The 55,097-nt window shown below is 73.6% G+C and carries 52 protein-coding genes (1 of these 52 running past the window's edge); 19 read left to right on the forward strand and 33 right to left on the reverse strand.

Features of this window, described 5'->3' with window-relative positions:
- Nucleotides 1-91: 91 nt before the first annotated feature.
- The 3 genes from BLR33_RS31210 to BLR33_RS31225 form a co-directional block, all read right to left on the reverse strand.
- Nucleotides 92-709 (reverse strand): DUF6461 domain-containing protein, encoded by a 618-nt coding sequence (locus BLR33_RS31210; RefSeq protein ID WP_245771787.1) that lies wholly within the window; start codon nucleotides 707-709, stop codon nucleotides 92-94.
- Nucleotides 710-1,206: 497 nt separating this feature from the next.
- On the reverse strand, nucleotides 1,207-2,175 hold the full coding sequence (locus tag BLR33_RS31220) for a pirin family protein (protein WP_093788029.1): 969 nt from the start codon (nucleotides 2,173-2,175) through the stop codon (nucleotides 1,207-1,209).
- 206 nt (nucleotides 2,176-2,381) lie between these two features.
- Entirely contained in the window at nucleotides 2,382-4,094 is a 1,713-nt protein-coding gene (locus tag BLR33_RS31225) for an acyclic terpene utilization AtuA family protein (protein WP_407639750.1), read from the reverse strand.
- A 294-nt stretch (nucleotides 4,095-4,388) separates the two neighbouring features.
- Between BLR33_RS31225 and BLR33_RS31230 the strand changes: the two genes are divergently transcribed.
- The 3 genes from BLR33_RS31230 to BLR33_RS31240 all read left to right on the forward strand — a co-directional run bounded on the left by BLR33_RS31230 (nucleotide 4,389) and on the right by BLR33_RS31240 (nucleotide 5,839).
- Nucleotides 4,389-4,982 (forward strand): NUDIX hydrolase, encoded by a 594-nt coding sequence (locus BLR33_RS31230; RefSeq protein ID WP_176930683.1) that lies wholly within the window; start codon nucleotides 4,389-4,391, stop codon nucleotides 4,980-4,982.
- A gap of 87 nt (nucleotides 4,983-5,069) precedes the next feature.
- On the forward strand, nucleotides 5,070-5,483 hold the full coding sequence (locus BLR33_RS31235; protein ID WP_245771788.1) for a YidH family protein: 414 nt from the start codon (nucleotides 5,070-5,072) through the stop codon (nucleotides 5,481-5,483).
- The gene (locus BLR33_RS31240) at nucleotides 5,480-5,839 is read left to right on the forward strand and encodes a DUF202 domain-containing protein (RefSeq protein ID WP_093788031.1); all 360 of its coding nucleotides are present in this window, start codon (nucleotides 5,480-5,482) and stop codon (nucleotides 5,837-5,839) included. The genes BLR33_RS31235 and BLR33_RS31240 overlap by 4 nt, the downstream gene beginning before the upstream one ends.
- Nucleotides 5,840-6,024: 185 nt before the next feature.
- Here the strand turns inward: BLR33_RS31240 and BLR33_RS31245 are convergent, their stop codons facing one another.
- Nucleotides 6,025-6,759 (reverse strand): FadR/GntR family transcriptional regulator, encoded by a 735-nt coding sequence (locus BLR33_RS31245; protein WP_093788032.1) that lies wholly within the window; start codon nucleotides 6,757-6,759, stop codon nucleotides 6,025-6,027.
- Between the two features lie 187 nt (nucleotides 6,760-6,946).
- Here BLR33_RS31245 and BLR33_RS31250 point away from each other — a divergent pair, with 187 nt between their 5' ends.
- Together BLR33_RS31250 and BLR33_RS31255 are read left to right on the forward strand one after the other, a co-directional pair.
- Nucleotides 6,947-7,459, forward strand: a complete 513-nt coding sequence (locus BLR33_RS31250; RefSeq protein WP_093788033.1) for a gluconokinase — start codon at nucleotides 6,947-6,949, stop codon at nucleotides 7,457-7,459.
- A 217-nt stretch (nucleotides 7,460-7,676) separates the two neighbouring features.
- Nucleotides 7,677-9,074: a GntP family permease gene (locus BLR33_RS31255; RefSeq protein WP_093788034.1), complete on the forward strand. Its 1,398-nt coding sequence runs from the start codon at nucleotides 7,677-7,679 to the stop codon at nucleotides 9,072-9,074.
- A gap of 121 nt (nucleotides 9,075-9,195) precedes the next feature.
- Here the strand turns inward: BLR33_RS31255 and BLR33_RS31260 are convergent, their stop codons facing one another.
- On the reverse strand, nucleotides 9,196-10,530 hold the full coding sequence (locus BLR33_RS31260) for a glucarate dehydratase family protein (protein WP_093788035.1): 1,335 nt from the start codon (nucleotides 10,528-10,530) through the stop codon (nucleotides 9,196-9,198).
- A 259-nt stretch (nucleotides 10,531-10,789) separates the two neighbouring features.
- Between BLR33_RS31260 and BLR33_RS31265 the strand changes: the two genes are divergently transcribed.
- Together BLR33_RS31265 and BLR33_RS31270 are read left to right on the forward strand one after the other, a co-directional pair.
- Nucleotides 10,790-11,839: a phosphotransferase family protein gene (locus BLR33_RS31265; protein ID WP_093788036.1), complete on the forward strand. Its 1,050-nt coding sequence runs from the start codon at nucleotides 10,790-10,792 to the stop codon at nucleotides 11,837-11,839.
- Between the two features lie 6 nt (nucleotides 11,840-11,845).
- Nucleotides 11,846-13,060, forward strand: coding sequence for an acyl-CoA dehydrogenase family protein (locus BLR33_RS31270; protein WP_093788037.1), 1,215 nt, complete (start codon nucleotides 11,846-11,848; stop codon nucleotides 13,058-13,060).
- A 41-nt stretch (nucleotides 13,061-13,101) separates the two neighbouring features.
- On the opposite strand, the gene BLR33_RS31275 is transcribed toward BLR33_RS31270, so the two are convergent.
- The 5 genes from BLR33_RS31275 to BLR33_RS31295 all read right to left on the reverse strand — a co-directional run bounded on the left by BLR33_RS31275 (nucleotide 13,102) and on the right by BLR33_RS31295 (nucleotide 20,187).
- The gene (locus BLR33_RS31275) at nucleotides 13,102-14,085 is read right to left on the reverse strand and encodes an NADPH:quinone oxidoreductase family protein (RefSeq protein ID WP_093788038.1); all 984 of its coding nucleotides are present in this window, start codon (nucleotides 14,083-14,085) and stop codon (nucleotides 13,102-13,104) included.
- A 21-nt stretch (nucleotides 14,086-14,106) separates the two neighbouring features.
- Nucleotides 14,107-14,739, reverse strand: coding sequence for a TetR/AcrR family transcriptional regulator (locus tag BLR33_RS31280; RefSeq protein WP_093788039.1), 633 nt, complete (start codon nucleotides 14,737-14,739; stop codon nucleotides 14,107-14,109).
- 76 nt (nucleotides 14,740-14,815) lie between these two features.
- Nucleotides 14,816-16,486 carry an AMP-binding protein gene (locus tag BLR33_RS31285; protein ID WP_093788040.1) on the reverse strand — a complete coding sequence of 557 codons (1,671 nt, stop codon included), beginning with the start codon at nucleotides 16,484-16,486 and terminating at the stop codon, nucleotides 14,816-14,818.
- On the reverse strand, nucleotides 16,483-17,271 hold the full coding sequence (locus tag BLR33_RS31290; protein ID WP_245771789.1) for an SDR family oxidoreductase: 789 nt from the start codon (nucleotides 17,269-17,271) through the stop codon (nucleotides 16,483-16,485). The genes BLR33_RS31285 and BLR33_RS31290 overlap by 4 nt, the downstream gene beginning before the upstream one ends.
- A gap of 111 nt (nucleotides 17,272-17,382) precedes the next feature.
- Nucleotides 17,383-20,187: a penicillin acylase family protein gene (locus BLR33_RS31295; RefSeq protein WP_093788041.1), complete on the reverse strand. Its 2,805-nt coding sequence runs from the start codon at nucleotides 20,185-20,187 to the stop codon at nucleotides 17,383-17,385.
- Between the two features lie 417 nt (nucleotides 20,188-20,604).
- Between BLR33_RS31295 and BLR33_RS31300 the strand changes: the two genes are divergently transcribed.
- A complete protein-coding gene (locus BLR33_RS31300; RefSeq protein WP_093788042.1) occupies nucleotides 20,605-21,537 on the forward strand; it encodes a Ppx/GppA phosphatase family protein in 933 nt (310 codons plus the stop codon).
- Here the strand turns inward: BLR33_RS31300 and BLR33_RS31305 are convergent.
- The 11 genes from BLR33_RS31305 to BLR33_RS31355 all read right to left on the reverse strand — a co-directional run bounded on the left by BLR33_RS31305 (nucleotide 21,488) and on the right by BLR33_RS31355 (nucleotide 28,334).
- A complete protein-coding gene (locus BLR33_RS31305) occupies nucleotides 21,488-21,985 on the reverse strand; it encodes a gas vesicle protein K (RefSeq protein WP_245771790.1) in 498 nt (165 codons plus the stop codon). The genes BLR33_RS31300 and BLR33_RS31305 overlap by 50 nt on opposite strands.
- Nucleotides 21,986-22,139: 154 nt before the next feature.
- The gene (locus tag BLR33_RS31310; protein WP_093788043.1) at nucleotides 22,140-22,334 is read right to left on the reverse strand and encodes a gas vesicle protein; all 195 of its coding nucleotides are present in this window, start codon (nucleotides 22,332-22,334) and stop codon (nucleotides 22,140-22,142) included.
- Complete coding sequence (locus BLR33_RS31315; RefSeq protein WP_093788044.1) at nucleotides 22,324-23,136, reverse strand: GvpL/GvpF family gas vesicle protein; 813 nt, start codon at nucleotides 23,134-23,136, stop codon at nucleotides 22,324-22,326. The genes BLR33_RS31310 and BLR33_RS31315 overlap by 11 nt, the downstream gene beginning before the upstream one ends.
- Nucleotides 23,133-23,561, reverse strand: a complete 429-nt coding sequence (locus BLR33_RS31320; protein ID WP_093788045.1) for a gas vesicle protein — start codon at nucleotides 23,559-23,561, stop codon at nucleotides 23,133-23,135. The genes BLR33_RS31315 and BLR33_RS31320 overlap by 4 nt, the downstream gene beginning before the upstream one ends.
- Complete coding sequence (locus tag BLR33_RS31325; protein ID WP_093788046.1) at nucleotides 23,554-24,156, reverse strand: hypothetical protein; 603 nt, start codon at nucleotides 24,154-24,156, stop codon at nucleotides 23,554-23,556. Before BLR33_RS31325 ends, BLR33_RS31320 begins: the two co-directional genes overlap by 8 nt.
- Before the next feature lie 52 nt (nucleotides 24,157-24,208).
- Entirely contained in the window at nucleotides 24,209-24,457 is a 249-nt protein-coding gene (locus BLR33_RS31330; protein WP_093788047.1) for a gas vesicle protein GvpG, read from the reverse strand.
- A 3-nt stretch (nucleotides 24,458-24,460) separates the two neighbouring features.
- Nucleotides 24,461-25,174 (reverse strand): GvpL/GvpF family gas vesicle protein, encoded by a 714-nt coding sequence (locus BLR33_RS31335; RefSeq protein ID WP_093788048.1) that lies wholly within the window; start codon nucleotides 25,172-25,174, stop codon nucleotides 24,461-24,463.
- Nucleotides 25,175-25,176: 2 nt separating this feature from the next.
- Nucleotides 25,177-25,620: a gas vesicle structural protein GvpA gene (locus tag BLR33_RS31340; RefSeq protein ID WP_093788049.1), complete on the reverse strand. Its 444-nt coding sequence runs from the start codon at nucleotides 25,618-25,620 to the stop codon at nucleotides 25,177-25,179.
- 109 nt (nucleotides 25,621-25,729) lie between these two features.
- On the reverse strand, nucleotides 25,730-26,020 hold the full coding sequence (locus tag BLR33_RS31345; RefSeq protein ID WP_093788050.1) for a gas vesicle protein GvpO: 291 nt from the start codon (nucleotides 26,018-26,020) through the stop codon (nucleotides 25,730-25,732).
- Between the two features lie 146 nt (nucleotides 26,021-26,166).
- Complete coding sequence (locus BLR33_RS31350) at nucleotides 26,167-26,916, reverse strand: SAM-dependent methyltransferase (RefSeq protein WP_093788051.1); 750 nt, start codon at nucleotides 26,914-26,916, stop codon at nucleotides 26,167-26,169.
- 251 nt (nucleotides 26,917-27,167) lie between these two features.
- Nucleotides 27,168-28,334 carry an SDR family oxidoreductase gene (locus tag BLR33_RS31355; protein ID WP_093788052.1) on the reverse strand — a complete coding sequence of 389 codons (1,167 nt, stop codon included), beginning with the start codon at nucleotides 28,332-28,334 and terminating at the stop codon, nucleotides 27,168-27,170.
- Nucleotides 28,335-28,537: 203 nt separating this feature from the next.
- Between BLR33_RS31355 and BLR33_RS31360 the strand changes: the two genes are divergently transcribed.
- Both BLR33_RS31360 and BLR33_RS31365 read left to right on the forward strand, forming a co-directional pair.
- Entirely contained in the window at nucleotides 28,538-29,491 is a 954-nt protein-coding gene (locus tag BLR33_RS31360) for a helix-turn-helix domain-containing protein (RefSeq protein ID WP_093788053.1), read from the forward strand.
- 92 nt (nucleotides 29,492-29,583) lie between these two features.
- Nucleotides 29,584-30,045: a MaoC family dehydratase gene (locus BLR33_RS31365; protein ID WP_093788054.1), complete on the forward strand. Its 462-nt coding sequence runs from the start codon at nucleotides 29,584-29,586 to the stop codon at nucleotides 30,043-30,045.
- A 99-nt stretch (nucleotides 30,046-30,144) separates the two neighbouring features.
- On the opposite strand, the gene BLR33_RS31370 is transcribed toward BLR33_RS31365, so the two are convergent.
- Nucleotides 30,145-30,756: a TetR/AcrR family transcriptional regulator gene (locus tag BLR33_RS31370; RefSeq protein WP_093788055.1), complete on the reverse strand. Its 612-nt coding sequence runs from the start codon at nucleotides 30,754-30,756 to the stop codon at nucleotides 30,145-30,147.
- 323 nt (nucleotides 30,757-31,079) lie between these two features.
- Nucleotides 31,080-32,228, reverse strand: coding sequence for an acyl-CoA dehydrogenase family protein (locus tag BLR33_RS31375; protein ID WP_093788056.1), 1,149 nt, complete (start codon nucleotides 32,226-32,228; stop codon nucleotides 31,080-31,082).
- Between the two features lie 64 nt (nucleotides 32,229-32,292).
- Between BLR33_RS31375 and BLR33_RS31380 the strand changes: the two genes are divergently transcribed.
- Together BLR33_RS31380 and BLR33_RS31385 are read left to right on the forward strand one after the other, a co-directional pair.
- Nucleotides 32,293-32,919, forward strand: coding sequence for a TetR/AcrR family transcriptional regulator (locus BLR33_RS31380; protein WP_093788057.1), 627 nt, complete (start codon nucleotides 32,293-32,295; stop codon nucleotides 32,917-32,919).
- Nucleotides 32,920-33,084: 165 nt separating this feature from the next.
- Nucleotides 33,085-33,621: a DUF402 domain-containing protein gene (locus tag BLR33_RS31385; RefSeq protein ID WP_093788058.1), complete on the forward strand. Its 537-nt coding sequence runs from the start codon at nucleotides 33,085-33,087 to the stop codon at nucleotides 33,619-33,621.
- 83 nt (nucleotides 33,622-33,704) lie between these two features.
- On the opposite strand, the gene BLR33_RS31390 is transcribed toward BLR33_RS31385, so the two are convergent.
- The 3 genes from BLR33_RS31390 to BLR33_RS31400 all read right to left on the reverse strand — a co-directional run bounded on the left by BLR33_RS31390 (nucleotide 33,705) and on the right by BLR33_RS31400 (nucleotide 38,817).
- Nucleotides 33,705-34,787 (reverse strand): zinc-binding dehydrogenase, encoded by a 1,083-nt coding sequence (locus BLR33_RS31390; RefSeq protein WP_093788059.1) that lies wholly within the window; start codon nucleotides 34,785-34,787, stop codon nucleotides 33,705-33,707.
- 173 nt (nucleotides 34,788-34,960) lie between these two features.
- On the reverse strand, nucleotides 34,961-36,364 hold the full coding sequence (locus BLR33_RS31395) for an aldehyde dehydrogenase family protein (protein ID WP_093788110.1): 1,404 nt from the start codon (nucleotides 36,362-36,364) through the stop codon (nucleotides 34,961-34,963).
- A 215-nt stretch (nucleotides 36,365-36,579) separates the two neighbouring features.
- Nucleotides 36,580-38,817 (reverse strand): molybdopterin-dependent oxidoreductase, encoded by a 2,238-nt coding sequence (locus tag BLR33_RS31400; protein WP_093788060.1) that lies wholly within the window; start codon nucleotides 38,815-38,817, stop codon nucleotides 36,580-36,582.
- 362 nt (nucleotides 38,818-39,179) lie between these two features.
- Between BLR33_RS31400 and hmgA the strand changes: the two genes are divergently transcribed.
- The 3 genes from hmgA to BLR33_RS31415 are packed head-to-tail and all read left to right on the forward strand — an operon-like array spanning nucleotide 39,180 to nucleotide 42,519.
- Nucleotides 39,180-40,502, forward strand: a complete 1,323-nt coding sequence (gene hmgA, locus BLR33_RS31405; protein ID WP_093788061.1) for a homogentisate 1,2-dioxygenase — start codon at nucleotides 39,180-39,182, stop codon at nucleotides 40,500-40,502.
- Nucleotides 40,499-41,245 carry a GntR family transcriptional regulator gene (locus BLR33_RS31410; RefSeq protein WP_093788062.1) on the forward strand — a complete coding sequence of 249 codons (747 nt, stop codon included), beginning with the start codon at nucleotides 40,499-40,501 and terminating at the stop codon, nucleotides 41,243-41,245. Before hmgA ends, BLR33_RS31410 begins: the two co-directional genes overlap by 4 nt.
- Nucleotides 41,246-41,259: 14 nt before the next feature.
- Entirely contained in the window at nucleotides 41,260-42,519 is a 1,260-nt protein-coding gene (locus BLR33_RS31415) for a type ISP restriction/modification enzyme (protein ID WP_093788063.1), read from the forward strand.
- Between the two features lie 80 nt (nucleotides 42,520-42,599).
- On the opposite strand, the gene BLR33_RS31420 is transcribed toward BLR33_RS31415, so the two are convergent.
- The gene (locus BLR33_RS31420) at nucleotides 42,600-42,863 is read right to left on the reverse strand and encodes a hypothetical protein (RefSeq protein WP_093788064.1); all 264 of its coding nucleotides are present in this window, start codon (nucleotides 42,861-42,863) and stop codon (nucleotides 42,600-42,602) included.
- 167 nt (nucleotides 42,864-43,030) lie between these two features.
- Nucleotides 43,031-43,819, reverse strand: a complete 789-nt coding sequence (locus BLR33_RS31425) for an SGNH/GDSL hydrolase family protein (RefSeq protein WP_093788065.1) — start codon at nucleotides 43,817-43,819, stop codon at nucleotides 43,031-43,033.
- Between the two features lie 285 nt (nucleotides 43,820-44,104).
- On the opposite strand from BLR33_RS31425, the gene BLR33_RS31430 reads away from it, so the two are divergent.
- The gene (locus tag BLR33_RS31430; RefSeq protein ID WP_093788066.1) at nucleotides 44,105-45,193 is read left to right on the forward strand and encodes a DUF5925 domain-containing protein; all 1,089 of its coding nucleotides are present in this window, start codon (nucleotides 44,105-44,107) and stop codon (nucleotides 45,191-45,193) included.
- A 73-nt stretch (nucleotides 45,194-45,266) separates the two neighbouring features.
- Here BLR33_RS31430 and BLR33_RS31435 read toward each other — a convergent pair whose 3' ends face one another.
- The 3 genes from BLR33_RS31435 to BLR33_RS31445 form a co-directional block, all read right to left on the reverse strand.
- The gene (locus tag BLR33_RS31435) at nucleotides 45,267-45,647 is read right to left on the reverse strand and encodes a GntR family transcriptional regulator (protein ID WP_093788067.1); all 381 of its coding nucleotides are present in this window, start codon (nucleotides 45,645-45,647) and stop codon (nucleotides 45,267-45,269) included.
- Nucleotides 45,644-46,777, reverse strand: coding sequence for a methyltransferase domain-containing protein (locus tag BLR33_RS31440; protein ID WP_093788068.1), 1,134 nt, complete (start codon nucleotides 46,775-46,777; stop codon nucleotides 45,644-45,646). The genes BLR33_RS31435 and BLR33_RS31440 overlap by 4 nt, the downstream gene beginning before the upstream one ends.
- Before the next feature lie 117 nt (nucleotides 46,778-46,894).
- Nucleotides 46,895-47,761, reverse strand: a complete 867-nt coding sequence (locus BLR33_RS31445; protein WP_093788069.1) for an esterase/lipase family protein — start codon at nucleotides 47,759-47,761, stop codon at nucleotides 46,895-46,897.
- 389 nt (nucleotides 47,762-48,150) lie between these two features.
- Here BLR33_RS31445 and BLR33_RS31450 point away from each other — a divergent pair, with 389 nt between their 5' ends.
- The 3 genes from BLR33_RS31450 (at nucleotide 48,151) to BLR33_RS31460 (ending at nucleotide 53,340) form a co-directional block, all read left to right on the forward strand.
- Nucleotides 48,151-51,612, forward strand: a complete 3,462-nt coding sequence (locus tag BLR33_RS31450; protein WP_093788070.1) for a DNA polymerase III subunit alpha — start codon at nucleotides 48,151-48,153, stop codon at nucleotides 51,610-51,612.
- Nucleotides 51,609-52,640, forward strand: coding sequence for a DNA polymerase Y family protein (locus BLR33_RS31455; protein ID WP_093788071.1), 1,032 nt, complete (start codon nucleotides 51,609-51,611; stop codon nucleotides 52,638-52,640). The genes BLR33_RS31450 and BLR33_RS31455 overlap by 4 nt, the downstream gene beginning before the upstream one ends.
- A 235-nt stretch (nucleotides 52,641-52,875) precedes the next feature.
- Nucleotides 52,876-53,340 carry a PPOX class F420-dependent oxidoreductase gene (locus BLR33_RS31460; protein WP_093788072.1) on the forward strand — a complete coding sequence of 155 codons (465 nt, stop codon included), beginning with the start codon at nucleotides 52,876-52,878 and terminating at the stop codon, nucleotides 53,338-53,340.
- 173 nt (nucleotides 53,341-53,513) lie between these two features.
- On the opposite strand, the gene BLR33_RS31465 is transcribed toward BLR33_RS31460, so the two are convergent.
- Together BLR33_RS31465 and BLR33_RS31470 are read right to left on the reverse strand one after the other, a co-directional pair.
- Complete coding sequence (locus tag BLR33_RS31465) at nucleotides 53,514-54,536, reverse strand: S1 family peptidase (RefSeq protein ID WP_245771791.1); 1,023 nt, start codon at nucleotides 54,534-54,536, stop codon at nucleotides 53,514-53,516.
- A gap of 260 nt (nucleotides 54,537-54,796) precedes the next feature.
- On the reverse strand, nucleotides 54,797-55,097 hold the final stretch of the coding sequence (locus BLR33_RS31470; RefSeq protein ID WP_093788073.1) for a DUF1684 domain-containing protein. 452 nt of this gene lie beyond the right edge of the window; only the last 301 of its 753 coding nucleotides appear in the window; its start codon lies beyond the right edge, outside the window — the gene reads right to left on this strand; it ends in the stop codon at nucleotides 54,797-54,799.

Raw genomic sequence — 55,097 nt, forward strand, 5'->3', positions numbered from 1 at the left:
TCAGCTGACGGCAGACTGAGCGTCGGGGGCGGCTGCTGTCCAGCAGCCGCCCCCGACGCGCGCGTGGCTCCTCGACGCCCGCCGGAATCGCTCAGAGCCTGCCCAAGTCCGGGCGCCCGCTGACGGCGACCGTGGGCAACTCCGAGTCCTCCACCAGGTCACGGGGCAGGGACAGCCCGAAGTGCCGCTCGATCACACCCAGGGACATCGCCAACCTCTGGGCATAACGCCCCGCACCCACCTCCATCACGCTGCCGTCCGGCAACAGGACGCCCGCACCTCGTAGGTCCGGGTTCAGCAGATCGGGGGTACTGCCCCATCGGCGGCCCTCTTCGGCCAGGCCGAAGGAGCACGCCAGTTCTCCACCGACCGCATACGAGAACATCGGTGGCGGATGGCCGGCCTGCGGATCGAGGTTGACCGCCGCCGCTCCGGTACTCCGGGACAGTTCGGCGAGGAAGGCGCGCCGTGCGCCGCGGGCTTCGCCGTACTCCGCCGCGAACGCCCAGCCGCCGGCATCTCCCAGGCGGGCGACGCCGACCTCGGGATCACCGAGCAGAGCCTCGACGTCCCGCCCCCCGGCGAGCACCGGCCGCTCCGTCGGGTCCGCCGCCAACCGCGACGCCAACTCATGGACCCCGATGCCCTGTACGAAGGTCACACTGAAATACCAGGATGCGTGGGCGAGCCATCCCAGACCGCTCTCCACAGCCTCACCGATCCCGTTCGGAGCCCGACGGGTCCTGCCGCGCGGCCCGTTCCGGACCGCCGCCCGAGCCTTGCTCACGCACCGGCCACAGCGCGCCCGGAACTGCCTCCGCCACGGCCGCGGGCTCGGCCGGGCCGGGAAGCGCTACGTACGTCCGCGGCGTGTGCGTCCGCAACCACGCCTCGATCCGCTCCCACGCGGCCGACGACCGCTCGGCCCGCACCTGCTCCGCTTCCATGGAGAGATGCTATGTGAAGCTCGCTTGAGTGGGCGGGAAAGCCCGCACGTCGGCCGCGTATCCTCACCTGCCGAGCAGTCGCCGCCACCAAGTGGTGGGCGCGGAGAACGTCGGGGCCGGCAGTGGGACTTGCCTGCCGGCTATGACGCGGCGTCGACGCAGTCCTCGTCCTCCTCGTCGGCCGGTGCGGGCAACCCAGCGGCTGCGGGGCACAAGTGGAAGCGGGAATCCCACGAGCCATCTGAGACAGAAGCCGAGATCAGCGCTCACGTCCCCGTGGTTTCAAGGGAGTCGGCGGAAGCTCCGGGGCCAGGAGGCGGGCGCCGTCGTAGCCGTGGACCTCGCCGAAGCGGTCACCCTCGTTCCAGTCCTCCCGCGCTCGTGCGATGTCATCGGCTGATCTGCCAATGAAGTTCCACCACATGACGATCTTCTCCGCGAACGGCTCGCCGCCCAGCAGCATCAGCTCGCTCGCGGTGTCCGCGAGGAGGGGGAGGTCGCGGCGGCCCGCGCCCAGGTAGAGGAGCGAGCCCGGGGTGAGGGGGACGCCGTCGACCACCGCGCTGCCCGACATCGACAGGGCCGCGTACTCGAAGTCCGGCTGCAGCGGCAGCCGCGCCGCCGTGCCCTCCGCGAGCGACAGGTCCGCGCCGACCAGCGGCGAGTGGATCGTGCCCGGCGAGACCGCCGTGTCGAGCTCGCCCAGGATCACGGTCGCGCGCAGGCCGCCCGCCCCCGTCACCTCCGGCAGCTCGGCGTGGTGCTCGAAGGACGGCGCGATGTCCCGGCGGGAGTCCGGCAGCGCCACCCACAGCTGGGCCCCGTGCAGGTAGCGCGCGTGGTCGCGGGGCGACTCCTCGGAGTGCGCGATGGCCCGGCCCGAGGTCATCAGGCCCAGCTCGCGCGGCCGTACGGTCTGCTTGCTGCCGAGGCTGTCGCGGTGCAGCACCTCGCCTTCGTGCAGCCAGCTGACCGTCTGCAGGCCCATGTGCGGGTGGGGCGGCACCTGCATGCCGGGTTCGCGCGCGATGTCGTCGGGGCCGTAGTGGTCCACGAAGCACCACGCGCCGACCATCCGCCGGCCCAGGCTCGGCAGCAGGCGCCGCACCTGAGTGCTCTCGCCCAGCTGCACCGTACGGCCGGTGAGCAGTTCGCGGACCGGCGCGGCGGACACGTCCTCACGGCCGCCGCACTCGGTGGCGGCCGGCTTCAGATCGAGATTGCTCATGCCCCGATGATGCCCCGCGCCGGCGCCCCGCGGGCCCACCGCCCGCCCGGTGTTTCGGCCCCGGCGCCGGGACGGAGCCGACGCAACGCAGAACACGCCGGGGCCGGCGCCCGTCTCCGGCGAACACGCCCGGGCCCGCCCGCCGCCTGCGGCGCACTCGAACGCCCCCTGTCCCACACGCGCCTGCATCGCGCGGGGCGCCCCCCTCACCGCCCCTCCCGGTCCACCAGCCCCTCCGGGATGTCCGCCAGGCACCCCCGCAGCCTCTCCCCCAGCGCCTTCGCCTGCGGGTCCGCCCGTGTCGAGGAGGCCACCCCCTCCCCCAGCAGCCCGTGCAGCACGAAGTTGACGGCCCGCAGGTTCGGCAGCTCGTAACGGCTGACCGGCAGCCGCGCGGTCTCGGGCAGCATCGCCCGCAGCCGGGGCACGTCGAGGTAGGAGTGCAGCCAGGCGTAGGCCGCGTCGTCCCGCGCCCACAGCCCGACGTTCGCGTCGCCCCCCTTGTCCCCTGAGCGGGCGCCGACCAGCGTGCCCAGTGGTAGCCGTACCGTGCGGCCGGGCGGGACGGTACGGGCGCCGGGACGCTGCGGGGCGCGGGTCGGCAGGGCGTCCGGGAGTACGGCGTCGGCGCGGGGGCCGGGCAGCGGCGCGGCGGCGGTGGGCGGGCGCGGCACGGGGAGGCGGGTGCCGTCGGGCAGGACGGTGACGGCGTGGACCTCCTCGGCCGGCAGCAGCGCGGGCCAGTGGACGCCGTATCCCGTGGACGTGGGCGAGGCGTGCTCCACGTAGAGCCCGGGATAGCCGGCGAGGGCGAAGGAGGCGACGGCGGAGAAGAAGCCGCGGCCCGCGCGGGCCGGGTCGGGGTCCTTGACGGTGAGGGTCAACCGGTCGACCTCGCCGCCGTGTTCGCGCCGCAGGTCGTAGCCGGCGAAGGCGGCCGGGCCGCCGGTGGCGTCGCGCAGGGCGGCCTCGGCGAAGTCGGCCTTGGCGTCCAGGTCGAGGCCGGTGAGCACGAAGACCGCGGAATTGCGGTGCCCGCCGAGGCGGTTGACGCACACCTTGACGTCGGGCGGCGCGGGCTCGCCGACGACGGGGCCGACGGCGACGCGGTCCTCGCCCTGCTGGGTGAGCCGGATGGAGTCGAAGCGCGCGACGACGTCGGTGTTGGCGTAGGCGGGCCGGCCTGTCTCGTACAGGAGTTGGGCGGTGACGGTGCCGACGGTGACCGCGCCGCCGGTGCCCGGGTGCTTGGTGATGACGCTGGAGCCGTCCGGGTGGAGTTCGGCGATGGGGAAGCCGGGGTGCACCGGGTCGGGGATCTCGGTGAAGAAGGAGTAGTTGCCGCCGGTGGCCTGGGTGCCGCACTCGATGATGTGGCCGGCGGCCACCGCGCCGGCGAGCGCGTCCCAGTCGTCCCTCGCCCAGTCGAAGGCCCAGGCCGCGGGTCCCACGACGAGCGAGGCGTCGGTGACGCGCCCGCAGACCACCACGTCGGCGCCCGCGCGCAGCGCTTGGGTGATGCCCCAGCCGCCGAGGTAGGCGTTCGCGGTGACGGCGTCGCCGGCGCCGAGCGGGCTGCCGGTGTCGAGGTGGGCCAACTCGTGGCCGCGCGAGCGCAGTTCGGGCAGCCGGTCGAGCAGGTCGTCCCCCTCGATGTGGGCGACGCGGGGCCGCAGCCCGGCCTTGGCAGCGAGTTCGCGGACCTTGGCGGCAAGTCCCGCCGGGTTCAGGCCCCCCGCGTTGACCACGATCTTGATGCCGCGCTCCAGGCAGGTGGCGAGCACGTCGCGCAGTTGCAGGAGGAAGGAGGCCGCGTAGCCGCCGTCGGGGTCGCGCTGCCGGGCCTTCCACAGCAGCAGCATCGTCAGCTCGGCGAGGTAGTCGCCGGTGAGGACGTCGATGGGGCCGCCCTCGACCATCTCGCGGGCGGCGGAGAGCCGGTCGCCGTAGTAGCCCGAGCAGTTGGCGATCCGCAGGACGTCGCGGGCCCTGCCGCCGGAGGAGCCGTCCGCACCACCCGCAGGGGTCACCGTACTCTCCCGTCACTTCGCCTCAGGGTCACCGGCCCGCACGATCATCCTGGCGGCCGCGGGCGGCGCGCAAGACCGCGGCGCAAGACCGGGCGCCGGCACACGACGGGGGGGCGACCGCGTGCCGGAGGCGCAACGCCGCGGTGCGCGCGGGGCGTTGTGCGGCGGTGGTTGAATCGCGGGATGAGCCAGCCGCCGGAGCACCAGCCAGAAGCCGCCGCACCGCAGCCGTCGCCCGAAGCCGCCCGCGAGCAGGGGCTGTTGTCGGTCGACGAGGTCATCGACATCGTGGACGAGCACGACAACGTCGTCGGCACCTCGCCCCGCGGCGAGGCGTACGCGCGCGGCCTGCGCCACCGCTGCGCGTTCATCCTCGCCCGCGACGCCGAGGACCGGATCTTCGTCCACCGCCGCACCGCCCGCAAGCTCGTCTTCCCCTCGATGTACGACATGTTCGTCGGCGGCGTGGTCGGCGCCGGCGAGTCCTACGACGAGACGGCGCTGCGCGAGGCCGAGGAGGAGCTGGGCGTCAGCGGACTCCCCCAGCCCACCCGGCTGTTCACCTTCCTGTACGAGGACGCCACCGGGCGCGGCTCGTGGTGGTCGGCGGTCTACGAGGTGCGCTGCGAGCTGCCGGTGCGGCCGCAGGCGGAGGAGGTGGCCTGGCACGCCTTCCTCACCGAGGAGGAGCTCACGGCCCGGCTGGAGGAGTGGCCCTGGGTGCCGGACGGGCTGGCGGCGTACCGCAGGCTGCGGGAGCTGCGCGGGCCGCGCTGATGGGCCGGGGTGCCGGGGGCCTGCGGCCCGGCGTGGCGGGGCCGGGCTGCGCGGCCGCGGCCGGAAGGCGCTGGTTAGGGTGGCCCCGTGAGTGGTTTCGGGCGGCTGCGGGCGGCGCGGGAGTCGGTGGGGCTCTGGTTCGCGCCCGAACGGGTCCGCAGCGAGGGCACCACGCCCGATTACCGTTTCTCGCTCGCCAACGAGCGCACCTTCCTCGCCTGGATCCGCACCGCCCTCGCCCTGATCGGCGGCGGCTTCGCGGTGGACCAGTTCCTCACCGACCACCTCACCCAGTGGGTGCGGGCCGCCCTCGCGCTCGCCCTGCTGGCCGGCGGCGTCCTGTGCTGCCTGCGGGCGGTCAACCACTGGGTGCGCTCCGAGCGCGCCATACGGCTGGGCCGCAGCCTGCCCGCCTCCCGCTTCCCGGCGCTGCTCGCGGTGCTGGTGGCGGTGCTCGGCCTCGCGATGGTGGTCGTGGTCGTCTTCGGCTGGGCCGGATGAGCGGTACGGAGCCCGGCGGGCCCCGCCCGGCCGTCGAGACCGACCGCGACCCGGGGCTCCAGCCCGAGCGCACCCGCCTGGCCTGGCGCCGTACCACGCTGTCCTGGGCGGTGGCCGGGGTGCTCGCGGTGCGGCAGGCGCTGCGGGCCGACGACAGCGCGGTCGGCGGGATCGCGGTGGGGCTGGCCGCCTTCGGCTTCCTGGGCATCCTCGTCCTGGCCCACCGCCGCCTGACGGGCCTGGACCCCGCCCGCCCCGAAGCGCTGCCGAACCGCTGGGCCGTGGCGGCGGCGGCCTGCACGCTCCTGCTCGCGCTGTGCGGCGCCGCCCTGGTGTGGTGGGGCAGCACGGGCTGAGCACAAGGGTGAACGGGCTGAGCAGGGGCTGAGAGCACGGGCCGAGCACGGCCCGAGACCGCTCCCGCCGAGCCCCACCGAGGCCGGCCAAGGCCCGTCGAGGCCGGCCGAAGCCCGCCGAACCCGACAGGCCCACTCCCCCCGAGCCGAACCCAACCGAGCCCGGCTCCCACAGCCGCCCCCTCCTACGGCGCCAGGATGTCCAGTTCGCGCAGCGCCCCCACGCAGATCTCCCGCATCAGGTCCTCCGCCGCCCGGGCGTCGCGGGCGCGGACGGCCTCGGCGACGCGGACGTGGAGGGTGACGGCTTCCGGGTCGGGCGCGGTGAACATCACATGGTGCTCGGTGCGCCCGGTGAGCACTTCGGCGACCACGTCGCCGAGCCGGGCGAACATCTCGTTGCCGGAGGCGTCGAGGACGACCCGGTGGAAGGCGATGTCGTGCACGAGGTACGCGGCGAGGTCGGCGGCCCGGGCGGCGGCGGCCATCTCGGCGGCGAGCACGGTGAGTTCACGGCACTGCTCGGGGGTGGCCGCCTCGGCGGCGAGCCCAGCGGCCACCGGTTCGACGGCCGTGCGCAGGGTCGTCAGGGACCGCAGTTGCCGGGAGCGGTCGGCGCCGGCCAGCCGCCAGCGGATCACCGCGGGGTCGAAGACGTTCCACTCCTCGGTACGGCGGACGGTGACACCCACCCGCCGCCTGGACTCCACCAGGTGCATGGCCTCCAGGACCCGTACGGCCTCGCGCACGACCGTCCGGGAGACGCCGTAGCGGGCTTCGAGCTCGTCGATGCGCAGCACCGTGCCCGGCGGGTGCTCGCCCGAGGCGATGGCGGGGCCGAGTTCGGCCAGGACCTTCGAGTGCAGACCGCCGCCCGCCTCCGCGGCCCCCGCCCCACGCGGACTGTCGTGATCGGACATGGGCCAAGCCTAAGAGAACCGGAAAGCCGGACACGCCGGCTCACCTCACCACCACTTGTATGACTATTAGGTCACAACCTCTTGAATAAGTATTACCAATAGGTGTTCAGTGGTCGCCACGCCGCCGGTCCCGGCTCCCCCGTACGAGACCGGCGGCGCCCATCCGCAGCTGCAAGGAGGCAGGGCAATGACGGCCGCGTCGAAGACACCACCGGTGGTCGTGGTCATGGGAGTCTCCGGCTCCGGCAAGTCCACCGTGGGCGGCCTGCTCGCCGAGCGCCTGGGCGTCCCCTACGCCGAGGCCGACGACTTCCACCCGGCGGCCAACATCGCCAAGATGTCCGCCGGGCACCCGCTGGACGACGCGGACCGGGCGCCCTGGCTGGACGCCATCGCCGAGTGGATCGCGGCGCACGAGGGCCACGGCGGCGTCGTCAGCTGCTCGGCGCTGCGCCGCCGCTACCGGGACCGGCTGCGCGAGGCGGCGCCGGACCTGTTCTTCCTCCACCTGGACGGCCCGCAGGAGCTGATCGCCGCCCGACTGGCCGCCCGCATGCAGCACTTCATGCCCTCGGGGCTGCTCGGCTCCCAACTCGACGCGCTGGAACGGCTGGAGCCCGACGAGTCCGGCGCCGTGGTGTCCATCGAGGGCGGCCCCCAGCAGATCGCCGAGCGCGCCCTGGCCCTCCTGCCCGACTGACCCCGGCCGAACGGCCGAGCGGCCCCACCGCACGACCGAACGCACAGGACCGCACCCCACCCGCACGACCGAAGCGGCACCGGGCCGCAGCGCCCGCCCGTGCCACCCACCCGTGGCCCGACCGCCACGTCCCACCCGCCCGTCGACGGAACACCACCGCCCCGCGCCACCACCGCGAGGCGCACCCCACCCGTCCCGCACCCTCCTGGAGTCCTCCGTGTCCGCACTCAGCGTCGAGCTGCTGGCCGCCGCCCCGCCCCCGACGATCACCGACGCCGGCAACACCCGGCTCGCCCTGGCCGCGCTCGCCGGCATCGCCGTCATCGTGCTGCTGATCTCCCGCTTCAAGCTGCACGCCTTCCTCGCCCTGACGATCGGCTCGGGCGTGCTCGGCTCGGTCGCCGGCGCCCCGCTCGCCAAGACGATCACCAGCTACAGCAACGGGCTGGGCTCCACCGTGGCGAGCGTGGGCACCCTGATCGCACTCGGCTCCATCCTCGGCAAGCTACTCGCGGACTCCGGCGGCGCCGACCAGATCGTGGACACCATCCTGGCCAGGACCAGCAACAAGCGGCTGCCCTGGGCGATGGCCCTGATCGCGGGCCTGGTGGGGCTGCCGCTGTTCTTCGAGATCGGCATCGTGATGCTGATCCCCGTGGTGCTGCTCGTGGCCCGGCGCAGCGGCGAGTCGCTGATACGGATCGGCATACCCGCCCTCGCCGGCCTGTCGATCATGCACGGCCTGGTGCCGCCGCACCCGGGGCCGCTGGCCGCGATCGACGCCATCCACGCCGACATGGGCACCACCCTCGCCCTGGGCGTGCTGATCGCCCTGCCCACGCTCGCCATCGCCGGCCCGCTCTTCGGCCGGTTCGCCGCCGGCTGGGTGGACGTGGCGCCGCCGGAGCGGATGACCCCGGCCCGCCCCTCGGACGACCTGGAGCGGCGGCCGAGCTTCGCCGCCACCGCGTGCACCATGCTGCTGCCCGTCGTGCTGATGCTCGCCAAGGCGCTCGCCGATGTGATCATCGACGACCAGAGCAGCCTGGCGTACCGGATCTTCGACGTGATCGGCACGCCGCTGGTCGCGCTGCTGGCCGCGGTGATCGTGGCGATGTTCGCCCTCGGGCGGGCCGCGGGCTTCGACAAGCAGCGGCTGTCGGCCACCGTGGACGCCTCGCTCGCGCCGATCGCCGGCATCATGCTCATCGTCGCCGCCGGCGGCGGCTTCAAGCAGACGCTCATCGACTGCGGGGTCGGCCAGACCATCCTGGACTGGTCGAAGGACTGGAACATCTCCGCGTTGCTGCTGGGCTGGCTGATCGCGGTGCTGATCAGGGTGGCCACCGGCTCGGCGACCGTGGCGATCATCTCGGCCTCGGGCCTTGCGGCGCCGCTGACGGCAGGCATGTCGACCAGCCACACCTCGCTGATGGTGCTCGCGGTGGGCGCCGGCTCGCTCTTCTTCTCGCACGTCAACGACGCCGGGTTCTGGCTGGTCAAGGAGTACTTCGGGATGGACGTCCCGCAGACGCTGAAGACGTGGTCCGCGATGGAGACGGTGATCTCGGTGGTGGCGCTCGGCTTCGTGATGCTGCTGTCGGTGATCATCTAGGACGACAGGCAAGCGGCGAGCGGCCGCCGCGGGGGGCTTCCCGCGGCGGCCGCTCGCCGTTCGACGGGGGCTGCCGCTCGCCGTTCACCCGGGCTTCGCCGACCCCGCACCCGAGGGCGCATCACCAGCGCGGCACGCTCGGCGTCGTCCAGCCGGGTTCGGCCAGCCGCATCGCCGCCGCGTCGTCGCGGTCGCGCATCGAGCCGTCGTCGTCCAGCCAGCGCCGGTGCAGGGCGGCAAGGGCGTCCCGGTCGAGTTCGACGCCGAGGCCCGGCAGGTCGCTGACGGCCAGCCGGCCGCTGTCGAAGACGTGCCGGCGGGTGATGACGTCCTCGGTCTGCCACGGGTAGTGCGAGTCGCAGGCGTAGTCGAGGTTGGGCACCGTGGCGGCGACGTGGGTCATGGCGGCCAGGCTGATGCCGAGGTGGGTGTTGGAGTGCATCGACAGGCCCACGCCGAAGGTGCGGCAGATCGCGGCCAGGTGCTGGGTGTTGCGCAGCCCGCCCCAGTAGTGGTGGTCGGAGAGCACGACCTGGACCGCGCCGCGGGTGAAGGCGTCGCGGATCTCGGGGAAGGTGGTCACGCACATGTTGGTGGCCAGCGGTACGGCGGTGCCCGCGGCGACCTGCGCCATGCGGTCCGTGGTGCTCGCCGGGTCCTCCAGGTACTCCAGGACGTCGCCGAGTTCACCGGCCACCTTCAGCGAGGTCTCCACCGACCAGGCCCCGTTGGGGTCCAGGCGCAGCGGCTTGCCGGGGAACGCCTCGGCGAGCGCGCGGATCGCGGCGACCTCCTGCTCGGGCGGGAAGACGCCGCCCTTGAGCTTGAAGGAGCCGAAGCCGTAGGTGTCGGCGAAGCGGCGGGCCTGGGCGACGACGCCCTCGGGGTCCAGGGCCGCGCCCCAGTCGTCGCTCTCGCCGCGGCCCTGCGGGTGCTCGGCGAAGCGGTAGAAGAGGTAGGCGCTGTAGTCCACGGCGTCGCGCACCTTGCCGCCGAGCAGGGCGTGCACGGGCAGGCCGAGGCACTTGCCGAGGGCGTCCAGGCACGCCACCTCGAAGCCGGAGACGACCGACAGCCGCAGCTTGTCGGCGGTCTGGACACCGCGCAGGCCGCCGGTGTCCACCGAGTCGGAGACCTCCTCGGGCAGGGCGCACACCCGCGCGGCCAGGTCGGCGAGGCCGTTGAGGTCGGCGAGCCGGTGGCCGGGCAGCGCCTCGGCGAGGGGGGCGGCCAGGTCCAGGTAGCGGGTGTCGCCGTAGGTCTCGCCGACGCCGGTGGTGCCGTCCGCGGTGACCACCTCGACGATGAGCCGGGGGGTGTAGGGCTGGTGGACGCCTTGGGTGTTGAGCAGCGGCGGGTCGGCGATGAGGATGGGGGTCAGCCGCACCTCCGCGACGGTCAGCGCAAGGCCGCGCGGGGATCCGGCCGGCTCGGACACCGCGGCCGCCGTCTGCATATGTGAATTATGTTCACCCATAAGACCACAGGGTAGGTGGGGCGCCTCAGGGGCGTCAACGCGGCCCCCACCTGGCGTCCCTCGTGTGAGCCGAGCCCGCCGGGGAGCGCCACGGCCGCCGCCCCCTCACGTACCGCCCAGCCGTGCCCGCGCCCTCGCCGCAGCCACGCGGCCCCCGCACCCGCGGCCCGAGCGAACACCGGACGACAGCAGGCGGAACACTGGACGACATACCAACCGGTCGGTAATATGCTGGCCCATGAGCGCTCCCGACTCCCTCCCGGGCCTCGACCTCGACCGGCTCCGCGCCCACCTGGACCGCGAGCTGCCCGGGCTGCTCGACGGCGACCTGCGGGCCGAGCTGATCCAGGGCGGCCGGTCCAACCTCACCTACCGCGTCACCGACGGCACCGGCACCTGGGTGGTCCGCCGTCCCCCGCTCGGCCATGTGCTGGCCACCGCCCACGACATGGCCCGCGAGCACCGGGTGATCAGCGCCCTCGCCCCCACCTCCGTCCCCGTCCCGCGCACCCTGCTGCTCTGCGAGGACCCGGAGGTGATCGGCGCGCCCTTCTACGTCATGGAGCACGTCGCCGGCACCCCGTACCGCAGCGAGGAGCAGCTGCGCGCGCTCGGGCCCGAGCGCACCCGCGCGGCCGTGCACCACCTCGTGGACACCCTCGTGGACCTGCACGCGGTGGACCCCGCGGCGGTGGGGCTGGCCGGGTTCGGCCGGCCCGAGGGCTTCCTCGACCGGCAACTGCGGCGCTGGGGCAAGCAGCTGGACTCCTCCCGCAGCCGCGAACTGCCCGGCATGGACGAGTTGCACGCCGGCCTCGGCCGCACGCTGCCGCACTCCCCCGCCCCGGCGATCGTGCACGGCGACTACCGCCTGGACAACGTCCTGATGGACCCGGACGGGACACCGACCGCCGTGCTCGACTGGGAGATGTCCACCTTCGGCGACCCGCTCACCGACCTCGGCCTGCTGGTGATGTACAGCGAGCAGCGCGACGCCGACCTCCTGTCGGCCCCCACCACCGGCGGCGCCCCCGGCCACCCCTCGCCGCAGGAGATCGTCGGCCGCTACGCCGAGCGCTCGGGGCGCGACGTGGCCGCCGTCGACTGGTACACCGCCTTCGCCTACTTCAAGCTGGCGGTGATCGTGGAGGGCATCCACTACCGCTGGACCCTCGGCCGGACCGTCGGGCCGGGCTTCGACCGGATCGGCTCGGTCGTCCCGGTCTTCGTCGCACGCGGCCTGGAGCGGCTCGCGCGGCCCTCCGGCCACTCCCACAGCGAGGACTGAGCACCCATGGACTTCGGCTACGACAGCAGGACCCAGGAGCTGCGCGAGCGGCTGCAGACCTTCCTCGACGAGCACGTGTACCCCGCCGAGCCCGTCTTCGCCGAGCAGCGCGAGCAGGCCGAGGGCGAGGCGCGCTGGTCGGCGCCGCCGATCGTGGAGGAACTGAAGGCGAAGGCCCGGGCGCAGGGCCTGTGGAACCTCTTCCTGCCGGGCGCGTACGGCGCCGGGCTGACCAACCTGCAGTACGCGCCGCTCGCCGAACTCACCGGCCGCAGCCCCTACCTGGCGCCGCCCGCGCTCAACTGCGCGGCGCCCGACACCGGGAACATGGAGGTGCTCGCGGAGTTCGGCACGCCCGCCCAGCGCAAGGAGTGGCTGGAGCCGCTGCTCGCAGGCGAGATCCGCTCGGCGTTCGCCATGACCGAGCCGGCCGTCGCCTCCTCCGACGCCACCACCATCGAGACCCGCATCGAGCGCGACGGCGACCGTTACGTCATCAACGGCCGCAAGTGGTACATCTCCGGGGCCATGAACCCCAAGTGCGCGGTCTTCATCGTGATGGGCAAGACCGACCCGGCCGCCGAACGGCACCGGCAGCAGAGCCAGGTCCTCGTGCCGCGGGACACCCCGGGGCTCGAAGTGCGGCGCGGTATGCGGGTGTTCGGCTACGACGACGCCGATCACGGCGGGCACGCGGAGGTCGTCTTCCACGACGTGCGGGTGCCGGTGGAGAACCTGGTGGGCGAGGAGGGCGGCGGGTTCGCCATCGCGCAGGCCCGGCTCGGGCCCGGCCGCATCCACCACTGCATGCGGCTGATCGGCATGGCGGAGCGGGCCATCGAGCTGATGTGCCGGCGAGCGGCGAGCCGTACCGCGTTCGGCAAGCCGCTGGCCGCGCAGGGCGTGGTGCAGGAGTGGATCGCCGAATCGCGGGTCGCCGTCGAGCAGTTGCGGCTGCTGGTGCTGAAGACGGCGTGGCTGATGGACACGGTGGGCAACCAGGGGGCGCACACCGAGATCCAGGCGATCAAGATCGCCACACCGGGGACGGTCCAGCAGATCATCGACCGCGCCATCCAGGTGCACGGGGCGGCCGGCGTCTCGCAGGACACCCCTCTCGCCGAACTCTTCGCCGCCGCCCGGACGCTGCGCCTGGCCGACGGCCCGGACGAGGTCCACAAGCGCTCGCTGGCCCGCCGCGAGCTGCGCGCTTACACGTAGCGCTTCTACGGAGCCGGCCCCCGCACGCCGTGTCCTTGGCGTCAGGGCGTGACCACCAGGCGGCCGGTCGTCGTGCCCTCCGCCACCCTGGCCACCGCGTCCGCTGCCTCCGTCAGAGGGAGGCGGGCGGAGATCAGGGGGCGGATGGAGCCCTTGGCGGCCAGATCGGTGAGTTCCTGGTGGGCGGCGGGGATCGCCGCCGGGTCCTGGGTGGCGTACAGGCCCCAATGGAGGCCGAGGATGGCGTAGTTCTTCACCAGGGCGTGGTTGAGGGCGGGCGTCGGGATCGTGCCGCTGGTGAAGCCGACCACGACGATGCGGCCCTCGAAGGCGACGCACTTGGTGGAACGGGCGTAGGACTCGCCGCCGACCGGGTCGTAAACGACGTCGGCGCCGCGCCCGCCGGTGAACTCCTTGACGGCGGCGACGAAGTCGCCGGCGTGGCGGTCCACGACGAGGTCGGCCCCGAGCGCGGCGGCCGCCTCGGCCTTCTCCGGGCCGCCCACGACACCGACGACCCTGGCGCCCGCGGCCTTGCCGAGCTGCACGGCCGCGCTGCCGACGCCGCCCGCGGCCGCGTGGACCAGAAGCGTCTCGCCGGGCCGCAGCGCCGCCCTGCGGTGCAGGCCGAACCAGCCGGTCTGGTAGGCGATGTGCAGGGCGGCCGCCTCGGCGTCGTCCAGCGCGTCGGGCGCGGGCAGCACGCCCGCGGCGGGCACGACGGCGTACTGCGCGAAGGCTCCGCCGGGCAGCGCGGCGGTGCTGATGACGCGCGTGCCGGGTTCGGGTCCCGTCACGCCCGGCCCGGCCGCGTCCACCTCGCCGCACATCTCCACGCCCGGCGTGAAGGGCAGCGGCGGCCGCACCTGGTACTGCCCGCGGCACAGCATCGCGTCGGGGAAGTTGACGGCGGCGGCCCGCACCCGCAGGCGCACCTGGCCGGGCCCGGGCTCGGGGACGGGCACCTCGTCCAGGCGCATGACGTCGCGCGGCTCGCCGGTCTCGTGGACGCGCCATGCCTTCACGGGCTCAACTCCCAAGGGGGGTCAGGGCAGCCGCACGGAGTGCAGCAGCAGGTCGGAGAACTCCGCGGCGACCTGCCGCGCGGACAGCGGGCCGTCCGCGCGGTACCAGGTGCCGAGGTGGTGCACGGAGCCGAAGAAGAAGTCCGCGACGAGGTCGGCGCTCGCCTCGGGCCGGAACCGGCCCGCGCGCTGCCCCTCCTCGATCAGGCCGCGGAACCTCTCGTGGTAGCGGCGCCGCTCGGCCCGCACCGCCTTCTGCTGGTCGGGGCCGAGGTGGTGCATGGACAGGAAGAAGATCTTCGTGTCGTCGAGGTTCTCGATGCTGGTGACGACGACGTCGGCGGCGGCCTCGGCCAGCCGCTCCTCCACCGGCGCCGCGCTGGAGGCGATGGCTTCCAGCCGCTCGGTCTGCAGCCGCAGCACGCGGCCGTAGATCTCGTGGAGCAGGTCGTCCTTGGCGCCGAAGTAGTGGTAGAGCGCGCCCTTGGTGACGCCGGCGGCCGCCACGATCTCCTGCACCGAGGTGCGGTCGTAGCCGCGCTCGGCGAAGAGCCGGGTGGCCTCGGCGAGCAGCCGCTCGGGGACCGCGCCGGCCGGGGCGGGCCGCGCGCCCTGCTCCCCGCTGCCGGTGCCGCCCGTCGCATCGCGTGCCATGGCCTGTGCCTTTCCTGAGGCTCGGGAGGGGGTGCCGGTGCCCGCCGCGAGGCGGGCGGACCGGCGTCTACGGACCCTATCCGGCGCCCTGCCCCGTCACCGCCCGCAGCTCGCGCCGCAGGATCTTGCCCGACGCCGTCTTCGGCAGCTCGGTGAGCACCTCGACCTGCCGCGGGTACTTGTACGCCGCCAGCCGCTCCCGGCAGTAGGCGACCAGGTCGCCGGGCTCGGCCTTCTCGCCCGGCCGCAGGCTGACGTACGCCTTGACGCTCTCGCCCCGGTAGGCGTCGGGCACGCCGACGACGGCGGCCTCGCGCACGGCCGGGTGCGTGTAGAGGACGTCCTCGACCTCGCGCGGCCAGACCTTGAACCCGGAGGCGTTGATCATGTCCTTCTTGCGGTCCACGACGTAGAGCCAGCCGTCCTGGTCCATGAACCCGATGTCGCCGGTGCGCAGTTCGCCGCCGGGCAGCGCCGCCTGCGACTCCGCGGGCCGGTCCAGGTAGCCGGGGACGACCATGGGGCCGCGCACGGCGATCTCGCCCTGCTCGCCGAAGGGCACCTCGGCGCCGGCCTCGTCCAGGATGCGCACCATCGTGCCGGGCCCGGGCACGCCGACCGCGAGGGTGCCGGAGACGGGATCAACGGGGGCCTCCTCGCCGGGCGGCACCGTGGCGCAGGGCGCGGTGCACTCGGTCAGGCCGTAGCCGTTGGCGAGGTAGAGCCCGCCGGAGCGGGCCCGGAAGGACTCCACCACCGCGGGCGGCAGCGGGGCGCCGCCGGAGGAGACCAGGCGGAAGGACGCGAAGTCGGCGGGGCCCGCGTCGGGCCGGGCGAGCAGCGCCATGAACGCGGTGGCCGGCCCCACGGTGTAGGCGGGGCGGTGCTCGCGGAAGGCGTCGAGCACCACGCCGGGTTCGAAGCGGTGCGCGAGCGCGAGGGTGTGCCCGCCGGCCAGGGCGGAGGCGAACTCGCAGACCATGCCGGTGATGTGGAAGAGCGGGGCGAGCGCGAACAGCACCGCGTCCTCGGGGAGTTGCTGCAGCCGCACCTGCCGGTGGGCGTTGAAGGAGATGTTGCCGTGGGTGTTCAGCGCGCCCTTGGGGCGGCCGCTGGTGCCGGAGGTGTAGCTGACCAGCGCGGTGTCGCCGGCCTGCGGCAGTGGCAGGTCGGGGCGCGGGCCGGCGGCCGCCCGGGCGGCGGCGAGCAGGTCGTCCGCGCCCTCGCCGGGTGCGGTCCGCGGGCCGGTCAGCGCCCGCGGGTCGTCGCGGGTCTGCAGGTCGTACTCGCTGGCGGTCAGCGCGATCCGCACCGGTGAGGCGGCGGCCGTGGCGCGGACGGAGGCCTGCCAGGCGGCCGGTGAGCAGACCAGGGCGGCGGCGTGCGCGTCGAACAGCACGTGCGCCAACTCGTCGTGCTTGTACATGGGGTTGACGGGGATCACGGCGCCGCCGGCCTTCCAGGTGCCGAGCACGGCGATCGCGAACTGCGGGATGTTCTGCAGCATCACCGCGAGCCGGTCGCCGGGGGCGAAGCCGCGGGCGGCCAGGTGGCGGGCGAACCCGTCGGACAGCGCGTCCAGTTCGCGGTAGGTCAGGGCGCCGTCGAAGTAGCGCAGGGCGGCCCGCTCGGGCCGGTGCGCCGCGGCGTCCAGGAAGGCGTGCAGCACGGACGGCGGGTGGTCGCCGGGGGTCTGCTGCTCGGCGGTGTAGAACTTCAGCCAGGGCTGGTCGGCGTAGCCGCTCATACCGCTTCCCCTTTCCCGCCCGTGCGGTCCTCGTACAGGCGCTGGAGCTTGTTCATCCCGCGCAGCCAGCGTTCGGGTTCGGTGGCGCGGGCGGCGTGGAAGCCGGCGACCTCGGGGTGCGGGAGGATCAGGAAGCGCTCGTCCGCGATGCCGTCGAGGACCGCCTTGGCGACCTCCTCGGGCTCGATGGCGGTGGGCGCCAGGACGAGTTCGCCCGCGATGCCGGCGGCGGTGAGCATGTCGGTGCGCACCCCCTGCGGGCAGACGGCGTGCACGCGGATGCCGCGGTGCCGGTAGGTGAGCGAGAGCCACTCGGCGAAGGCGAGCGCGCCGTGCTTGGTCACCGTGTACGGGGCCGCGCCGATCATCGTCAGCAGGCCGGCGGCGGAGACGGTGGACACGAAGCGGCCCGAGCCGCGCTCCAGCCACTCCGGCAGCAGGGCGCGGGCGGCGCGGACATGGCTCATCACGTTGACGTCCCAGGCCAGTTCCCACGCCGCGTCCTCGGCCTCGGGGCCGCCACCGGTGCCGACCCCGGCGTTGGCGCAGAAGACGTCGACGCCGCCGCCGAGCGCGTCCCGGGCGGCGGGGACGATGCCGGAGGCGTCGCCCGGGACGACCGCCGCGCCGATCTCGGCGGCCAGGTCCCGCACCGACTCCTCGGTGAGGTCGTTCACCGCCACGCGGGCCCCCGCGGCGGTGAAGGCGCGGGCGAGGGCGGCCCCGATTCCGCCGCCCGCCCCGGTGACGACCACCCGGGCGCCGCGCAGCGCTTCCTCGACCACGGTGTCTCCCTCGACTCGATGGCGGATATCGGCATACTAAGCGGTCGGTCACCGCTGCGGAACCCCGCCGCGGGAGCGTGCGCGGCCGGGCGCACGCCCCCGCGGGACCCGTCAACGGTGTGCGGGGAACTCCACGACCTGCTGGAAGGTCGGGCGGTTCTGCCAGCTGATCCGGTCGTCGGTGATGCCGCCCAGCGGGCGCTGGACGATCGAGTCGGCGCACCACTGGTCGCCGGCCGCGCACCCGCTGTCGTCGCCCGGGTAGAGGGTGCTCGCGGGCACCGCGGCCGCCTGCTTCAAGGTGGCCAGCAGCATGTCCCGGCAGGCGGCGAGCTGCCCGCCGCCGCAGTACGCCTGGGCGAGCGGCCCCTGCACGGGCTCGCCGAGCACCCGCCGCAGGTCCTTGTCGGTGTACGACCACCAGCCGTACTGGAAGGAGCTGCCCGCGTGCGCGCCGGTCGGGCCGTGCCCGGCCGAGGGCGACTCGTCGACCGTCAGGCTCGCGGCCAGCGCGTCGTACAGGTCGCCGCCCAGGCCCGGCCGGAACTCGCCCTGGACCAGCAGCGGCCACCAGGCGTCCATGATCCGCACCGCGTCGGCGTCGGCGTAGGTGTGCGAGCCGGCCGAGGTCTCGGTGCGCTTGGCGCCGTGCGCCTGCCAGGCGGTGAGCGCCCGGACGGCCGCGGCCTCCTGCGGGTCGGTGACCGGCGCGCTGCCGATGACCTGGAGCAGGTCGGGCAGCAGGTCCTCGCCGCGCAGGTCGGTCAGGGCCGCGTCCTCCATGGCCTCGGTGAGCGAGGCCCGGGTCACCCCGCCAGCCCGCACCAGCGCCTTGACCCGGTCCTCCAGCAGGTCGGCCCGGTGCACGGAGCCGTCGCCGAAGCCGGCCGCGGTGTAACCGGGCGCCTGCTTGTTGTTCCAGCTGACGTAGTAGTCCTGGTCGATCGACTGCGGGTGCTGGGCGGGCGGGGTGTAGTCGGCGGTGTTGTGCGCGGGGTCGAAGCCCTGCCAGTCGTACGGCCCGGTCCCCCACACCGGGAAGGAGGGGTCGACGCCCGGGGCCCGCACCGGGTTGGTGCCGCTGTTGTAGTACGCGATCTGGCGGGAGTCGGCGTAGAACCAGTTGAAGGTGTAGTTGATGTCCTGCGCGGCCTTCTGGAAGGAGGCCGCGTCGTGCACGAAGCCGGGGTCGTTGAGTTCCTGGAAGCCGATGATCGAGTCGGCCTCGTGCATGTAGGAGCTGCGCAGCTGGGTGTACGCCACCGGCGTGCCGCCGACCGTGGCCCGGTACTCCACCGGCCCGTAGGCGGTGCGCCACACCTGCATCCGGTACGAGCCCGCGGGCGTGGAGTCGGCGAGCGTGGGCGACCAGGAGTTGGTGCGCTCCAGCTTCTCCATCGGCACGCAGGTGCCGTGCAGCAGGTAGTGCGTGTCGTCCTGGCACAGCCGCACCGCGTAGGTGTCGGTGACGTCCTGCGCCGCGGAGGTCGCGCTCCAGGCGTAGTCCTGCCCGCGGCCGAGCTCCACGTACATCCCCAGGCCCGCGAAGGAGGCGCCGCGCGCGCTGATGCCCGGGCCCTGCAGTTCCTGCAGCATCAGCAGCTGGGGCGCGAAGTAGCCGGTCTGCGGGCCGAAGACGGCGACGGGGTGGCCGCTCGCGGTGTGCGCGCCGCTGACCACCAGGGCGTTGGACATGCCCTTCTTTGGGGTGTCGAAGAGGTTCGCGGGCAGCATCCCGGGGCTCTTGGTCGTCGCCTGCGTGGCGCCGCCGGTGGCGTCGTGGACCAGCGGTTCGGGCACCACCGAGCCGGGGTCGGGCAGCGCCTCGCCCTGCGGGTCGGCCGGCTTGCCCGCGTACGGGAAGCTGCTGCCGTCGTGGACGGTGGAGGTGGCCTCGGGGTCGTCCCGCTCGCGGAAGGACTCCCAGACCTTCGTGCCCTCCTGGACGCCGTACTTCTGCTGGGCGGCCGCGAGCGACAGCGCCTGCTGCACCTCGCCGCCGCCCCCGGTGCCGAACAGGGCGCCGATCACCGAGGCGAGCGCGATCAGGTCGGTGAGCTTGAAGGGCTCGATGTCACCGGCGTTGGTGATCGGGTCCACATGGCCGGTCAGGTCGTACTCGCCGGGGAAGGAGCGGCTGTTCTTCGCGGCGGTGATGTACGCGTTGATGCCGTCGATGTACGACTGGGCGTCGGCCATCGCCTGCCGGCCGCGGTCGCCGGCGTTCGTGTTCAGCCAGTCGATCTGCGCCTGCAGGTCGTCCTCGGTGTACGGCGCCTGCCGCCAGAACTCCTGCTCCAGGCCGCGGTTGGCGGCAGCGCCGCCCGCGAAGGACGACAGCTCGCCGCGGCCGACGTGCCGGAAGAGGTCCATCAGCCACAGCCGGTCCTGCGCGGCCGCGTACCCGGCGCCGAACTCGGTGCCCGAGCGGGTGGTGCCCTTGATGTGCGGCACACCGGTGGCCTTGTCCCGGGTGATCGTCACGTCCGCGCGCGGGCTGGTCACGGAGGCGACCTGGCCCGCGGGCACGCCGAAGGAGGAGTCGTCGAAGAACGTGTCGATCGTGGCGTCGGTCAGGCCCTGATAGCCGGTGGCGAGCGAGGAGTACGGCCCGAGCTGGTCCATGGTGTGCGCCGGGCGGGTGCCCAGCACCTTGTTGGCGAGGATGTCGGCGAGGGTGGCGTTGCCGTTCTCGCCGGGCGGCAGGATGTCGGAGCACTGCCCGCCGCAGTAGTCGCTCCCGCCGTCGGCCGCGTGGCTCGCCCCCGGGGCGAGGAGGGTGGCGGCGAGCGCGAGGAGCGCGGTCGCGGCGGCGGCACGGAGTTTCAGCCGGTGCCTGGGCCGGGCGTGGGGGGTGCGCGGGGCATGAAGGGTGCGGGTCGAGGTGCCGGTCGGGCGTGGGGTCCGTAGCGGCATGTCTGCTCCTTCCGGAAGCCGGTGCGCGGAGGTTACTGCCGGTACCCCGCCCCCGAAAGGCGAGGACGGGTCAGGTTTTGGGCCCCCGCGAGCGAAGGGCCCCAGCCGTGGGTGCCCGTGAGCGTGAAGGGCGCCGCCCGGGGGTGCTGTTGAGTGTGAGGGTCCCCGGCGGGGGTGCCCGTGAGCAGGAACCAGCGGGAGGTGAAAAGCCCTGGAGCCGAAGGGCGCGTCGCTGTCGAAAGGGAGATCACGCGCAGGCCGTGAGGAACGAGCGGCCGAGCATGTTCGACCGTCGACAGTGACTCCAGCGCCCGGAGGCGGAAGGGCGTCTAGAAAAAGGAGGGGTGGGCAGGGGTAACGTGGTGCGGCGTTTGGGGGGCGTGCAGGTTAACGGGTGTGAAGGACGGGGGGAGACGTATGCGTCAGGCGGGGGTGCTCGACGTCGGGTGCCACAGCGCGCTGCTGACGGTGGTGCGGGCGGCGCCCGGGGCGGGGCTGGAGCCGGTCTTCTCCCGGAAGGTGCGGCTGCGGCTGCACCGGACGCTGGACGACGCCGGGCGGCTGGACGACGCCGGGGTGCGCAGTGTGGAGCGGGCCGTGGCGCGGACCCGGCCGGACGCCTCGGTCTTCGCCTTCGCCACCTCCGTGATCAGGGACGCGCCGAACCGCGACGAGGTCATCGGCCGCGTGGCGCAGGCCACCGGCACCCGGCTCAGCGTGCTCAGCGGTGAGGAGGAGGCGCGGCTCGCCTATGTGGCCGCCCGCCGTTGGGCCGGCCCGGGGACGGGCCCGCTGCTGGTGCTGGACATCGGCGGCGGCACCGTGGAGGTCGCCGCGGGTGCGGCGGCGCGCCCGGACCGGGCGCTCTCGCTGCCGCTGGGCGCCCGCCGCGTCACCCGGGACCGCCTCATCAGGGGCTCCGGCAAGAACCTCTCCCCGGCCCGCAGCCACCTGCGCCGCGCGCTGGCGTCCGTTCCCGAACTGCCCGCGGCCGGACCGGGCGTACGCGTGCTCGCCTGCTCCAAGACCTTCGAGCAGCTAGCCGCATTGGCCGCCGCCGACGTTCCGGGAGCGGACCCCCGGGTGCTGACCCGCGCCGGGCTGCACGCCGCGGTCCGGCTGCTGGCCCGTACCCCGCTCGCCCAGCGCGGGGGGCTGCCGGGGATCTCCCGGCACCGCGCCGGGCAGTCGCTGGCCGGGGCGCTGGTCGCGGAGGCGCTGATGGAGGCGTGCGGGGCCGAGGCCGCCGAGATCTGCCCGTGGTCCACCCGCGAGGGCCTGCTCCTGGAACGGCTCGCACTCAGCCGCCCTGCGGCAGGAGCGTACCGAGAGGGCCCAGGTCGAGGTTGAGGTCCTCCATGGCCAGGCCGTGCTGCTCGCACAGGTCGGCCATGCGGTCGTGGAGCACCATCAGCGTCATGCCCAGCCGCTCCTCCTGATCCTCCGTCAGGTCGCCCTGGTCCACCCGGTGCAGTGCGGTCCGCTCCATCAACTGCCGCAGCAGTTCGACGATGGTGAGCACCAGCTTCATCAGGTCGCGCTCCACCGTGTCGGGGTCGGCGCGCACCCGGCCGGCAGGCAGCGGGCGGGGGGATCGGGGGAAGGGGCCGCCGCTGCCGCCCGTGGAACCGCCCGTGCCGTTCCGATGGCTCTCGCCGGTCGGGCTGTTCACGCCGTTCACGCTGTTCGGGTCGCCGCCCGCCGCTCCGCCGTCGCCGTCCCGGGCGGCCGCGCCCGGGAGGAGGTCGAACGCCTGGGCCGCGGCCCTTGCCACGTCGTTCCACCGGTCGTCGGTCATCGCTACCGCCTCGCTCCGTTCGTACGGTGTGCCGGGCCGTGCCCGGTCGGCTCCGTGGCGCGCAGCGCACAGGGACCGACCGGGCACGGCCGCGCCGGGCCTCATGTCTCGCGTCCGGTGCCGTATCAGGGTGGCGCCGTCCACCGACGGGCGCTCACCAGGGCGCCGGCGCGCCGGGTCCCAGGGAGCGGATCACCGCCCGCAGGTTGATGTGCACCAGGTCCACGTCCGCCACCGACAGCACGACGTCCCCGGTCAGCACGGCGCCGCCGTTCAGCAGCCGGTCCAGCAGGTCGATCAGCGCCACCTGCCGCTGGGCGGGCGCGGCGTCCCTGGGCTCAGGAAGCATGGGTTTCCTCCTGCGCGGCGGCCGTCGTGGCGAAGGAGTACGGCGCCCAGGGGCCGGTGACCTCCACCCGCACACCCGGGCGGACGCTACCGAGCGCGTCGAGGGCGGCGCGGAAGGCGTCCTCCTGCGCGGCCGGGACGAGGAACGCCAGGTTGGCGACGTTCTCGCCGGCGGCGGACGACAGCACGCCGGCCTGCGGGCGGTGCCGTACGCAGGCCACGGCGAACTGCCCGGCCCGCTCCAGCACCCGCTCGGCCATCGCCTCGGCCTCGCCGTAGGAGCGCCGCTCGCCCTCGCGCTGGGCCCGCCGCATACGCAGGTATTCGCGCCCGGAGGCGGCCGGACCACCCGCTGCGGGTGTACGGGATGCCGGGCGCGGCTCCGCGTACACCTTGACGCCGAACTCCCGCCGCCCGTCGAGCCGTTGCAGCAGGGGCTCGAAGGTGCGCGCGCTCAGCGCCAGCATGCCCCGTACCCCGGCGTCGTCGGCGTAGACGCTCGCCAGGCGCATCGGCAGCACGGTCAAGGTGCCGAACAGCGCGGCCACCACCTCGTGGTGGGCCCGGGCGAGCTGCTCCAGCCGTCCCAGGTCGTCCAGTTGGGCCCGCAGGCCCTCCTCGCCGAACCGGTCGGCGGGCACGTCGGAGACAAAAGCGGCCCAGCCCTCGGCCCGTACCGCCCGCAGCGGGCTCGCCGCGGGGCCGACGGCGCCCAACCGGCGTGCAATGGCGTCGAGTTCCGGCGTGTCGCGGGCGACGGCGTACACGTAGCAGAGCGTGGCCACGCCGGTCCGTGCGCTCATCGGTCCGCCTCCTCGGCCGTGTGGGCGCGCGTACCGCGACCGGACCCCGCCGGCACCTCGGCCTGTGCGCGCAACCGCTCGATCTCGGCCCGCAGTTCGCGGTTCTGCTCCGCGAGTTCGCCGGGCGACGGGCCGCCGTCGCGGTTCCCGCCACGGGCACCCGAGGAGAGCGACGGGTCGTGCTCCCACCAGTCGATGCCCATCTCCTTCGCCTTGTCCACGGAGGCGACCAGCAGCCGCAGCTTGATCGTCAGCAGCTCGATGTCCAGCAGGTTGATCTGCACATCGCCCGCGATGACGATGCCCTTGTCGAGCACCCGCTCCAGGATGTCGGCGAGGTTGGCGGCACCCGGACCCTGGCCGTACGGGTCGGCCACCGACGGCGGTCCCGTACGGCCGGCCAGGCCGAAGCCGGGTTCAGGCATCGCCGCCGCCCTCGCCGCCGGTCCGGCGCGCGCCCCGAGGGGACGACGAGCGGGCGCTGCTCGCGGACTTGCGCCCGCTGCTGCCCGACGACGTGCCGCCCGTCCTCTTGCGGGGAGCGCTCTTCTTCGCCGCGGTCTTCTTGGCGGCCGTCTTCGCCGCGGGCTTGCGCGCGGTCTTCTTGGCGGCGGCCTTCTTCGCCGGCGCCGCCTTGGCCTTGTCCGGCCCTGACTCCTCGCCGGCCGCTTCCCGGTCCGGCCCGCCCAGGGCCCCCGCCGCCTTCCGGACCCCGTTGCCGAGGCCCGCTGCGGGAACGTGCTCGCGCAGGGTGCCGGCCAGGCCGCCGGCCCGCTTCGTCAGCGCCTGCGTCGTGGCCGCCCTGGTGGCGCCGACCGCGCGCTCCACGGCGTCGACGTCCACTCTGCGCAGGACCGGCGCACGGCTCAGCGCGGCTTTCAGCACCGCCGAGTCGACAAAGCGACTGCCGGCGGCGCCGGCCAGGCACACGCCCACCCCGACGGCCAGCCCGGCCTTCCTGCTGCGGCCCAGGGCGTACCCGCCCGCCAGGGCGGCCGCCACCTTCGCGTTCGTCATCATCGCACCTGCACCTCGTTCAGCTCGGGTTCGGGTTCGGGTCGGACGGCTGCCGTCAACCGCCCTGCTGGGAGCGGGACTCCAGCCACTCCAGGCGGTCCAGCAGCTCGTCCTCGCGCCGGTCGAACTCCGCCTCGTCGATGCGCCCGTCGAGCAGTTCCCGCTCCAGCGCGGCCAGTTGCTCCCGTACGGGCGCCGGGTCGTACATCTCCCGCTCGGCCTCGGCGACGACCTGCCCGACCACCCACACGGTGCCCCGCACCGGCAGCAGCGGCAGGCCGAGAAGCCCGCTGACCAGTCCCACGGCTCAGACGAAGCTGTAGGGCGGCAGGGGGCCGCTGGTGCGGAAGGCGTACGCGTCGCCGCAGCGCTCCGCCTCGCCGTGCACCGCCTCGGCGAAGGCCGCGGCCTGCTTGCGGTCCACCAGGAAGGAGACGTTGAGGAACGTCCCGCCGGTGGCCGGCGCCTCGCGGGTGCGCACCGCCGCGGGCGTCAGGGCGTCCATGATGCGGGCGGCGTCCTTCTGCTGCCGGGCCTGCGCCTGCTGGGCGGCGAGTTCGCCGAGTTCCATCTTCAGCCGCCGGTCGCCGGGGCGTTCGCGGGCCAGCTCGTTCAGCCGGCGCGCCTCGGGCACTTCGGCGAGCACCTGCCGGAGCAGGTCGTCCTCGTCCCGGGAGACCTTGACGTTGTACTCGCGGCAGCCGTCGAGTTCGGCCAGCCGGTCGGTGTACTGCTGCTCGCGCTCGCGCACCGAGGCGATGGTCTGCTCGTCGTCGGGGGCGACCAGGCCGAAGCGCATCGGCAGTACGGGGCCCTCGGACAGCAGGTGTTCGAGCACCCCTTGATGGGCCATCACGTCCCGCCGCTTGGCGCGCAGCCCCTCGGGCGCGTCGCTGACGACGACACCGAGCTGCCCGGAGGTCAGCACCCGCAGCTCGCGCGCGGGTTCGCCGACCCCCTTGAGCCCTTCCACGCGCAGCGGGTGCTCCTTGCCGGCGATGCCGTAGACATAGGTGGGCACGCTCAGTCCTCCTTGCGCCGCGAGGCCGTCCGCCGGCTGCTGCTGCTGCCGGACCTGCCGGAACTGCTCTTCTCCTCGTCGCCCTCGCGGTCGCCGCCGTGGATCGTCTCGGATATCGCCTCGGCGGCGCCGGCCAGCACGCCCTTGGACTTGCCCTTCGCGCCGGACTCGGTGGCCTCGCCGACCAGGTCGGTGAGCTGCGAGGGCGCCTTGCGGCCGGCTTCGAGGTCCAGCCGGTTGCACGCCTCGGCGAAGCGGAGATAGGTGTCCACACTGGCCACCACGATGCGGGCGTCCACCTTCAGGATCTCGATGCCCACCAGGGAGACGCGCACGAAGGCGTCGATGACGAGCCCCCGGTCGAGGATCAGCTCCAGGACGTCGTAGAGGTTTCCGGAGCCCCCGCCGCGAGAGACGGAGGAACTGCTCTGCGTGACGACACTCATGCCGCATTCCTTTCTGGGGCCGTGCGGCCGCGCCCCGCCCCGGGCCCGCGCGGCAGCGGTGCGCGCGTGCGCACCGGCCGGCCGCGGTTCGAGCCGGGTCGACGGGGAGTCAGCGGTCCACCTGCCCCCGGGAGTAACGGCGGACGCGCTCGTAGCCGAGCACCTCGCCGTTCGAATTCGTGTCCACGCGGTAGGAGGCCATCACGCTCGTGGTGTCGGGAACCCGTGGGAGCTCGACCATCTCCACGTGCGCGCGCCATCCGCGGTCCGTCGCCTCCACCGCCGACACCCCGGCCGGCTCGCACTGCAGCAACTCGGCCATCTGGCCGATGACCTCGCGCATCACCCGGGCGAGCGGCATGCGCTCGCCCGAGTCGGTGCTGTCTTCCTTCGTCGTCATGCTTCGTTCCAGACGGGTAGGTCCGATGAGGCAGGACCGCGTCACCGCGGCTGGAGGTCGCCTGCCCCCGACCTTCCGGACGTATGCACCCGCCTGCCGGCGCCGCCCCGGGACCCGGTCGGCGGGGCCGCCTGCGCGGCAGGCTCTCAGCCGCGCGCTTCCCGCAGCACGAACACGCCCCAACCCAGGTATTCACGCTGGTAGGTGAGATGGCGGCGCCGGCTGTGGTCCAGGAACTCGCGCATGTCGGCGGCGTCGGGGTGGTCGGCGGGAACGGCCCGCAGCCACTCGTCGATCGTGAACCACTGCTCGGCCGCGTAGCGGTCCCAGCTGTCGCGGTCGGCGAGCACCATCTCGACCAGTTCCATGCCCGCCGACGCGAACCGGTCCACTGTCCCGGCCAGCGACAGGTACTCCTCCGGCTCGACGCCGACCGCCTCGTACGCCTCCTCCGGCACGCCGTCCGCCCAGAACGGCTCGCCGATCAGCATCAGCCCGCCCGGCTTCAGCGCCCGGCGCAGCAACTCGACCGTGCCCACCGCGCCGCCGCCGATCCAGGTCGCGCCGAGGCACGAGACGACGTCGAAGGCGTGCGGCTCGGCCTCGTAGGCGGCCGCGTCGCCCCGCTCGAAAACCACTTCGGGGCCGACGCCCAGCTCCGCCGCCCGCAGCCGGGCCGCGGTCAGGAACACCTGGCTGATGTCGACCCCGACACCGCCGACGCCGTAGCGCTCGGCCCAGCGCAGCAGCATCTCGCCCTTGCCGCAGGCCAGGTCGAGCACCCGCTGCCCCTTCTGCAGCCGGCAGATCCGGCCGAGGAGCATCAGCTTCTCCTCGGTGATCGGGTTGAGGATGCGGTGTCCCGACTCGGCGATCTCGTGGTGGCGCAGGCTCATGCGGCTCCTCGGTGCTGCGGCGGCGGGGCCGGCGCGGGTCCCGGCCGTGGGTGCCCCGGAAAAGGGGCGGAACCCGCGCATCGTGCCGGAAGGGGCGGCCGGACGCCAAACGGTATGCGGCGCGGAGGTACCGATCGGGGGTGGCGGCCGGCGCGTTCGGGGGCAGCCGGGAGTCGGCGGTGGCCGCGCGACCGAGTCCTGCGACGGCCCTGCGACGGCCCTGCGACGGTCCTGCGCGGTCCTGCGCGGTCCTACGACGGCAGCGCTGTCAGGCTCTCGGCGGTCGCGAGCACCGTCTCCTCCCAGGAGCGCGGCTGCCAGCCGAGCAGGCGGCGGGCCCGGTCGCTGCGGACGTGCCGGATGACACCGAGGTTGGGGACCATGGCGGCTGCCTCCGGGTTGCGCCGGGCGGCGAACTTGACCGACCAGTCCGGCAGTTTGCGGGTCGGCACGCGCGCGCCGGCCGGGCCGAGGCGGTGCCTGAGCAGCGCGGCGATGTCCCGCAGGCCGACGGCGTCGCCCGCCGCGGCCAGGAAGCGCCGCCCGGCGGCCGCGGGGTCGGACATCGCCCGCAGGTGCAGGTCGGCGACGTCGCGGACGTCCACCACGGCGAAGTACATCCGCGGCACGCCCTGCATCGCGCCCTCCAGCAGCCGCTTGACCAGGCCGATCGAGGAGGCGTAATCGGGGCCGAGCACGGGCCCGAAGATCCCGACCGGGTTGACGACGGCCAACTCCATTGCGCCGCCCTCGCGTTCGGCGAAGTCCCAGGCGGCACGCTCGGCCAGGGCCTTGGACTTCACATAGGCGCCGACGCCCGGGCTCGCGGTGTCGGTCCAGTCCTCCTCGGTGAACGGCCGCTCGGTCGGCGGGTGGCCGTAGCCGATGGCGGCGAAGGAGGAGGTGAGCACGACCCTGCGCACCCCGGCGTCGCGTGCCGCCCGCAGCACGCGCAGGGCGCCCTCCCTGGCGGGAGTGATCACCTCGTCCTCGTCCTTGGGCGCGCCCGGCGGGAAGGGCGAGGCGACATGCAGGACGTAGGCGCAGCCCTCGACGGCCTCGCTCCAGCCGTCGTCGGCGGAGAGGTCGGCGAGGGTGAAGGTGAGGGGGTCCGGGGTGGGGCTGGTGGGGGCCGGGGCGTCCGAGGCGGGGGCGTCCGAGGCAGTGTCCGGGACCGGGCCGCGAGCATTGGGCGCGGGGGCGTTGCGTGCGGGAGCGTCCTTTGCGTGGGCCTCCGGAGCGGCGGTGCGGGTGCCGTTCAGGGCGCGGCCCGCCGCGACCATGGCCCGCACGTCCGGCTCGCGCGCGGCCGAGCGGACCGTCGTACGGACCCGGTAGCCGCGTTCGAGGAGTTGGGCGATGCAGTGGGCGGCGAGGAAGCCCGAGCCGCCGGTGACCAGTACGCGTTCCCCGCTCATGCCGTGTCGCTCCTGTCCTGGTGGGCCGCGTTCGGCGGGCCCGTGGTCTTCGGGTCGCGGCCCTCCGCGGGTGCGCTCTGCGGGCGCCCCTCGGCGGGCCTCGCCTCCGATCGTGCCCGCGCCGGTCACGGGCAGTAAGCCCCTGCCGGCCCTGGTACCCGCGGGGACAGGATGCGCGGGCGGGGTCGCCGTACGCTGGCGGCATGGCGACGGCGAGCGGACTCGGCGACTACCTGCGGGCGTGCCGCGAGCGGCTGCGGCCCGGCGAGGTGGGACTGCCCGAGGGCGCGCGACGGCGGGTGCCGGGGCTGCGGCGCGAGGAAGTGGCGCTGCTCGCGGGGATCAGCGTGGAGTACTACCTGCGACTGGAGCAGGGCCGTGACCAGCACCCTTCCGACCAGGTACTGGACAGCATCGCGCGGGCGCTGCGGCTGGAACCGGACGCGGAGGCGTACCTGCGGGCCCTCGCCCGGCCGCTGCGGCCGCCCGCGCGGCGCCGTCCGGGCCGGCCCGAGCGGGTGAGCCCTGGCGTACGGACGCTGATCGCCACCTGGGAGACCACGCCCGCGATGGTGCACGGCCGCACCATGCTGACGCTGGCCGCGAACCCGATGGCGGTGGCGCTCAATCCGCTCTTCGCCGCGGGCGTGAACACGCTGCGTGCCGCCTTCCTGGAGCCGGAGATGCGCGCGTTCTACCGGGATTGGGACGCGATGACGGCGAAGACGGTCGCGTATCTGCGCTCGGTGGCGGCGGGGGTGGACGATCCGCGGCTGCTGGAGGTGGTCGGGGAGCTGAGCGTGCACAGCGAGCGGTTCCGGACGCTGTGGGCGCGGCAGGATGTGCGGCTGACGACGAGCGGGGTGGCGCTGCTGCGGCACCCGCAGGTCGGTGACCTGGACCTGCACTACGAGAAGCTGGCGCTGCCGGGGGCGCCGGGGCAGATGCTGGTGACGTACCACGCGGAGCCGGGGTCGGTGTCGCACGAGCGGCTGCTGTTGCTGGCGCACTTGGCGCGGCGGACGGCGGACGGGGCGGCGGGACCGCCGAGTGTGCCACCGGGTGGGCCTTCCGGTGCGGGGGCGGGCGTGGTGGGCGAGCGGGCCGCCGAGGAGGCGGTGGGCGGGACGGGCGACGTGGTCAGGGGGACGCGTTGACACTTCAGGCCCTGCGCAACCATGCTGAGGCCGTAGCTGAGCAAGCGCTTGGAAACCGGTGTACCCCGGAACCGTGCCCTGCAGGAGGCCCCATGTCCCAGCCCCGTATCTTCGCCTCGGTCGACGAGCTGCGTGCCTCCGTGGGCGAGCAGCTCGGCCCGACGGACTGGCGGGAGATCGACCAGAAGCGGATCGAGCTGTTCGCGGACGCGACCGACGACCACCAGTGGATCCACGTCGATACGGAGCGGGCGGCGCACGGTCCGTTCGGCAGCACGATCGCCCACGGTTTCCTGACGCTCTCGCTGGTGTCGTCGCTGGCCGCGGAGCTGTACCGGGTCGAGGGCGTGCGGATGGCCGTGAACTACGGCGTCAACAAGGTGCGCTTCCCCGCGGCGGTGCCCGTCGGCTCGCGACTGCGGGCCACGGCGAAGCTGGCCGAGGTTGCGGAGGCTGGCGGGGGCGTGCAGTTGGTGGCGCAGGTGACGATCGAGCGCGAGGGCGGGGAGAAGCCGGTGTGTGTGGCGGAGACGGTGGTGCGGTTCTACTTGTAGGGCGCGCTTGGTGCCGGGCCTTGTGGCAGAGCGCGGCGGGGCCGCGGCGGTCGTGGCGGGCTGCTTGCTCGCGGTGCCACGTACAGCCAGGCGCCGGGGTCAGTCCGCTCGGCGGACCATGCGCAGGACGAGGTCGGCGTAGAGCTCGCCCACCTCGTCGGGCGTACGGTGGCCGGCCGGATTGAACCAGCGCGCCACGTCGATGCACAGCGAGAGCACCGCCAGGGTGGTGCCGGAGACGTCGGCCACGTCGAACTCCCCGGCAGCGACGCCGTCCCGGATCACCGAGCGGATCGCCTCCTCGCTCTGCCGGCGCATCACGACGATCTCCGCGAAGTGCTCCTCGGCGAGCGCGCCCAGCTCGTACTGCACGATGCGGCCGGTCGTGTGGTGCTCGGCGTGCCAGCGGACGAAGGCGCGTACGGCGGCGGCCAGTCGCTCGGCCGCGGTGCCCTCGGCGTCCCGAGCCTCCTCGAGCATCGCCAGCGAGCGCACGTGGCCCACCTTGCTGATCTGGTAGAGCAGTTCTTCCTTGGTCTTGTAGTGGATGTAGAGCGCGGCCGGGCTCATGCCGGCCCGGCTCGCGATGTCCCGGGTGGTCGTGGCGTGGTACCCGCGCTCGGCGAACGCCTCGACCGCGGCGACCACCAGCCGCCTGGCGGCGTCGGGGGTGATCTCGCCCCATGCCTGGATTGCCGCCTCCGCGCTCATTGCCCGCTCCTCACACCCGTCGGTTGACAGGGTCACACCCTACCGGGAAGGGTGAGCAAGCGCTTAGCGGCACTGGTGGGTGCTCTTGGGGAGCGCGGGCGAGCGACGCGTACGGCGGGGCCGGGCGCGGGAAGGCGCGCGGACGGGGGGCGCGCGGGAAGGCGCGCGAACGTACACAGGCGCGGGGAGGGGCGCGGCAAAAGCGGGCGAACGCGCAGGGGCGCGGGCGGCGCGCGAACGTATAGGGACACGGGCGGAGAGAGGCCCGAAGGCGGGGCAGCCGCTCGGCTCGAACGCCCGCGTACGTGCTCAGAACACCGCGCTCAGAACGCCGACACTCCCGTCAGCGCTCGTCCGATGAGCAGCTTGTGGATCTGGCTGGTGCCCTCGTACAACGTCATCACCCGCGCGTCGCGCAGCAGCTTGCCGACCGGGTACTCGTCGATGTAGCCGTAGCCGCCGAAGACCTGGAGGGCGTTGTTGGCGCAGCGGACGGCGGCCTCGCTGGCGTAGAGCTTGGCGGTGGAGGACTCGGTCGCGAAGGGCAGACCGCGGTCGATGCGGTCGGCGACCCGCCAGGTGAGCAGGCGGGCGGCGTCCACGTCGACGGCGATGTCGGCGAGCAGTTCCTGCACCAGCTGGTGGCCCGCGATCGGCGTGCCGAACTGCTCGCGCTGCCCGGCGTACCCGGTGGCCGCCTCCAGGCACGCCTGGGCGATGCCGACGCAGCCCGCGGCCACCGACATCCGCCCCTTGGCCAGGGCCGACATGGCGACCGAGAAGCCCTTGCCCTCGGGGCCGAGCAGGGCGCTTTCCGGAACCCGTACGGCGTCCAGCACCAGCTCCGCGGTCGCCTGCCCGCGCAGGCCGAGCTTGCCGTGCACCTCGCGGCGGATGAGCCCGGGGGCATCGGTGGGCACGAGGAAGGCGCTGATGCCGCGGTGGCCCTCGCCGCCGGTGCGGGCGAAGAGCAGGACGACGTCGGCCCAGGTGCCGTTGGTGATGAACATCTTGCTGCCGGTCAGCAGGTAGTCGCTGCCGTCACGAATGGCGCGGGTGGTGAGGTTCGCGGCGTCGGAGCCGGTGCCGGGTTCGGTGAGGCCGAAGCAGCCGAGCGCTTCGCCGGAGGTGAGCCGGGGCAGCCAGTCGCGCTTCTGCGCCTCGGTGCCCCAGGTGTTTATCGACTTGGCGACAAGGCCGAGCGAGACGGAGACGATGCCGCGCACCGAGGACTCGGCCCGGCCCAGCTCCTCGGTGACCAGGCAGTACGCGAGGTGGTCGCCGCCCGAGCCGCCGTGCTCCTCGCCGATGGTCAGGCCGAGGAAGCCGAGCGCGCCGAGCTTCTTGACGATGCCGCGGTCCACGCTCTCCGCCCTGTCCCACTCGGCGGCGTGGGGAGTGATCTCGCGGTCGGCGAAGTCCCTGGCCAGCGCCTGGACGGCGGCCTGCTCCTCGGACAGCTCAAGGTCCACTGCGCTCCAGCCCTTCCAAACTAGCACCGCTAGTTTCTTGTCGGCAGCCTCTACTATGTGCCGCATGGCACGCCCCCGCAAGCCCCTGCTCAGCCGCGACCGCATCGTGGCGGCAGCGCTCGCCCTCATCGACGCCGAGGGCCTGGCCGCGCTGTCCACCCGGCGGCTCGCCGCGGAACTCGGCGTCAGCGGGCCCTCGCTCTACAACCACTTCGCCACCAAGGAGGCGATCCTCGACGCCGCCGCCGACACGGTCATCGGCAACGTCGACGTGTCGATGTTCGGCGACGGCCGGCACGACTGGCGCGCCGCCCTGCTGGAGTGGGCCCGCTCCTACCGCGCCGCCCTCACCGCCCACCCGAACATCGTGCCCTTCCTCGCGGTCGGCCCCGGTCTGCGTCCGGCCGGCCTGCGGATGGCCGACGCCGTCTTCGGCGGCATGGTCGAGGCGGGCTGGCCGCCGGCGCAGGCCACCCGGATCGGGGCGCTGATGCGGTACTTCGTCACGGGCTCCGCGCTCGGCACCTTCGCCGGCGGCTTCGTCGGCGACCCGGCGGCCTACGACCCCGCCGACTACCCCCACCTCGGCCAGGCCCACCGCCTCGCCGACCACCGCGAGCAGGTGGACGCCGCGGCTTTCGAGACGGGCCTGCGGGCGCTGGTGGACGGGCTGGCCCTGCAGTTCCGCTGAGGCGGTTCCGTGCGGTCCGGGGGCTCGCCGGACGGTGCGATAGGCGGTGCGGTCGGACGGTGCGGTCGGACGGTGCGGTCGGATGGTCCCCGGCTCGCCCGGCCTGGTGCCGCTCGCGGCAAATCCGGTGCCCTGTACGGCCGTTGCGGTGACAGGATGACGCGCATGACCGACATCGCTGCCGAACCTGCTCCCGCAGGCACCCTCGTCCAGGTCAACTACCGCAAGTACGACGGCTCCCTGCACTGGAACCTGCGCATGCGCCGCCTCGGCGAGGACGAGCACGGCACCTGGCTCGGCCTGCCCGCCAACGGCGTGATGCGCAAGGGCCACAACCCCGAGGTCCCTCTGCCCGAGGCCCATGTCATCCTCTTCCCGCGCGACGCCTGGTGGACGGCCGTTTTCAACGACGCCCCGCGCACGACGGAGATCTACTGCGACATCACGACTCCTCCCCGCTGGCTCTCTCCCACCGAGGTCACCATGGTGGACCTCGACCTCGATGTCCTGCGCAAGCGCGGCGCCGACCTCCCCCTCCTCGTGGACGAGGACGAGTTCGCCGAGCACCAGGTCCGCTACGGCTACCCCGCCGACGTCATCCGCTCCGCCGAGCAGTCCGCCCAGTGGCTGATGACCGCCGTCGCCAACGGCATCGGCCCCTTCGGCGGCGCCCACCTCCCCTGGCTCGCGATGGTCGCCTGACGGGCCCGGCCTTTCGTCGACCCGCCCTGCCCTGCCCGGTCGCGCTCCCCGTACGGCCTGCCCGGTCAGGGCCGGTCGTACGGTCAGAACACCACCAGCGCGCGCCCACCCCGCCCGGCGGTCATCGCCTCGAACGCCGCCGGTATGCCGTCCAGCCCGATCCGGTCGGTGACCAACTGCCCCAGGTCGAATCGCCCTTCGCGGACATGCCCGGCCAGCACCGGCAGGTCCCGCGCCGGGTCGCAGTTGCCGTACACGCAACCGCTCAGCGTCCGCCCGAAGTAGAACAGCTCCAGCGCCGAGAACGTCACCTGCTGCTCCTGCCCGCCGATCCCGACCACGATCGTGCGGCCGCCACGCCTCGTGGACGACCACGCGGTCCTGATCGTCTCGGCCCGCCCCACGCACTCGATCGCCACATCCGCCCCGTACCCTCCGGTGACCCCACGGATCCGCTTCGCCGTGTCCTCCCCCGCCACCACGAACTCCGTGGCTCCCGCCGCCCTCGCCAGCTCCTCCTTCCCCGCTGCCGCATCCACCGCCACCACCTGTCCCGCACCCGCGATCCGCGCCGACTGCAGCACCGCCAGGCCGACCCCGCCCACGCCGAACACCGCGACTGTCTCGCCTGCCCGCACCGCCGCCGCATGGTGCACCGCCCCGTATCCGGTCAGCACCGCACACCCCAGCAGCGCCGCGTCCTGCAACGGCACCCCGTCCGGCAGCGGCAGCACCGCGCTCCCCGCCACCACCGTCTCCTCCGCGAACACCCCCGTGCCCAGCCCCGGGTACAGCGCGCTCCCGTCCCCGGCGAGCCGCGCGTACGGTTCGGCCGCGCCCGCCGCCGAGTTCGCACACAGCCACGGCTCGCCCAATCCGCAGAAGTGGCACGCTCCGCACGCCGGCGCCCAGTTGAGCACCACCGCATCCCCTACGGCCACATGCGTGACGCCCTCCCCCACCGCCACCACCGTGCCCGCCCCCTCATGCCCCAGCACCGCAGGCACCGGCTGCCGCAACGTCCCGTTCGACAGCGACAGATCCGAGTGACACACCCCCGCCGCCGCCAACCGCACCCGCACCTGCCCCGCCCCCGGCCCGGGCAACTCGATATCGGCCACCCTCAGCGGCGCGTTGACCTCCGGCAGTACAGCGGCGCGAACCACGATGCCTCCTGAACGATGTGCGGTGTGCGGGTGCGGTGTGCGGGTGCGGTGTGCAGCGGGTGCGGTACCGCGGTTGTGCGGCAATGACGGATGCAGGCGAGGACGCCCAGCGAGTCCAGAGAGTGGTGAAAGCGAGGACGCCCGGAGAGTGGGGGCCGGGGAGCGGGGAGGGCTCAGAGCTGGAGCGACTTCGTCTGCAGGTACTCCGCCAGCCCGTGCGCCCCCAGTTCCCGGCCCACTCCCGACTGCTTGTACCCGCCGAACGGTGCCCGCGCATTGAACCGCCCACCGTTGATGTCCACCTGCCCGGTGTCCATCCGCCGCGCGAAGGCGACCGCCTGCTCCTCGTCCGCTCCCCACACCGCCCCGGCCAACCCGTACACCGTGCCGTTGGCGATGCGCAGCGCGTCCTCCTCGTCCTCGTACCGGATCAGCACGATCACCGGGCCGAAGATCTCCTCCTGCGCGATCACCATCCCGGGCTCCACGTCGGCGAAGACCGTCGGGCGGACGTAGTACCCGGTGGTCAGCCCCTCCGGTGCCTCCGGGCCGCCGGTCGCGAGCCTGGCGCCCTCCGCCACGCCCTTGCGTATGTAGCCGCGGACCCGCTCGCGCTGTTTGGCGTTCACCACCGGGCCCAACCGCTCACCCGGCACGTACTTCGCCGCGGCCGCCACCGCCAGCTCCACCGCCTCCTCGTAGCGGGCGGCGTCCACCAGCATCCGGGTCCAGGCACTGCACGTCTGGCCGGAGTTCGCGAACACGTTGGCCACCCCGACGTTCACCGCCCTCGCCAGGTCCGCACCCGGCAGGATCACGTTCGCCGACTTGCCGCCCAGCTCCAGCGCCACCCGCTTGACCGCGCCACCCGCCGCGGCACCGATCCTGCGCCCCACCGCGGTGGACCCGGTGAAGGAGACCATGTCGACGTCCGGGTGCTCGGCCAGCGCCTGCCCTGCCACCGGCCCGAGCCCGGTGACCAGGTTGAACACCCCCGCGGGCACCCCGGCCGCCTCCAGCACCTCCGCGAACAACTGCGCCACCAGCGGCGTGTCCTCGGCGGGCTTGAGCACCACCGTGCAGCCTGCCGCGAGCGCGGGCGCCACCTTCGCCACGATCTGGTGCAGCGGGTAGTTCCACGGCGTGATCGCGCCCACCACGCCCACCGGCTCCTGGAACACCCGCGAGTTGCCGATCCGCTCCTCGAAGGCGAACTCGGCCGCCAGATCGGCGTACGTGCCCATCACCGTGATCGGCAGCGCCGCATGCACGGCCGCGGAGAACCGCAACGGCGAGCCCAGCTCCGCCGTCACCGTGGCGGCGATCTCCTCCTTCCGCTCGGCCATCAGGTCCCTGGCTGCGGCGAGCACGGCGGCCCGCTCGGCGGGCGCGGTGGCCGCCCACCCGGGCAGCGCCGCCCGCGCGGCCCGCACCGCCGCGTCCACGTCCCGGCCGTCGCCTGCCGGCACCCGCCCGATGACCTGCTCGCTCGCGGGGTCCACCACGTCGATCCACTCCCCGGCCGCCGCCGGGCTCCACTTGCCGTCGATGAACAGGCCGTCGTGCGCCTGCTGGATACGCGCCTGCGCACCGCCCGCCGGTTCCGTCCTGCCGTCCACGCCGCTGCCTCCCAGCTCGCCCTTAGCGTTCAGCGCCAAACTAACGCCGATAGTTTTTCGTGGCCAGGCCCCTCGCCCCGCACCCGATTCCCCGCCGCCCGCCCGCGCGCCCACCGCCCTACGAAGTCAGCGCCCCACGAACCCAGCGCCCCGCAGCTTCACAAGCTCCGGACTCAGCGAGCCGCCTCCATGCGTATCGGGAAACCGTTCAGCACCGCCGTGCCCGAGAGCGGGTCCAGCCGCGAACCGTCCAGCAACTGGTTGACGTTCGCCCCCGGCTCCCGCCCCGCGCTCTCCAGCCGCGTGCCCTCCCGGTCGTGCCCCCACCCGTGCGGCATACAGGCCACCCCGCGGCGCACCGCCTCCGTGATCTCCACCGGTGCCGTGATCTCGCCGCCGTCGCCCTTGATCCTGGCGAGGTCACCGTCCGCCAGGCCGAGTCGCGCGGCGTCCTCGGGGTGGAGCTGCACGGTGCAGCGGTTGCTGCCGCCGGTGAGCGCCGGCACGTTGTGCATCCAGGAGTTGTTGGAGCGCAGGTGGCGGCGGCCGATCAGCACGAGCCCGTCGCCCTCCGCACCTGCCCGCACTGCGGCACGCAGCCTCGGCACGTCGGCCGCTATCTCCGGCGGGGCCAGCTCGACCTTCCCCGAGGGCGTGCGCAGCACCTCCGGCAACCTGGGCTGCAACGGCCCCAGGTCGATTCCGTGCGGATGCGCCAGCACCCGGTCCAGGGTGAGCCCTTCCGGATCGGCACCGAATCCGTCCCCGTACGGCCCCAGGCGCAGCATCAGATCGAGCCGCTTCTCGTACCCGGTGGCGCCGGTGAGCGCGGCGGCCAACTGTCCCGCGTCGCGTCCGTGGACCGGCGAGTGCGGGTCGGCGGTCTCCTTGGCGAGTCGGCGGCCGATCGTCTGGGCGTCCACGGCGGCCGGGTCGGCGTCGGGGCCGGACTGCCCCAGGACAGCGAGGGCGAGGCGGGCCAGGATCTCCGGCTCGTCGAGCGCTCCCTCGTCCAGGGGCACCGCGGGCGGCGTGTAGCGGACCGTGTTGCGTACGGCCAGCGTGCTGAACGCGAAGTCGTAGTGGGCGCTTCGGGACGGCGGAGGCGGCGGCAGGATGACATCGGCGTGGCGGGCGGTCTCGTTGAGATAGGGATCGACGGAGACCATGAACTCCAGCCCGGCCAGCGCCTGGTCCAAGCGGCGGCCGTCGGGCGCGGAGAGCACCGGGTTGCCCGCGATGGTGATCAGCGCGCGCAGCCTGCCCTCGCCCTCGGTGTCGATCTCCTCGGCGAGCGCGGCCGCGGGCAGCTCGCCCTTCACCTCAGGCCGCCCGGAGACCCTGCTGTGCCAGCGGCCGGTGCGGAAGCCCTTGCCCGGAGCGGGTGGCCTGGGTGCCCGGGCTGTGGCGGCGAGCGGGAACATCGCGCCACCGGGCCGGTCGAGGTTGCCGGTCAGGGCATTGAGCACATCCACCAGCCAACTGGTCAGCGTGCCGAACTCCACGGCGGTGCTGCCGAGCCGGCCGTAGACCACCGCGCGACGCGCACCGGCCAGTTCGCGGGCGAGGACACGGATGTCGTCGGCGGGCACATCGCAGTAGCGGGCCACTTCCTCGGGGGCGAAGTCCGCCGCCAGTGCCCGTACTTCCTCGATGCCCAGCAGGTGGGCCCCCGTCTCGCCCGGATCGGTGAGCCCCTCGGCGAAGAGCACGTGGACCATGGCGAGCAGCAGGGCCGCGTCGGTGCCGGGGCGGGGGGCCACATGGCGGTCGGCGGCCCGCGCGGTCCTGGTGCGGTGCGGGTCGATCACGACCAGGCGGCCGCCGCGGCGCCGCAGTGCCCTGAGCTTGCCGGGGAAGTCGGCGGCCGTGGCCAGGCTGCCGTTGGAGACCAGCGGGTTGGCGCCCAGGAGCAGCAGGTGGTCGGTGCGGTCCAGGTCGGGTACAGGGATGGCGTTGGGGTCGCCGAAGAGGTGCCCGCAGGAGACGTGCTTGGGCATCTGGTCCAGCGTGCTGGCGGTGAATACGCTGCGGGTGCCCAGGGCGGCCACGATCTGGCCCGGGTACAGACTGCCGGCCATGGTGTGCACGTTGGGGTTGCCGAGGTAGATCCCGACCGCCTCCCCTCCGTAGGCACGGGTGACCGCTCCGATTCCCGCGGCCACGGCGGCGAACGCGTCGGGCCAGTCGGTCTCCACGAGTCGGCCGCCGCGGCGCACCAGCGGCCTTCGCAGCCGATCGGGGTCTGCGTCGAGAGCGCCGAACGAGGCGCCCTTCGGGCAGATGAAACCGGCGCTGAACACGTCCTCCCGGTCGCCCCGGGCGTGTGTGACCCGCGTTCCGTCGATGGTCAGACTGAGTCCGCACGTGGCCTCGCAGAGCGGGCAGATGCGCAGTGCGGTGCGTGGCATCGGTCTCTCCCCCTTCCTTCAGGGCGCGTGGAGCGGTCTCGCTCGCATGGTGGGTCGTACGCGTGGTGATCGCCGGCGAAGCGGCGTTCGATCCCCGCTTCGTCCCGGTTTCGGCTGATGTTGTCGATCATGGCGCATCGAACAGTCGCGCGCTATCCCTCGAAAGAGTGTTCGTCGGCCGATCGCGGCTCCGGCCGTTGCTCCCCGGTCTCGGGGGCGGACCGGCAACGTACCGGCGGTACGCAGATTAGCCCGCCGAAGGTCCGGCCGGAGGGTTTTCCACAGGCGGGACGGGAGGGTTGCCGTGGTGATTCCTATGGCTCAGCATAGGAATCACCACGGGCACGACGCGGGGAGCAGGCATGGACGCCACGAGCAGCACCGGGCAGCAGGACGGCAAAGACCTCGCCTACCAGCCGGGGTTCGGCAACCAGCACAGCACGGAGGCCGTCCCCGGCGCCCTGCCGGTCGGCCGCAACGCGCCCCAGCGGGCTCCCTTCGGCCTGTACGCCGAGCAGTTGAGCGGCACCGCCTTCACCGAGCCGCGCGCCCGCAACCGCCGCAGCTGGCTGTACCGCATCCGCCCCTCCGCCGCCCACCCGACCTTCCGCCGCATCCCCAACGGGGCGTTGCGCAGTGCCCCCTTCCAGGAGGTCGAGCCCGATCCGAACCGGCTGCGCTGGGGTCCGCTGCCGGTTCCCGACACCCCCACGGACTTCGTCCAGGGCCTGGTCACCGTGGGGGGCAACGGGGACGTGCTGCGCCGCGAGGGCATCGGCATCCACTGGTACGCGGCCAACCGCTCCATGGAGCGCCGGGTCTTCTCCAGCTCCGACGGGGAGTTCCTGATCGTCCCGCAGCGCGGCGCCCTGCTCCTGCACACCGAACTCGGCCTGCTGCGCGCCGAACCGGGGCACGTCGCCCTCGTGCCGCGTGGCGTGCGGTTCCGGGTGGAGCTGCTGGAGACCGCGGCGGCGGGCTATGTCTGCGAGAACTACGGGCAGCCCTTCCAGCTCCCCGACCTCGGCCCCATCGGCGCCAACGGGCTGGCGAACGCACGGGACTTCCTCGCCCCCGTCGCCGCCTACGAGGACCGCGAGGAGGACACGGAGGTCGTCAACAAGTTCGGCGGACACCTGTGGGCCGCCGTCTACGACCACTCCCCGCTGGACGTCGTGGCCTGGCACGGAAACCACGTGCCCTACCTGTACGACCTGCACCGCTTCAATGTGCTGGGCTCCATCAGCTACGACCACCCGGACCCCTCGATCTTCACCGTGCTCACCTCCCCCTCCGACACCCCGGGGCTGGCCGGCGCGGACTTCGTCGTCTTCGCCCCGCGCTGGCTCGTCGGCGAGGACACCTTCCGCCCGCCCTACTTCCACCGCAACGTGATGTCGGAGTTCATGGGCCTGATCGAGGGGGCCTACGACGCCAAGGCGGAGGGCTTCGTGCCCGGCGGCGCCTCCCTGCACAACATGATGTCCGCGCACGGCCCGGACCGCGCCACCTTCGAGCGCGCCAGCAGCGCGGAACTGCGGCCGCAGAAGGTCGACGACGGCCTGGCGTTCATGTTCGAGACCCGCTGGCCGATCGTTCCCACCGCCCGGGCGCTCGGCGCCGTCCACCGTCAGGAGGACTACGACAAGGTGTGGGAAGGGCTGGGGAGGAACTTCCGGCCGTGACGTCCTTCGCCCCCGACTCGCTCGTACTCAACGGCAAGCTGCCCCTGTGGTACCAGGTCTCGCAGTCGCTGCGGGCCTCGATACTGGGCCGCCATGCCGACGCGCCCCTGCGGCTGCCCACCGAGGAGGAACTGGCCGGCCACTACGGCGTCAGCGTGCTGACGATGCGCCAGGCTCTCAAGGAACTGGAGCAGGAGGGCCTGATATCCCGGCGCCGAAGACGCGGCACCTTCATCGAGCCAGCCGCCCTGCGCGGCGCCCCGGTGAAGCTGCTCGGCTCCGTGGACGCGATCGTCGCCCAGCAGTCCGGCGAACGTGCGGAGGTCATCGGACACGGCACCGCGCCCCTGCCCCCCGGGGCCGCCGAGCACTTCCCGGATCTCACCGAGGCGGTGACCTTCCGCCGGCTGCGCCGCGACGCCTCCGGCGAGCCCACCAACTGGGCGCAGAACTGGGTCCGCCCCGAACTCGGCGCCCGCATCGACCTCGCCGACCTCGAACGCCACCCGATGACCAAGGTGCTGAGGGACGTACTCGGCGTGCGCATCAGCCGCATTACCGACACCGTCGAGGCCCGCCTGGCCGACCCCGAGACGGCCGAACTGCTCGAAGTGCCGCTGCTCAGCCCGATACTCCACTACACCGGCGTCACCTACGACGACACAGACCGGGCCGTCGATGTCGTGCACATCCGCTACCGGGGCGACCGCTTCTCCTTCACCGTCACTGTGGAGGCGACCTGAGGGCCGTCAGTAGCATGCTTCCAGTGAGCGACGACGCGCCTTTGCTGCACGATCTGATGCCATGGTCGGTGCGCCCCCTGCGCATCGGCCGCAGCTGGCCGATGGCCCCCGACCCCGCCTGTCTGCGGGACCGCTGGACCCTGCTGGTCCAAGCGCCCGACGAGACCCGCGCCGCGCTCTTCCACCCGACCAGGGCCCGCGGCCTGCACACCCCGGTCGCCCAACTGCCCGGCCACCGCACCCCCACCACCGCGCTCGCCCGCGAGGACGGCCCCTGCCCGGAGCCGGTACGCATCCAGCACGGCGCCCACGACCACCAGTGGCTGATACCCGACCACCGGGTCATCGACGCCGCCCGGCCCGAACTGTGGCGGGTCGTCGACGGCCGGCAGGTCTTCACCGTGGAGCAGACGCCGCTGCCCGACACCGACGAGCCCGCTCTCACCTTCTCCGCGCTGCTCCCTGACGGCCGCTCACCGGCCGGCCGGCCCGGTCTGATCCGTCCGCTCTACCGGCAGCCCGGCGGCCAGGACCCCAACCTCGCACCGGGCCTGACCGAATGGGTGTCCGCGCGCGTCCGCACCGAGGCCGGCGCCGAGGACGTGCTCGCCTGGATCGCCGCCGCGGCCCGGCCGAGCCACCGCGGCTGCGCGGTGCCCTTCCCCCGCGACCCCGCGCTGTGGCAGGAGGGCATCGCCCTGGGCCGCAGGTCGCTGTGGCTGCACACCCGAGGCGCCCGCTTCTCCGACCCGGCCCAGGACCGGCCCGCCGACCGGCTGCGACCACCCGGGGGCAGCCGCCCCTACGTCAGGGCCCCGCTCCCGGCCAGCCCCCGGCCCGGGGAGCTGCGCTACGACCCGCAGGAGCAGACCTTGTGGATCGGCGCCGGACAGATCTCCCCCGTCGTGCCCGCCGCCTGGGAGGCGACCGCGGGCGGTGTAGGGGTGCTGGAAGCCTGGTACGCGCGGCGCACGGCCGAAGGCGAGCCCGGCTCCCTGGAAGCGCTGCGGCCCCCCGCGTGGACGCGGGCGACGACGTCCGAACTCCTGGAGTTGATCAGCGTGCTGACGCTGCTGGACGCGCTCCGCGGGGAGTTGCGGAGTTTCGCCGGGGAACTGGCGGCGGCATCAGACGGCGGCACGGGCGCCGCCGGGGTGGGAGCGGTGGCGCTGCGGGCGGCCGGGGTGCTGCCGGTGCCCTCCGCGAGGCGCAGACCGGCATCGGTCCTGGCGCACCACGAGGAGGGCCCTGACGGGCAGTTCGCCCTGCTGTGAGCACGGCGGACGCTGCGGCCGGTGGGGAGGTCGGCCGCGGACCGCCGCGGGGGCCGGACGGGCGTCCGGTGCCGGTGCGGTCAGCCCCGGTTGCCGAACAGCGACCTGCGCAGACGGCGGAGCGGGGCGAAGAGCGACACGCGGGCACCCTTGTTGGCCCGGGTGTGGACGGTGTTGCGGGAGGTCAGCTCGCGCATGAGCACGGTCGCCTCCTCGGTGTCACGCTGCGGCACGGCGGGACCGGCCAGCACCGACAGGTGCCGGTCCAGGCGCGCGCTCGACGCGCTCGAACCGCAACTGACGGCAGGCACTCTGGGCCTGCTGTGCATCGCTATCTGTTCCATGACTCTCCCCACCCTGTCGAGGGCACCCGGCACGGGCAGGTTAACCCTATCGCCCCGCCGCGTCACGTGCGCATCCCCTTGCCCGTCTCGTCGCCGATTCACCTTCCACTCAAGGGTGTTGACGCCGGAGCGGATGCCCGCGGGAGCGGTCGGAAAGTGACGACGGCTCATGCCGCAGCGGTGAATACGGGCAGGTAGCCGCCCGACTGGCCGGCCTGCGTCGGATGGTAGGACTCCTCCGGCGGCAGCGTCACGCTCCTCAGCCAGGGCGCCTTCGAACACAGTTCGTGTCCCGCGAAGGCGTGCCGGACGTCGGCGAAGGCGAACCCGTGCGCGGCGGCCCGCGCGGCGACGGTGGTGTCCAGGTCGTCGGCGGCGCTGTCAAGAGCCCTGCGCTCGGTGTCCCCGAGACCGAGCAGGCAGTCCCCCGGCACCTGGTACAGCCGCGGGTAACCGAGCACCACCACCCGGGCGTTGGGGGCCTTGGCACGGATCGCGCTGTAGACGGTGTCGAGCCGGCCGGGCAGCGTGTCGCGTACGTAGGCGCGGGCCTGCGCGATCCGGTCCAGGCACGTGCTGCCCAGGGAGGTCACGCAGGTGGTCATGACGTCGGGGAACCCGGCGTCATCCCCTCCCACGCTGATGCTGACCAGACCGGTGGAGGAACTCAGCCTCGCCAGTTGGCCTGCGGTCACGTCACCGGTGGTGGCACCCGAGCAGGCGGCGAAGACGAAGGACGAGGGATGGTGGGCGGCTGCCCACAGCTCCGGGTACGCCTTGCTGCTGCGCTTGCAGGCCCCGGCACCGGACTCGTAGGCACCCGCGCCGAGACCGGAGGAGTAGGAGTCGCCGAGCGCGGCGTACGAGACCGCGGCGGCGCGGGCGGAGGCCGCGCCCGTGAGGACGGCGGCGAGGGCGAGGAGCAACGCGGAGAAGGCCGATGCGTATCGGTACATGTCGGTGAACCCTTTCGGACGCTTTCCGGACGGGACTTCACGGTCCCGCTGGGTTCATGTCCGGACAGATGTGCGGCAAATCAACCCTTACGCGTGGTTTGTGACGGAGAGTCACGGTCGGCGCGACCCGAAATACGCTGGGCGAATCCCGCCGGGTGCCGGATCATGGGCCCCATGTCCGCCGCGAAGCCCAGTACATCGAGGAGGCCGGTGCCGCCCGTCCCGCCAACTCCCGCAGGCAGGTCCCGTTCCGCCGGAAGGCCCGGCGCCGCCGGGAAGTCCGCCGTGCCGGCCGACCCGTCCCTCGCGCTTCCCGTCCACTTGCGCCTGGACGACAGCGACTCGCCGTCGGACGTCGTGGACGCCCTCTTCCTCGGCCGCTTCACCTCGGGTGAGCACCCCTTCGCCCGCGGCGCCTCGCTGGAGAACGTCAAGGCCGGCCTCACCCTGGTGCCCGCGGGGGCCGACGTGCTGCGCCAGGCCAAGGACAAGGACCGCAGCGCGATCCTGGCCGAGGGCGAGGGCTGGACGATCCTCGTCTCACGATGGAACCAGGGCGCCGACGTCACCGTGATCGCCGTCTCCGACGAACTCGCCGAGCAGGTACTGAAGTCGTCCGTCGACGACGCGGAGGACAAGCCCGAGCCGGAGTCCGACAGCGTCTCCATGGGCTTCTGGTACGTCTCGCCCCGCCGCGGCGCCCACCGCACCACTCGCAAGATCTCCGCCACGCCGTGGGAGGAGCTGCGGGGGAACTACTCGGCGCCGGTCGCCGACGCCATGGACAGCCTGATGAAGCTGACCGCAGACGACGTCACCGGCCGGTTGCTGCTGCTGCACGGCCCGCCGGGCACCGGCAAGACCTCGGCCCTGCGCACCCTGGCCCGCTCCTGGCGCGACTGGTGCCAGGTCGACTGCGTGCTCGACCCCGAGCGGCTCTTCAACGACGTCGGCTACCTGATGGACATCGCCATCGGAGAGGACGACGGCACCGAGGGCGGCCGCTGGCGGCTGCTCCTGCTGGAGGACTGCGACGAGCTGATCCGCGGCCAGGCCAAGCACGAATCCGGGCAGGCCCTGTCCCGGCTGCTCAACCTCACCGACGGCCTGCTCGGACAGGGCCGCAACGTCCTGGTCGGCATCACCACCAACGAGGACCTGGAGCGCCTGCACCCCGCCGTGGTCCGTCCCGGGCGCTGCCTGGCCCGTATCGAGGTCGGCCGGCTCACCCACAAGGAGGCCGTGCAGTGGCTCGGCACGAGCGAGGGCATCGGGCGCGACGGTGCCACCCTGGCCGAGCTCTACGCGCTGCGCCGCGGCGCCTCGCCTGCCCTGCCGGTCCCTCCGCAGACGAGCAACGGCCTGTATCTGTGACGGCCGGGCATCCGGGCGGCGGGTGCGGACAGCGGCGGCGGCAGGGACGTGGGCGGCCTGCCGCGGCGGGTGCTCAGGAGTCCGGTTCGCCGTAGGTGGCGCGCAGGGCCTCCTCCACTGCGGCGAGCGCGGCCTGCCGGTCCAGGCCCAGGCGGCGCGCCCGGTCGGCGAAGGCCCCCGCCGCGGCGGCCACTTCACGGGCGTGGGCGTCGCCGGCCGCGATGTAGGTGCCGTGCCGGCCGCGGGTCTCGATCACCCCGTCCTCTTCCAGCGCGCGGTACGCCTTGGCGACGGTGTTGACCGCGAGCCCCAACTGCTCGGCCAGGCCGCGTACGGTGGGCAGCTTGTAGTTGACCGGGAGGAGGCCCGCCCTGGCCTCCTCGGCGATCTGCCCGCGCAGTTGCTCGTAGGGCGCGGTGGCCGCGTCCGGGTCGATCGTGATCTTCAGGCTCATGCTCCGGATAGTGGCACAGCGGGGGGCGCCAGGGGCACCGCCCGGCCCGGACCGCCCGGCAGGTGGGCGATGCCGTCGCCGCTCTCGTGCAGGTGGAGCAGGAAGCGGTGGCCCGCCCGGTAGGCGTCCAGGCCGGCCCGGCAGTAGGCGACGAGGTCGTCAGGGAGCGCCTCCAGCGGATACCAGCCCAGCTCCGAGCACTTGTGCGGCTCGCGGTTGACCGGCTGGGGCCCGTCCGCCGCCAGGTGCGCGCGGAAGAACCAGCCGATCCTGGCCCGGCCACCGGGCGCCCGGTGCTGCATCACCAGGACCGCCTCCACGTCCTCGGGCGCGAGGTCGAGGCCGATCTCCTCGCGGGTCTCGCGCAGGAGCGCGCTCCGCACGTCCTCGCCGTCCTCCAGGTGTCCGGAGGGGGCGTGCAGCAGGCCGTCCGCGTATCCGGTGCCGCTGCGGCGGGCGAGCAGCACCTCACCGTCGCGCTCCAGGAGGAGGTGGACGTCGACGATCTCGGCGTGCCTGGTGGGCGGGGCAGGGTGGATGACGGCCGCATAGCGCTCGTCGGAGACCTCGCGCCCCCACAGCGCGGGGTCGTGGGCGAGTTGCTCGATCGTCACCGATCCGCCGAGAGGCGCGGCCAGTGCGGCGAGTGTGCGCGCGTCGATCCCGGCCGGGTCCTCGGTGCCCCAGCGGCCCTCGACCAGGACCAGCCGGCCGCCGGGACGCAGCAGTTCGGCCCAGCGGCGCAGTGCGGCGGCGGGGTCGGGCACAGCCCAGAGCAGGTGGCGGACGAGCACGGCGTCGAACCGGCGGTCGGCGACGGGAGGTTCCGCGGCGTCGCCCAGGAGTACCCGCGCGCTTGTCCCGGAGAGCTTGGCGCGGGCCGCTTCGGCCATCCGCCGCGAGCTGTCGACCGCGGTGACCCGGTGCCCTTCCTGGGCCGCGAGAAGGGCGAGGCTGCCGGTGCCGCAGCCGAGGTCGAGCACGTCGGCGGGCGGGCGCGGGAGCCATGAGCGCAGCCTGGCCGCCCAGGCGGCTCTGACCTGCCCGTCGCGCAGGCCGTGGTCGGGTTCGTCGTCGAAGTGGGCGGCCGCCTCGTCCCAGTACCGCCGCTCGTCCGTGCCGGTGCTCATGGGGACAGCGTGTCACCCGCCACTGACAACGGACCTCACGCGCCGGCCGGCTCCCCTGTCCGGGGCCCGGCCGGCGCCGCACGTCACCGGAGGCGTCGGCCTCCGGCACCGCCGGGGCTAACCGAGCGCCGACAGGCAGGTGGTGGGGGTGGCGTGCGCGGGGTCGAGCGCGTTCGCGGCCTCGTGGAAGGCGATGAGGTCGGTTGTGCCGACGGTCACGTGCTCCGAGGCGTCCACCGGGCACAGGTCCTGGAGCACCACGTTGTGGACGTCCGGCCCGGACAGGGCCTGGGTGGTGTACGGGGTGACCACCTCGTCGTACTTGGTGGAGATCACCGTGTAGTGCACCCCGGGGACGGTGTCCCCGCCGGCGTTCAACTGCTGCTGGAAGGCGGACCCGGCGACCTGGTCGGCCAGCCCGGGCAGGGCGGCGTTCAGGAAGTCCGAGGCGCCGGGGAAGTACGGGAGCAGCGCCGTCAGTCCGTCGAGCGTGGTGCCGTGGTTGTCGGGCGCGATGCCGACCAGGGTGTTCACCTTGGCGGCGCCGCCGAGGAACTTCAGGTAGTAGCGCGGCATCATCCCGCCTTGGGAGTGGCCGACGATGTCGACCTTGGCGGCGTGGGTGGCGGCCAGTACCCGGTCGGTGAAGTCCGACAGCTGCTGCGCCGACTGGGCGATCGGCGTCAGGCCGCCGATGAGCGAGTCGCCGGGCAGCATGCCGTAGTCGAAGGAGAAGACGCAGTAGCCGCGGGCGACCAGGTAGGGGGCGAAGACCAGCCAGTTGTCGTTGCCGTTGGCGAAGGTGCCGTGCACCAGGACGACGGGCCTTGGGTGCTGGGCGGAGGGGTGGCAGGAGAAGTCGTTCCAGCCGCTGCTGGGCGCCGGGCCGGTGGTGGCGGACGCCGAGGTGGCGGCGATGGGCAGGACCGTCAGCGCGGTCGCCATAGAGAGCGCGGCCAGGAGCCGTCTCCAGGGCAGCCTCATGGGGTCTCCTCACAGGTGGGGGAAGTGGGCGCACATGCGACACCCGGCAGCCTGTGATCCGGATCACCTTGCTGGGCTCATGACAAGTTACGCACGGGTAGGAAGCCGCTGCCAAGTTACGCGCGGGTAAAAAATGCCGTCCATTCCCACCGATCCCCTCGCGGACACAGCGGACGGACAGGGCCGAAGTCCCCCGCGAGGGCGCCCAGGTGACGCGGCGACGGCGGTTTTCGGCAGTCTTCAGAGGCCACCCATCCTGACCGCAGGACTCGGCGGCGCACGCGTTCGAGTCGCTGACCTGGGAGAACCGCGCTAAGGTAATCGAACAGAGGTACGAGGAACGTTTCGGGTGGATGGCCGAAAAGGGGCGGGAGTGACGGAGGTGCGGCGTGGCGGGCTTCGCCCATCTGCATGTCGCGTCCGGTTACTCCGCGCGCTATGGCGCCTCGCACCCGGAGCAGCTCGCCCGATGGGCAGCCGAGCGGGACATGCCCGCACTGGCGCTGACCGACCGCGACACCGTCACGGGAGCGGTGCGGTTCGCCGCGGCCTGCGCCGCGGAAAGGGTGCGCCCGATCCTCGGCATCGACCTGGCGGTGGCGCAGACCGCGCCGCCCCCACCGCGGCAGCGCCGCCGGACCCCGGTGCGCGGCGGCGCCCATGTGGTCGAGCCGCCGCTGCGGTTCGTGCTGCTCGCCCGGGACCGGGAGGGCTGGGCCCGGCTGTGCCGGATCACCTCCGCGGCGCACGCGGGCACCGCAGGCGGCGCGGCGCCGGTGATGGTGCCCTGGGCGGCGCTGCGGGAACACGCGGGTGACGGGCTCATCGCGCTGCTGGGGCCCCTGTCGGAGCCGGCGCGCGCCCTGGCGGCCGGGCGGGAGGACGTCGCGGCGCGGCTGCTCGCCCCCTGGCAGGAGGTCTTCGGCGACGGGCTGCGGCTGGAGGCGGTCGTCCACGGCCGTCCCGGGACCGGGCCGGGTTCGCTGCGGCTTGCCGCCCGCACCCTTGCGCTCGCCGACCGGACCCGTATCCCCGCCGTCCTCACCAACGCCGTCCGCTACGCCGATCCGCAGCAGCACCGGCTCGCCGACGTGCTGGACGCCGCGCGGCTGCTGCGGCCGATCGACCGGCGGCGCCTGGACACCGGCCGGCGCTGGCTCATGGAGGAGGCGCGGATGGCGCAGGTCGCACAGAAGGTCGCCGAGTGCGCCGGCGCGGGCCCGCGCCGCGCCGGGCGGCTCCTCGCGGACACCGCCGCCACAGCGGACGCCTGCCGCCTGGACCCCTTCGCTGACCTCGGACTGGGAGGCGCCCGGCACTTCCCCGAACCCCAGGTCGTCGGAGCCGAGCCGGGCCCCGAGGGCGCCGCCCGGCTGCTGCGGCAGCGCTGCGAGGCCGGTATGACCCGCCGCGGCCTGGAGCGCGACCAAGAGGCGCAGGCACGACTGGAACAGGAGCTGGGAGTCATCTCGCGGATGGGCTATGACTCGTATTTCCTGGCCGTCGGGCAGGTCGTGGCCGACATCCGCGACCTGGGGATCAGGGTCGCCGCACGCGGCTCGGGCGCGGGCTCCCTGGTCTGCCATGCGCTCGGCATCGCCACCGCCAACCCGCTCGACCACCGCCTGCTGTTCCAGCGCTTCCTCAGCGAGGCCCGCAAGGATCAGCTGCCGGACATCGACATCGACGTGGAGTCGGCCCGGCGGCTGGACTGCTACGACGCGATCTTCCGGCGCTTCGGCCACGAGCGGGTCGCGGTCACCGCGATGCCCGAGACGTACCGGGCGCGCAGGGCGCTGCGCGACACAGGACTCGCGCTCGGCATCCCGCCGGACGAGGTGGACCGGATCTCCAAGAGCTTCCCCCACCTGCGCGCCTGCGACATCACCAGCGCCCTGGCCGAGCTTCCCGAGCTGCGCTCCCTGGCCGCCGAGGCGGGCAGCTACGGGCGGCTGTGGGAGCTCGCCGAGGGCTTGGACGCCCTGGTGCACGGCATGGCCATGCACCCGTGCGGTGTGATCATCAGCGACGCCACCCTGCTGGACCGGCTGCCGGTGCAGCCCACGCCCCAGGGCGACTACCCGATGGCCATGGCCGCCAAGGAGGAGGTCGAGGCGCTGGGCAACATCAAGCTCGATGTCCTCGCGGTCCGGATGCAGTCCGCGATGGCCCATGCCGTCGCGGAGATCGAGCGGGTGACGGGTCGGCGGGTGGACCTCGACGACCCCCGGCAGGTGCCGCTGGACGACGTCTTCGCCTTCAAGCTCATCCAGGAGAGCCGCACCATAGGCATGTTCCAGCTGGAGTCGCCGGGCCAGCAGGACCTGCTGTCGCGGCTGCAGCCCCGCGACGTCCAGGACGTCATCGCCGACATCAGCCTCTTCCGCCCGGGCCCGGTCCAGGGCGGCATGCCCGAGCGATACGTCGCCGCCCGGCACGGCGGCGAACCGCAGTACCCCGACGGCCGCCTGGAGAGCGTCCTCGCCGACACCTACGGGGTGACCATCTGGCACGAGCAGATAATCGAGACCCTCGATGTGATGACCGGCTGCGGGAAGGACCAGGCGGAGGTCGAGCGGCGGCGGCTCGGCGACAAGGAGGCGCTGCCCGGGATCAGGCAGTGGTTCCACGACGCGGCCACCGCCCGGGGCTTCGACGCGAAGGTCCGCGACGAGGTGTGGGCGACGATCGAGGCGTTCGGCGCGTACGGGTTCTGCCGTGCGCACGCGGTCGCCTTCGCCGTGCCCGCCCTGCAGTCGGCCTGGCTGAAGGCGCACTACCCGGCGTTCCTCCTGGCCGGACTGCTGGAGCACGATCCCGGCATGTGGCCCAAGCGGGTGATCGTCGCCGACGCTCGCCGCCATGGGGTGCCGGTGCTGCCGGTGGACGTCAACCGCTCGCGGGCCGCGCACATCGTGGAGCGCGCCGAGCAGGGCCGGTGGGGGGTCAGGCTGGCGCTGTCCGGGGTGCGCGGCATCAGCGAGGAGGAGTGCGCGCGGATCGAGGCGGGGCAGCCGTACCGGTCGCTGTCGGACTTCTGGCAGCGCGCCCGGCCCAGCCGCCCGGTCGCCGAGCAGCTCGCGGAGATCGGTGCCCTGGGCGGCTTGTACGAAGGGCGGCTGACCCGCCGGGACCTGCTGCTGCAGATCGCCGAGCTGCACCGGCAGTCCCGCAGCCGGACCGCCGGCGCGGGGCAGCTGCCCTTCACCGCCGCCCCGGTCGGCGGGGCGGAGCCGAGCGGGCTTCCGGAGATGACCAGCCGCGAGTCCCTGGGGGCGGAGCTGCACACCCTGGGCATCGACGTCTCCCGCCACCTGATGGAGCACCATCACCGGCTGCTGCGGGAGATCGGCGCCACCGACGCCGCCCACCTGGCCGACGTGCGGGCCGGCCGGCAGGTGCTGGTCGCCGGGGTGCGCTCCGCGACGCAGACCCCGCCCATCGCCAGCGGCAAGCGGATCATCTTCGTCACCTTGGAGGACGGCTCCGGCCTGGTCGACCTCGCCTTCTTCGAGGACTCCCACGAGGCGTGCGCCCACACCGTCTTCCACTCCGGGCTGCTGCTGGTGCGCGGCACCGTCCAGGTCCGCGGCACCCGGCGCACGATCGTGGGCACCATGGCGTGGGACCTGGAGGAGATCGCGGCCACCCGCCGCGACCACGGCCCCGAGGCCGCCCTCGCCCTGCTCGGCGCCACCCGCCCGCACCCCACCCCGGCGCAGCCGCAGCGCACCCTGGCCAACGGCACCACCGGCGCCCGCCTGCACCCCTACGCCGACCTCCAGCCCGCGGGCACCCGCACGGCGGACCTGCGCAAGCTCGGCCACCGCAGCCCGGGGAGCGCCGGATGAGCCCCCGCCGGTACATCGCGCACCTCCACCTGCACGCCGAGCCGGACGAGGAGCAGCTCGCGGACATCCTGGAGCTGCTCTCCGGTGTCACCCCGCGGCTGCAGGCGTTCCCGCCGGACGCCGTCCAGCTCGACCTCACCTCGGCGCTGCGGTACTTCGGCAAGGACCCCGGCGAGCTGGTGCAGATGGCGCGGATGCGGCTGACGGCCATGTACGGCATCGAGACCAGCGCGGGCCTCGCGGGCAATCGCATGCTGGCCGCGATGGCGGCGGCCGCCTCGCCGCCGGGCGGCACCACCCGGGTCCCGGCCGACCGGGCGGGCGTGGAGGCGTGGCTGTACCCCCGCCCGGTGGCGGCGCTGCCCGGGGTCGGCCGGGCGACGGCGACGGCACTGGGCAGGTACGGCCTGCACACCGTCGGACAGGTGGCGGCCACTCCCGCGGCCACCCTCCAGCGCATCCTGGGCGCCGCGCCGGCCAGGATGCTGGCCGAGCGGGCCCGCGGCCACGACCCCCGCCCGGTCACCTCGGCCACGCCCGCGGCCCACATGACCGCCGACCTCGTGCTCGACCGGGACTGCCTCGATCCGGCGCAGCACCACCGCGCCGTCCTCGGCCTGGCCGAGCAACTCGGCCTGCGGCTGCGGGCCGAGCAGCAGGCCGCCGGCCGACTCACCCTCACCGTCCGCTACGCCGACCGCACCGCCACCACCCGGACCGGCACCCTGCCCGGACCCACCGACCACTCACCGGTGGTGATCGCCGCCGCTCTCGGGATCCTGGCCTCGCTGGGGCTGGAGCGTGCCCGCGTCCGCGCCTACGCGCTGCGGCTGGACGATCTGCGGCCGGCCGCGCGGACGCCCCGCCAGCTCACGATGGACCCCGCGGACGAGCGCGCCCGCGCCGCCGAGTCGGCGGGCGACCGCGCCCGCCGCCGCTTCGGCCCGGCAGCCGCCCACCCCGCGACTCTCGCCGGCCCGCGCGAAGACCGCCCGCGCGGGGACGGCCCGCGGCCGGACCGATCGTGACGGGTCCGCGGGGCGGGTACGGCACGGCGAAACCGCCGTGACGCCCCGTCAGCAAGCCCCGTTCCGCGACTGCTCGACCGGGCCGCCACTCGGACGAGTGAATCCGTACGAATCGGAAGGCCGACCGGAACAAGCCTCGGACACGGTGCGTTCCGACATACACAGGCAGTAATCATCGACTTCGTTCACCGACATCGCGAAGGCCCGGCCGCCGCCGGTCCGAAGAGGAGTGACCATGAGCCAGACGCCCGCACGCAGCCCGCTGCTGGACCTGCTGAGCAGCCGGCAGAACGGCGTGCTCGTCACGATCAAGCGGGACGGCCGTCCGCAGTTGTCCAACGTGACGTTCTTCTACGACGAGTCCACGCGCTACGTCCGCATCTCCGCCACCGACGCCCGGGCCAAGACGCGGAACCTGCGCCGTGATCCACGCGCGAGCTTCTACGTGACGACACCCGATCTCGGGGCCTACCTGGTCGCGGAAGGGAACGCGGAGCTGACCCCGGTGGCAGCCGATCCCCACGACGCCACCGTGGACGAGCTGGTCGAGCTGTACCGGGCGATAGCCGGCGAGCACCCGGACTGGGAGGAGTACCGAGCGGCGATGGTGGCCGACGGCAGGCTGGTCATCAAGCTGCGGGTGGAACGCGCCTACGGATGGGGCCGCGCCGAAGGCGGGACCAGCGGCGCCCTGGACTGACGGCTCGACCGGCAGCCCGGCCGACAGCCCGGCCGAACGGGGCTCAGCGGCAGGAGCGAGGAGACAGGAGCAAGGAGAGGGGAGAACGGCGGTGCCCCCGCCGCGCGGAGGACGGCGGGGGCACCTGAAAGTGACACCGGAGACGGGCTCACCGGCCGAAGTGCGGCCGGGGATCAGTAGACGCTGACCCCGTAGGCGCTGAGGGCCTCGGTCACGGGCTGGAAGTACGTCGTGCCGCCGGAGGTGCAGTTGCCGCTGCCGCCTGAGGTCAGGCCGATGGCCTTGGTGCCGTCGTACAGCGAGCCGCCGCTGTCGCCGGGCTCGGCGCAAACGTTGGTCTTGATCAGGCCCGAGACGACCTCACCGCTGCCGTAGTTGACGGTGGCGTTGAGGGCCTGGACGGTGCCGCTGTGGATACCGGTGGTGGAGCCGCGGCGCTTGACGGACTCGCCGACGAAGGCGTTGGCGGCGCTGGTGATGTCCTGGCTGCCGACGGTGCCGTCGTGGGCGACGGAGGTGTCGTAGCGGACGATGCCGTAGTCGTTGCCGGGGAAGCTGGTGCCGGTGGTGGGGCCGATGTAGCTGCCGGAGCCCGTGTAGTAGTCGGGGTAGCCCTCAGTGCAGTGGCCGGCGGTGAGGAAGTAGTAGGTGCTGCCGCTGCGGACGTTGAAGCCGACCGAGCAGCGCCAGCTGTCGGTCTCCACGGCGTCGCCGCCGGACAGGAGCTTGCTGAAGGTGCCCGGGACGCGGGAGATGCGGACCGCGTCGCCGTAGCCGGCGGTGGCCTTGGTGAGCCGGTCGAGCTGGGCGGAGGTGACGCGGCTGTCGGCCTCGACCTGCAGGGTGTCCGTGCGGGGGTCGACCGCCCAGGCGGTGCCGGCGATGTCGGTGCTGCGGGCCGCGTTGCCCGCCTGGTTGAGCTGGGCGGTGCTGTGGGCGACGAGGTGGGCGGTGCCGCCGGCGGCGTGGACGGCGTCGGCTGCCGCCTGGGTGGTGACGTTGACGACCGTGGTGTGGGCCGCGGCGTCGTAGTAGGTGCCCGCGGTGTTGTCCGTGCCGAGGTGGGCCGCGAGGGATGCGGCGGCCTCAGGGGACGTGGTGGAGGGGGCGGCGTGGGCAGAGGGGAGCGCGAAGGCGGTTGCGGCCAGCAGGCCGGAGGCGACGGCGAGGAGCTGCAGGCGCCGGGTGGACTTCACTCATTCCTCCTGTGGGGGATGGAGGTGCTGTGCCCGGATGGCACGAGGACCGGGCCGAGGGCGGACCGGTCGGGAAAGGGTTGACCATGGACCGTCAGGATCGAACCGATAAACGAACATCACATCCGTCTGACGAGCACTCACAGGAGTATTCAGGTCTCACAGGTAACACACAAGAGGGACTCAGGAACCGCTTGAGGCGGGCACAGCAACACCCCGGCGGTTCTGGGGCCGCCGGGGCGCACGGAAATGACAGCGTCTCAGCTGGTGAGAACGGCGCGCTCCCCTGCTTCGAGGGCGATGGGAAGGGTGTTGCCAGGGGGCGGGAAGGGACAGACGAAGGCGTCGGCGAAGGCGCACGGCGGGAGTTGGGTCCGGTTGAGGTCGAGCAGGAGCGAGCCGTCCGGGGCGGGCCGGGGCGCGTAGAGGAAGCGGAACCGGAAGCTGGTCGTGCCACTGGTGGCGTCGGCGAGGACGGCCCAGAGCCGACCGTCCTCCTGGACGGCAGCCGAAAGGGTGAGGGCGGTGCCGTCGAGGGCGAAGGCGAGCTCGCCGTCGAGG

Source organism: Actinacidiphila guanduensis (genome assembly GCF_900103985.1).
Lineage (GTDB): Bacteria > Actinomycetota > Actinomycetes > Streptomycetales > Streptomycetaceae > Actinacidiphila > Actinacidiphila guanduensis.

Bases quoted from the DNA above. Each gene is read 5' to 3' on its own strand.
- BLR33_RS31220 (WP_093788029.1), bottom strand. From the start codon at position 2,175: ATGAGCAATCTCGATCTGAAGCCGGCCGCCACCGAGTGCGGCGGCCGT.
- BLR33_RS31225 (WP_407639750.1), bottom strand. From the start codon at position 4,094: ATGGTCGAGGGCGGCCCCATCGACGTCCTCACCGGCGACTACCTCGCC.
- BLR33_RS31230 (WP_176930683.1), top strand. From the start codon at position 4,389: ATGAGCCAGCCGCCGGAGCACCAGCCAGAAGCCGCCGCACCGCAGCCG.
- BLR33_RS31240 (WP_093788031.1), top strand. From the start codon at position 5,480: ATGAGCGGTACGGAGCCCGGCGGGCCCCGCCCGGCCGTCGAGACCGAC.
- BLR33_RS31245 (WP_093788032.1), bottom strand. From the start codon at position 6,759: ATGTCCGATCACGACAGTCCGCGTGGGGCGGGGGCCGCGGAGGCGGGC.
- BLR33_RS31250 (WP_093788033.1), top strand. From the start codon at position 6,947: ATGACGGCCGCGTCGAAGACACCACCGGTGGTCGTGGTCATGGGAGTC.
- BLR33_RS31260 (WP_093788035.1), bottom strand. From the start codon at position 10,530: ATGCAGACGGCGGCCGCGGTGTCCGAGCCGGCCGGATCCCCGCGCGGC.
- BLR33_RS31265 (WP_093788036.1), top strand. From the start codon at position 10,790: ATGAGCGCTCCCGACTCCCTCCCGGGCCTCGACCTCGACCGGCTCCGC.
- BLR33_RS31270 (WP_093788037.1), top strand. From the start codon at position 11,846: ATGGACTTCGGCTACGACAGCAGGACCCAGGAGCTGCGCGAGCGGCTG.
- BLR33_RS31280 (WP_093788039.1), bottom strand. From the start codon at position 14,739: ATGGCACGCGATGCGACGGGCGGCACCGGCAGCGGGGAGCAGGGCGCG.
- BLR33_RS31285 (WP_093788040.1), bottom strand. From the start codon at position 16,486: ATGAGCGGCTACGCCGACCAGCCCTGGCTGAAGTTCTACACCGCCGAG.
- BLR33_RS31295 (WP_093788041.1), bottom strand. From the start codon at position 20,187: ATGCCGCTACGGACCCCACGCCCGACCGGCACCTCGACCCGCACCCTT.
- BLR33_RS31300 (WP_093788042.1), top strand. From the start codon at position 20,605: ATGCGTCAGGCGGGGGTGCTCGACGTCGGGTGCCACAGCGCGCTGCTG.
- BLR33_RS31305 (WP_245771790.1), bottom strand. From the start codon at position 21,985: ATGACCGACGACCGGTGGAACGACGTGGCAAGGGCCGCGGCCCAGGCG.
- BLR33_RS31310 (WP_093788043.1), bottom strand. From the start codon at position 22,334: ATGCTTCCTGAGCCCAGGGACGCCGCGCCCGCCCAGCGGCAGGTGGCG.
- BLR33_RS31315 (WP_093788044.1), bottom strand. From the start codon at position 23,136: ATGAGCGCACGGACCGGCGTGGCCACGCTCTGCTACGTGTACGCCGTC.
- BLR33_RS31320 (WP_093788045.1), bottom strand. From the start codon at position 23,561: ATGCCTGAACCCGGCTTCGGCCTGGCCGGCCGTACGGGACCGCCGTCG.
- BLR33_RS31325 (WP_093788046.1), bottom strand. From the start codon at position 24,156: ATGATGACGAACGCGAAGGTGGCGGCCGCCCTGGCGGGCGGGTACGCC.
- BLR33_RS31340 (WP_093788049.1), bottom strand. From the start codon at position 25,620: ATGAGTGTCGTCACGCAGAGCAGTTCCTCCGTCTCTCGCGGCGGGGGC.
- BLR33_RS31345 (WP_093788050.1), bottom strand. From the start codon at position 26,020: ATGACGACGAAGGAAGACAGCACCGACTCGGGCGAGCGCATGCCGCTC.
- BLR33_RS31350 (WP_093788051.1), bottom strand. From the start codon at position 26,916: ATGAGCCTGCGCCACCACGAGATCGCCGAGTCGGGACACCGCATCCTC.
- BLR33_RS31355 (WP_093788052.1), bottom strand. From the start codon at position 28,334: ATGAGCGGGGAACGCGTACTGGTCACCGGCGGCTCGGGCTTCCTCGCC.
- BLR33_RS31360 (WP_093788053.1), top strand. From the start codon at position 28,538: ATGGCGACGGCGAGCGGACTCGGCGACTACCTGCGGGCGTGCCGCGAG.
- BLR33_RS31365 (WP_093788054.1), top strand. From the start codon at position 29,584: ATGTCCCAGCCCCGTATCTTCGCCTCGGTCGACGAGCTGCGTGCCTCC.
- BLR33_RS31370 (WP_093788055.1), bottom strand. From the start codon at position 30,756: ATGAGCGCGGAGGCGGCAATCCAGGCATGGGGCGAGATCACCCCCGAC.
- BLR33_RS31380 (WP_093788057.1), top strand. From the start codon at position 32,293: ATGGCACGCCCCCGCAAGCCCCTGCTCAGCCGCGACCGCATCGTGGCG.
- BLR33_RS31385 (WP_093788058.1), top strand. From the start codon at position 33,085: ATGACCGACATCGCTGCCGAACCTGCTCCCGCAGGCACCCTCGTCCAG.
- BLR33_RS31400 (WP_093788060.1), bottom strand. From the start codon at position 38,817: ATGCCACGCACCGCACTGCGCATCTGCCCGCTCTGCGAGGCCACGTGC.
- hmgA (WP_093788061.1), top strand. From the start codon at position 39,180: ATGGACGCCACGAGCAGCACCGGGCAGCAGGACGGCAAAGACCTCGCC.
- BLR33_RS31415 (WP_093788063.1), top strand. From the start codon at position 41,260: ATGCTTCCAGTGAGCGACGACGCGCCTTTGCTGCACGATCTGATGCCA.
- BLR33_RS31420 (WP_093788064.1), bottom strand. From the start codon at position 42,863: ATGGAACAGATAGCGATGCACAGCAGGCCCAGAGTGCCTGCCGTCAGT.
- BLR33_RS31425 (WP_093788065.1), bottom strand. From the start codon at position 43,819: ATGTACCGATACGCATCGGCCTTCTCCGCGTTGCTCCTCGCCCTCGCC.
- BLR33_RS31435 (WP_093788067.1), bottom strand. From the start codon at position 45,647: ATGAGCCTGAAGATCACGATCGACCCGGACGCGGCCACCGCGCCCTAC.
- BLR33_RS31440 (WP_093788068.1), bottom strand. From the start codon at position 46,777: ATGAGCACCGGCACGGACGAGCGGCGGTACTGGGACGAGGCGGCCGCC.
- BLR33_RS31445 (WP_093788069.1), bottom strand. From the start codon at position 47,761: ATGAGGCTGCCCTGGAGACGGCTCCTGGCCGCGCTCTCTATGGCGACC.
- BLR33_RS31455 (WP_093788071.1), top strand. From the start codon at position 51,609: ATGAGCCCCCGCCGGTACATCGCGCACCTCCACCTGCACGCCGAGCCG.
- BLR33_RS31460 (WP_093788072.1), top strand. From the start codon at position 52,876: ATGAGCCAGACGCCCGCACGCAGCCCGCTGCTGGACCTGCTGAGCAGC.